The 56547-nt window shown below is 66.5% G+C and carries 53 protein-coding genes, 1 tRNA gene, 1 pseudogene and 1 riboswitch (1 of these 56 only partly in view); of the genes and pseudogenes, 21 read left to right on the plus strand and 34 right to left on the minus strand.

All coding sequences use genetic code 11. From position 1 onward, the window contains the following. Positions 1 to 8: 8 nt before the first annotated feature. On the minus strand, positions 9 to 308 hold the full coding sequence (gene rpsT, locus AC04MI_RS03710) for a 30S ribosomal protein S20 (RefSeq protein ID WP_056066666.1): 300 nt from the start codon (positions 306 to 308) through the stop codon (positions 9 to 11). A gap of 244 nt (positions 309 to 552) precedes the next feature. Between rpsT and murJ the strand changes: the two genes are divergently transcribed. Both murJ and AC04MI_RS03720 read left to right on the plus strand, forming a co-directional pair. Next, entirely contained in the window at positions 553 to 2112 is a 1560-nt protein-coding gene (gene murJ / locus AC04MI_RS03715; RefSeq protein WP_476497111.1) for a murein biosynthesis integral membrane protein MurJ, read from the plus strand. A 91-nt stretch (positions 2113 to 2203) separates the two neighbouring features. Continuing rightward, positions 2204 to 3055, plus strand: coding sequence for a SirB1 family protein (locus tag AC04MI_RS03720; protein WP_056066673.1), 852 nt, complete (start codon positions 2204 to 2206; stop codon positions 3053 to 3055). Positions 3056 to 3082: 27 nt separating this feature from the next. On the opposite strand, the gene AC04MI_RS03725 is transcribed toward AC04MI_RS03720, so the two are convergent. Next, a complete protein-coding gene (locus AC04MI_RS03725) occupies positions 3083 to 3928 on the minus strand; it encodes a ParB N-terminal domain-containing protein (RefSeq protein ID WP_056067077.1) in 846 nt (281 codons plus the stop codon). Positions 3929 to 4024: 96 nt separating this feature from the next. Beyond that, positions 4025 to 5065: a transporter gene (locus AC04MI_RS03730; protein WP_476497113.1), complete on the minus strand. Its 1041-nt coding sequence runs from the start codon at positions 5063 to 5065 to the stop codon at positions 4025 to 4027. A gap of 149 nt (positions 5066 to 5214) precedes the next feature. Between AC04MI_RS03730 and ppk2 the strand changes: the two genes are divergently transcribed. Beyond that, complete coding sequence (ppk2, locus tag AC04MI_RS03735) at positions 5215 to 6129, plus strand: polyphosphate kinase 2 (RefSeq protein ID WP_476497114.1); 915 nt, start codon at positions 5215 to 5217, stop codon at positions 6127 to 6129. Here the strand turns inward: ppk2 and AC04MI_RS03740 are convergent. The 5 genes from AC04MI_RS03740 to AC04MI_RS03760 form a co-directional block, all read right to left on the minus strand. Next, positions 6126 to 6554 (minus strand): DNA-binding transcriptional response regulator, encoded by a 429-nt coding sequence (locus AC04MI_RS03740; RefSeq protein WP_436077768.1) that lies wholly within the window; start codon positions 6552 to 6554, stop codon positions 6126 to 6128. The genes ppk2 and AC04MI_RS03740 overlap by 4 nt on opposite strands. Continuing rightward, complete coding sequence (locus AC04MI_RS03745) at positions 6551 to 7057, minus strand: GAF domain-containing protein (RefSeq protein WP_476497115.1); 507 nt, start codon at positions 7055 to 7057, stop codon at positions 6551 to 6553. The genes AC04MI_RS03740 and AC04MI_RS03745 overlap by 4 nt, the downstream gene beginning before the upstream one ends. A 92-nt stretch (positions 7058 to 7149) precedes the next feature. Further along, the gene (locus AC04MI_RS03750; protein WP_056748306.1) at positions 7150 to 8145 is read right to left on the minus strand and encodes a GlxA family transcriptional regulator; all 996 of its coding nucleotides are present in this window, start codon (positions 8143 to 8145) and stop codon (positions 7150 to 7152) included. A gap of 29 nt (positions 8146 to 8174) precedes the next feature. Next, positions 8175 to 8792 carry a DJ-1/PfpI family protein gene (locus tag AC04MI_RS03755; RefSeq protein WP_436077769.1) on the minus strand — a complete coding sequence of 206 codons (618 nt, stop codon included), beginning with the start codon at positions 8790 to 8792 and terminating at the stop codon, positions 8175 to 8177. Beyond that, positions 8789 to 9349, minus strand: coding sequence for a cysteine hydrolase family protein (locus AC04MI_RS03760; protein WP_476497116.1), 561 nt, complete (start codon positions 9347 to 9349; stop codon positions 8789 to 8791). The genes AC04MI_RS03755 and AC04MI_RS03760 overlap by 4 nt, the downstream gene beginning before the upstream one ends. 325 nt (positions 9350 to 9674) lie before the next feature. Here AC04MI_RS03760 and AC04MI_RS03765 point away from each other — a divergent pair, with 325 nt between their 5' ends. Further along, entirely contained in the window at positions 9675 to 10796 is a 1122-nt protein-coding gene (locus AC04MI_RS03765; RefSeq protein WP_436077771.1) for an extracellular catalytic domain type 1 short-chain-length polyhydroxyalkanoate depolymerase, read from the plus strand. Positions 10797 to 10904: 108 nt separating this feature from the next. On the opposite strand, the gene AC04MI_RS03770 is transcribed toward AC04MI_RS03765, so the two are convergent. From AC04MI_RS03770 to AC04MI_RS03780, 3 genes are all read right to left on the minus strand, one after another. Then, on the minus strand, positions 10905 to 12005 hold the full coding sequence (locus tag AC04MI_RS03770; RefSeq protein WP_476497118.1) for an AI-2E family transporter: 1101 nt from the start codon (positions 12003 to 12005) through the stop codon (positions 10905 to 10907). A gap of 33 nt (positions 12006 to 12038) precedes the next feature. Continuing rightward, a complete protein-coding gene (gene purM, locus AC04MI_RS03775; protein ID WP_476497120.1) occupies positions 12039 to 13088 on the minus strand; it encodes a phosphoribosylformylglycinamidine cyclo-ligase in 1050 nt (349 codons plus the stop codon). Between the two features lie 77 nt (positions 13089 to 13165). After that, positions 13166 to 14383: an MFS transporter gene (locus AC04MI_RS03780; protein ID WP_476497121.1), complete on the minus strand. Its 1218-nt coding sequence runs from the start codon at positions 14381 to 14383 to the stop codon at positions 13166 to 13168. A 268-nt stretch (positions 14384 to 14651) separates the two neighbouring features. Between AC04MI_RS03780 and hda the strand changes: the two genes are divergently transcribed. The 4 genes from hda (at position 14652) to folK (ending at position 18385) form a co-directional block, all read left to right on the plus strand. Next, on the plus strand, positions 14652 to 15350 hold the full coding sequence (gene hda / locus AC04MI_RS03785) for a DnaA regulatory inactivator Hda (protein ID WP_056748298.1): 699 nt from the start codon (positions 14652 to 14654) through the stop codon (positions 15348 to 15350). 179 nt (positions 15351 to 15529) lie between these two features. Next, positions 15530 to 16234 (plus strand): histidinol-phosphatase, encoded by a 705-nt coding sequence (locus AC04MI_RS03790; RefSeq protein WP_436077774.1) that lies wholly within the window; start codon positions 15530 to 15532, stop codon positions 16232 to 16234. Between the two features lie 37 nt (positions 16235 to 16271). Beyond that, positions 16272 to 17861: a polynucleotide adenylyltransferase PcnB gene (gene pcnB / locus AC04MI_RS03795; RefSeq protein ID WP_476497123.1), complete on the plus strand. Its 1590-nt coding sequence runs from the start codon at positions 16272 to 16274 to the stop codon at positions 17859 to 17861. Further along, a complete protein-coding gene (gene folK / locus AC04MI_RS03800; protein ID WP_288853346.1) occupies positions 17858 to 18385 on the plus strand; it encodes a 2-amino-4-hydroxy-6-hydroxymethyldihydropteridine diphosphokinase in 528 nt (175 codons plus the stop codon). Before pcnB ends, folK begins: the two co-directional genes overlap by 4 nt. Before the next feature lie 278 nt (positions 18386 to 18663). On the opposite strand, the gene AC04MI_RS03805 is transcribed toward folK, so the two are convergent. The 4 genes from AC04MI_RS03805 to AC04MI_RS03820 form a co-directional block, all read right to left on the minus strand. Next, entirely contained in the window at positions 18664 to 19647 is a 984-nt protein-coding gene (locus AC04MI_RS03805) for a Bug family tripartite tricarboxylate transporter substrate binding protein (RefSeq protein WP_476497124.1), read from the minus strand. Positions 19648 to 19719: 72 nt separating this feature from the next. Beyond that, positions 19720 to 20406, minus strand: a complete 687-nt coding sequence (locus AC04MI_RS03810) for a response regulator transcription factor (RefSeq protein WP_395453266.1) — start codon at positions 20404 to 20406, stop codon at positions 19720 to 19722. Beyond that, entirely contained in the window at positions 20403 to 22607 is a 2205-nt protein-coding gene (locus tag AC04MI_RS03815; RefSeq protein ID WP_395453268.1) for an ATP-binding protein, read from the minus strand. Before AC04MI_RS03815 ends, AC04MI_RS03810 begins: the two co-directional genes overlap by 4 nt. Before the next feature lie 42 nt (positions 22608 to 22649). Next, complete coding sequence (locus tag AC04MI_RS03820) at positions 22650 to 23714, minus strand: CDP-6-deoxy-delta-3,4-glucoseen reductase (RefSeq protein ID WP_476497126.1); 1065 nt, start codon at positions 23712 to 23714, stop codon at positions 22650 to 22652. A 48-nt stretch (positions 23715 to 23762) separates the two neighbouring features. Here AC04MI_RS03820 and AC04MI_RS03825 point away from each other — a divergent pair, with 48 nt between their 5' ends. After that, the gene (locus AC04MI_RS03825) at positions 23763 to 24707 is read left to right on the plus strand and encodes an NAD-dependent epimerase/dehydratase family protein (RefSeq protein WP_288852416.1); all 945 of its coding nucleotides are present in this window, start codon (positions 23763 to 23765) and stop codon (positions 24705 to 24707) included. A 50-nt stretch (positions 24708 to 24757) separates the two neighbouring features. Here AC04MI_RS03825 and AC04MI_RS03830 read toward each other — a convergent pair whose 3' ends face one another. The 7 genes from AC04MI_RS03830 to AC04MI_RS03860 all read right to left on the minus strand — a co-directional run bounded on the left by AC04MI_RS03830 (position 24758) and on the right by AC04MI_RS03860 (position 30264). After that, positions 24758 to 25417: a DUF4124 domain-containing protein gene (locus tag AC04MI_RS03830; protein WP_436077776.1), complete on the minus strand. Its 660-nt coding sequence runs from the start codon at positions 25415 to 25417 to the stop codon at positions 24758 to 24760. A gap of 44 nt (positions 25418 to 25461) precedes the next feature. Continuing rightward, complete coding sequence (locus AC04MI_RS03835) at positions 25462 to 26013, minus strand: hypothetical protein (protein WP_056066726.1); 552 nt, start codon at positions 26011 to 26013, stop codon at positions 25462 to 25464. 339 nt (positions 26014 to 26352) lie between these two features. Next, the gene (locus AC04MI_RS03840; RefSeq protein ID WP_015015359.1) at positions 26353 to 27312 is read right to left on the minus strand and encodes a chemotaxis protein; all 960 of its coding nucleotides are present in this window, start codon (positions 27310 to 27312) and stop codon (positions 26353 to 26355) included. Between the two features lie 139 nt (positions 27313 to 27451). Beyond that, the gene (locus tag AC04MI_RS03845; RefSeq protein WP_099730949.1) at positions 27452 to 27754 is read right to left on the minus strand and encodes an antibiotic biosynthesis monooxygenase family protein; all 303 of its coding nucleotides are present in this window, start codon (positions 27752 to 27754) and stop codon (positions 27452 to 27454) included. 33 nt (positions 27755 to 27787) lie between these two features. Beyond that, positions 27788 to 28666: a LysR family transcriptional regulator gene (locus AC04MI_RS03850; RefSeq protein WP_436077777.1), complete on the minus strand. Its 879-nt coding sequence runs from the start codon at positions 28664 to 28666 to the stop codon at positions 27788 to 27790. A 29-nt stretch (positions 28667 to 28695) separates the two neighbouring features. Then, on the minus strand, positions 28696 to 29100 hold the full coding sequence (locus tag AC04MI_RS03855) for a hypothetical protein (RefSeq protein ID WP_436074684.1): 405 nt from the start codon (positions 29098 to 29100) through the stop codon (positions 28696 to 28698). A 261-nt stretch (positions 29101 to 29361) separates the two neighbouring features. Continuing rightward, positions 29362 to 30264: a LysR family transcriptional regulator gene (locus tag AC04MI_RS03860; RefSeq protein WP_121942246.1), complete on the minus strand. Its 903-nt coding sequence runs from the start codon at positions 30262 to 30264 to the stop codon at positions 29362 to 29364. A gap of 113 nt (positions 30265 to 30377) precedes the next feature. Here AC04MI_RS03860 and AC04MI_RS03865 point away from each other — a divergent pair, with 113 nt between their 5' ends. Beyond that, complete coding sequence (locus AC04MI_RS03865; protein ID WP_108499080.1) at positions 30378 to 31019, plus strand: NAD(P)-dependent oxidoreductase; 642 nt, start codon at positions 30378 to 30380, stop codon at positions 31017 to 31019. A 92-nt stretch (positions 31020 to 31111) separates the two neighbouring features. Here the strand turns inward: AC04MI_RS03865 and AC04MI_RS03870 are convergent, their stop codons facing one another. From AC04MI_RS03870 to AC04MI_RS03890, 5 genes are all read right to left on the minus strand, one after another. Further along, positions 31112 to 32392: a TRAP transporter large permease subunit gene (locus AC04MI_RS03870; RefSeq protein ID WP_476497128.1), complete on the minus strand. Its 1281-nt coding sequence runs from the start codon at positions 32390 to 32392 to the stop codon at positions 31112 to 31114. Between the two features lie 33 nt (positions 32393 to 32425). Next, entirely contained in the window at positions 32426 to 32995 is a 570-nt protein-coding gene (locus AC04MI_RS03875; protein ID WP_436074687.1) for a TRAP transporter small permease, read from the minus strand. Positions 32996 to 33021: 26 nt separating this feature from the next. Further along, entirely contained in the window at positions 33022 to 34251 is a 1230-nt protein-coding gene (locus AC04MI_RS03880) for a fumarylacetoacetate hydrolase family protein (protein ID WP_436074688.1), read from the minus strand. A 52-nt stretch (positions 34252 to 34303) separates the two neighbouring features. Continuing rightward, positions 34304 to 36085: an IlvD/Edd family dehydratase gene (locus tag AC04MI_RS03885; protein WP_121942250.1), complete on the minus strand. Its 1782-nt coding sequence runs from the start codon at positions 36083 to 36085 to the stop codon at positions 34304 to 34306. A gap of 72 nt (positions 36086 to 36157) precedes the next feature. Beyond that, a complete protein-coding gene (locus tag AC04MI_RS03890; RefSeq protein ID WP_436077779.1) occupies positions 36158 to 37177 on the minus strand; it encodes a TRAP transporter substrate-binding protein in 1020 nt (339 codons plus the stop codon). Between the two features lie 154 nt (positions 37178 to 37331). Here AC04MI_RS03890 and AC04MI_RS03895 point away from each other — a divergent pair, with 154 nt between their 5' ends. From AC04MI_RS03895 to AC04MI_RS03905, 3 genes and pseudogenes are all read left to right on the plus strand, one after another. Further along, positions 37332 to 38306 (plus strand): LysR family transcriptional regulator, encoded by a 975-nt coding sequence (locus AC04MI_RS03895; protein ID WP_116747726.1) that lies wholly within the window; start codon positions 37332 to 37334, stop codon positions 38304 to 38306. A 115-nt stretch (positions 38307 to 38421) separates the two neighbouring features. Beyond that, a pseudogene (locus tag AC04MI_RS03900) lies at positions 38422 to 38904 on the plus strand (hypothetical protein); the annotation flags it as partial. 140 nt (positions 38905 to 39044) lie between these two features. Then, positions 39045 to 39214, plus strand: a riboswitch (FMN riboswitch). A 150-nt stretch (positions 39215 to 39364) separates the two neighbouring features. Continuing rightward, entirely contained in the window at positions 39365 to 39913 is a 549-nt protein-coding gene (locus tag AC04MI_RS03905) for a 6,7-dimethyl-8-ribityllumazine synthase (RefSeq protein WP_476497129.1), read from the plus strand. A gap of 89 nt (positions 39914 to 40002) precedes the next feature. Here AC04MI_RS03905 and AC04MI_RS03910 read toward each other — a convergent pair whose 3' ends face one another. From AC04MI_RS03910 to AC04MI_RS03920, 3 genes are all read right to left on the minus strand, one after another. Continuing rightward, a complete protein-coding gene (locus AC04MI_RS03910) occupies positions 40003 to 41604 on the minus strand; it encodes a methyl-accepting chemotaxis protein (RefSeq protein ID WP_436077780.1) in 1602 nt (533 codons plus the stop codon). Positions 41605 to 41967: 363 nt separating this feature from the next. Next, complete coding sequence (locus AC04MI_RS03915; protein ID WP_436077781.1) at positions 41968 to 43242, minus strand: CaiB/BaiF CoA transferase family protein; 1275 nt, start codon at positions 43240 to 43242, stop codon at positions 41968 to 41970. Positions 43243 to 43351: 109 nt separating this feature from the next. Next, positions 43352 to 44548 carry an acyl-CoA dehydrogenase gene (locus tag AC04MI_RS03920; RefSeq protein WP_476497131.1) on the minus strand — a complete coding sequence of 399 codons (1197 nt, stop codon included), beginning with the start codon at positions 44546 to 44548 and terminating at the stop codon, positions 43352 to 43354. A gap of 180 nt (positions 44549 to 44728) precedes the next feature. Between AC04MI_RS03920 and AC04MI_RS03925 the strand changes: the two genes are divergently transcribed. The 3 genes from AC04MI_RS03925 to AC04MI_RS03935 all read left to right on the plus strand — a co-directional run bounded on the left by AC04MI_RS03925 (position 44729) and on the right by AC04MI_RS03935 (position 47031). Then, complete coding sequence (locus AC04MI_RS03925) at positions 44729 to 45673, plus strand: LysR family transcriptional regulator (protein ID WP_436077783.1); 945 nt, start codon at positions 44729 to 44731, stop codon at positions 45671 to 45673. An 87-nt stretch (positions 45674 to 45760) separates the two neighbouring features. Then, positions 45761 to 45976, plus strand: a complete 216-nt coding sequence (locus AC04MI_RS03930) for a hypothetical protein (protein WP_015015343.1) — start codon at positions 45761 to 45763, stop codon at positions 45974 to 45976. Between the two features lie 176 nt (positions 45977 to 46152). Beyond that, the gene (locus AC04MI_RS03935) at positions 46153 to 47031 is read left to right on the plus strand and encodes a DUF6279 family lipoprotein (RefSeq protein WP_260668213.1); all 879 of its coding nucleotides are present in this window, start codon (positions 46153 to 46155) and stop codon (positions 47029 to 47031) included. A 279-nt stretch (positions 47032 to 47310) separates the two neighbouring features. Here AC04MI_RS03935 and AC04MI_RS03940 read toward each other — a convergent pair. After that, positions 47311 to 47395, minus strand: a tRNA-Leu gene (locus tag AC04MI_RS03940). A 39-nt stretch (positions 47396 to 47434) separates the two neighbouring features. Between AC04MI_RS03940 and cysM the strand changes: the two genes are divergently transcribed. The 4 genes from cysM to AC04MI_RS03960 all read left to right on the plus strand — a co-directional run bounded on the left by cysM (position 47435) and on the right by AC04MI_RS03960 (position 49633). After that, positions 47435 to 48337 (plus strand): cysteine synthase CysM, encoded by a 903-nt coding sequence (cysM, locus tag AC04MI_RS03945; RefSeq protein ID WP_015015341.1) that lies wholly within the window; start codon positions 47435 to 47437, stop codon positions 48335 to 48337. Positions 48338 to 48461: 124 nt separating this feature from the next. Next, a complete protein-coding gene (locus tag AC04MI_RS03950) occupies positions 48462 to 49046 on the plus strand; it encodes an NUDIX domain-containing protein (protein WP_476497132.1) in 585 nt (194 codons plus the stop codon). Positions 49047 to 49051: 5 nt separating this feature from the next. Next, a complete protein-coding gene (locus AC04MI_RS03955; RefSeq protein WP_056067086.1) occupies positions 49052 to 49279 on the plus strand; it encodes a sulfurtransferase TusA family protein in 228 nt (75 codons plus the stop codon). A 30-nt stretch (positions 49280 to 49309) separates the two neighbouring features. Further along, positions 49310 to 49633 (plus strand): hypothetical protein, encoded by a 324-nt coding sequence (locus AC04MI_RS03960; protein ID WP_436077784.1) that lies wholly within the window; start codon positions 49310 to 49312, stop codon positions 49631 to 49633. A 65-nt stretch (positions 49634 to 49698) separates the two neighbouring features. Here the strand turns inward: AC04MI_RS03960 and galU are convergent, their stop codons facing one another. Together galU and AC04MI_RS03970 are read right to left on the minus strand one after the other, a co-directional pair. Then, complete coding sequence (gene galU / locus AC04MI_RS03965; protein WP_436077785.1) at positions 49699 to 50586, minus strand: UTP--glucose-1-phosphate uridylyltransferase GalU; 888 nt, start codon at positions 50584 to 50586, stop codon at positions 49699 to 49701. 133 nt (positions 50587 to 50719) lie between these two features. Further along, positions 50720 to 53617, minus strand: coding sequence for a valine--tRNA ligase (locus AC04MI_RS03970; RefSeq protein WP_476497134.1), 2898 nt, complete (start codon positions 53615 to 53617; stop codon positions 50720 to 50722). A 636-nt stretch (positions 53618 to 54253) separates the two neighbouring features. On the opposite strand from AC04MI_RS03970, the gene AC04MI_RS03975 reads away from it, so the two are divergent. Continuing rightward, positions 54254 to 56113: a M48 family metallopeptidase gene (locus AC04MI_RS03975; RefSeq protein ID WP_476497136.1), complete on the plus strand. Its 1860-nt coding sequence runs from the start codon at positions 54254 to 54256 to the stop codon at positions 56111 to 56113. A gap of 244 nt (positions 56114 to 56357) precedes the next feature. Here the strand turns inward: AC04MI_RS03975 and AC04MI_RS03980 are convergent, their stop codons facing one another. Continuing rightward, positions 56358 to 56547, minus strand: partial view of a VOC family protein gene (locus AC04MI_RS03980; protein WP_260668203.1) — the final stretch only. It continues 434 nt past the right edge of the window; 190 of the gene's 624 nt are visible here — the last part of the coding sequence; its start codon lies beyond the right edge, outside the window; it ends in the stop codon at positions 56358 to 56360.

Consider the following 56547-nt stretch of genomic DNA (forward strand, 5'->3'; position numbering starts at 1 on the left):
GAAGTGGGTCAGGCGGCCGTTGCCAGGGCTTTCACCTTGGCAGACAGACGGCTCTTGTCGCGAGCAGCCTTGTTCTTGTGGAAGATGCCCTTGTCAGCCACGGTGTCCACCACGGCTTGCATCTTGGCGAACAGTTCGGTCGCCTTGGTCTTGTCGCCAGCCAGAACAGCCTTTTCGACGTTCTTGACAGCGGTACGGTATTTGGAACGCAGCGAGGTGTTAGCAGCGTTGATCTTGACGTCCTGACGGACGCGCTTGCGGCCCGACGCCAGGCGCGGGTTCTTCTTCTTGGGTTTTGCGGATGCCATTGTTTAGTTCCTTGGGTCTGTGGATGATGCCAGCAAAGCCCGCGATTATAGCCCAGAGCCTTTCGTTGCGCCACTGCGACAACGCTTCACGCTCACCCCACCCACTTCCTGTTCGCCTCACACGCACCGTTCACAGTGGGTGATCCACTCCCTCAGGAAGGATCGTCCCTTGAAGCTTCTGCCGCCTCCTGGGGCCGCCCGGCCTGCTGCCAGTGCGCGCCTGCAAGCGCATACACTCCCGCCGGTGTCACTGTTCAAAGCCGCCTCCACCGTCTCCCTCTTGACCCTCGTCTCCCGCATCACCGGGCTGGTGCGCGAGTTGCTCATGGCCTCCGTGTTCGGGGTCAGTGCCATGACGGACGCCTTCAATGTGGCGTTCCGCATTCCCAACCTGTTCCGCCGGGTGCTGGGCGAGGGCGCTTTCAGCCAGGCTTTTGTGCCGGTGCTGGCTGCCACCCGGGCCGAGGACGGCGACGAGGGCGCCCGGGCGCTGATCGACCACGTGGGCACCTTGCTGGCCTGGACGCTGGTGCTGCTGTGCATCGCGGGCGTGCTGGGTGCGCCCTGGATGGTGTGGGCCATGGCCAGTGGGCTCCAGCCCCAGGGGTTTGACGCCGCAGTCACGATGACCCGCTGGATGTTCCCCTACATCGGCTTCATGTCGCTGGTGGCGCTGGCGGGSGGCATTCTCAACACGTGGAAGAAGTTTGCGGTGCCTGCAGCCTCGCCGGTGTTGCTCAACATTGCGCTCATCCTGTCCATCACGCTGGGCGCGCCCTTGTTTGCGCGCTATGGCATCGAGCCTATCTATGCGCAGGCRGCGGGCGTGATGCTGGGTGGCCTGCTGCAACTGGGCATCCAGGTGCCTGCGCTGCTGCGCCTGGGGCTGCTGCCCCGCATTGGCGTGCGCTGGTCCGCCATCCGCGCTGCGTGGGCGGACCCGACCACCCGCAAGGTGGCGCGCCTGATGCTGCCCGCCTTGCTGGGGGTGAGCGTGGCGCAGGTTTCGCTGCTCATCAATACGCAGATTGCCTCGCACCTGGCCACTGGCAGCGTGAGCTGGATCACCTATGCCGACCGCCTGATGGARCTSCCSACCGCSWTGCTGGGCGTGGCGCTGGGCGTGGTGCTGATGCCGCAGCTGGCCRGYGCCCGCGCCAAGCAGGACGACGAACGCTATTCGGCCATGCTCGACTGGGGGCTGCGGCTGGTGGTGGTGCTGTCGGTGCCCTGCATGGTGGCGCTGCTGGTGTTTGCCAAGCCCCTGGTGGCCGTGCTCTACCACTACGGCGCCTTTGCCGACCGGGACGTGCAGCAGACCACGCTGGCCCTGGCGGGCTACGGGGTTGGCATCGTGGGCATCGTGGCCATCAAGGTGCTGGCGCCGGGCTACTTTGCCARGCACGACATGCGCACGCCCATGCTGATTGCCGTGGCGGTGCTAGTGCTCACGCAGATGATGAACTTTGTGCTGGTGCCCTATTTGCAGCATGCGGCGCTGACGCTGTCGATTGGCGTGGGGGCGGTCATCAACGCTACCTGGCTGCTGGTGGGGCTGCTGCGGCGCGGTAGCTACCGGCCCTTGCCCGGCTGGGGGCGGTTTGCCTTGCAGGTGGTGGCGGCCAGCGCCTTGCTGGCAGTGCTGCTGGCGTGGGGTGCCCAGCATTTCGACTGGGTGGAAATGAAGGCGCAGCGCCTTCAGCGCATCGGCCTGCTGGCCGCGATGATGGCTGCAGCCGCAGTGCTGTACTTCGGCGCCCTGTGGGCGGCCGGCCTGAAGCTGCGCCAGCTGCTGCGCCGCTGAATATCTGCGGCAGGCCTGGACCCCGAAATACCCCGCAAAGCCCGCTCTTCTGTGGCTTGACGCCATGGCGACGGCCCCGTACAAAGCTGCCATGTCCTTGAGCCTTTCCGTGCCCACCTCGCTGGAGTACTTTGCATCTCTGGTGCAGAGCGACGACCACTTTCCGCTGCTCGAAGCCGCCGCCAGCCTCGCGCAGGATGAATACCCCGAGTTCGACGTGCAGCAACTGCTGGGCGATGTGGACCAGCTGCAGGCCCGCATCAAGCGCCGCCTGCCCGCCGATGCGCCGGCGCTGCAGCGGCTGCGCACGCTCAACCAGTTCTTTTTTGCCGACCTGGGTTTTGGCGGCAACATCAACAACTACTACGACCCAGAGAACAGCTACCTCAACGCCGTGCTGCGCACGCGCAGGGGCATTCCCATCAGCCTAGCTGTGCTGTGGATGGAGCTGGCGCAGGGGCTGGGCTTACATGCGCGGGGCATTGCGTTCCCGGGGCACTTCATGGTCAAGGTGCTGCTGCCCAAGGGCCAGGTGGTGCTGGACCCGATCTCGGGCCAGTCGCTCAGCCGCGAGGAGCTGGCCGAGCGGCTGGAGCCCTACAAGCGCCGCAATGGTCTGGTGGACGATTACGACGTACCGCTCGGCCTGTATCTGCAGGCCGCCACACCGCGCGACATCATTGCGCGCATGCTGCGCAACCTCAAGGAGGTGCACCGCACCCAGCAGGACTGGCAACGGCTGGTCGCCGTGCTGGACCGGTTGATCGTGTTGTTGCCCGAGGCCTGGGGCGAGCGCCGCGACCGGGGGCTGGCGCACGCCGAGCGTGGCAACACAGCCGAGGCGGTGGCCGACCTGGAGGCCTATCTGGCCCACAGCGAAGACGGGCTGGATCTCGACCTCATCGCCGACCGGCTGAGCGCGCTGCGCAACGCCAACGGCTGATGTCCGGTGCCTGACTCAAAAATAGGTTTAGAACGGCGTGCTGTCTGCAGGTAGCGCTGCCTGCAATTGCGCTACTTGACGGCGCAGCTCGGTGTTCTCCGCCGTCAGTTCCGCCACACGGATGCGCAGTGTGTGCAACTCGTCGCTGGCTGGAACGGAGTCCGTGGGGGTGTCTGCCGGGCTACCTTCTGCCGGAGCCTCCTCGCGCGGCTTGCGCTTGTTGAGTTCGCGCACGCGTTTGGCCGCCTGCTTGAGTTCGTCCTTGCCGGCCACGGCCGCTGCCACCTGTTCCTCGGCGGGCAGGGTGGCCACAGCGGCTGCGGCGTTGATGGAGATGGTGCCGGACTTCACAGCGGCCACCAGCTCGGGGGCCGCCTGTTTCTGGATCTTTTCGATCATCACCACCTGGCTGCTGCTCAGCCGCGCAGCCTTGGCAATGGCCTCGCGGCTGCTCAAAGGGTCGGGGGCGGGCAGGGCGGCTGCTGCCTCGGGCACGTCAGCCGTGGGGGTGGCTTCGGCGGTCTCTGTGGAGGTGGCTGCGCGGGCCTTGCGCTCGGCCATGATCTCGCGCTTGCGCAGGGCGAGCACGCCGCGCTGGAAATCCGACACGCTGCGGCGGCCCAGGTGCTGGTCGATCATCCACAGGTGCACGTCTTCCATCGTCTGAAAGCGCGGGTTCTGCACGGTCTGGAACGGCAGGCCATGTTTTTGGCAGATGCCGTAGCGGTTGTGCCCGTCCACCAGCACATCGCCCCACAGCACCAGTGCGTCGCGGCAGCCTTCGGTGAGGATGCTGCGTTCCAGTGCGTCGTGTTCGTCGGGGGTCAGGGGTTCGATGTAGGCTTTGAGTTCTTCGTTGACGACGATGTTCATGGTGGCAGGGGGTCCGGGGAGCTGGGCAAGGGGCGGCATTGTAGTGGGGCTTGCCACCGGGCCTGTCGGGCGATCGAACCTGCCGCACGGTCCCACCTACTGATCGCGCGTGCCTCGCAGGGCCAGCCAGCCCGCAACCGCCGTGAAAGCCGCCACCACGGCCACGATGATCCAGAAGCCGTGGCCGTTGTCGGCCAGCGGCACCCCGCCCACGTTCATCCCAAACAGGCCGGCCAGAATGTTGATGGGCAAGGCCAGCACGGTCACCACCGTCAGCACAAACAGGCTGCGGCTGTTGGCCTCCTGCACGCTGGCGGCGATTTCTTCCTGCAGCAGCTTGATGCGCTCCTGCAGGCCCTGCATGTCGCGCAGCACCACCGAAAACTCCTCGGTCGAATCGCGCAGCTCCTGTGCATCGTCGGCGCCCATCCACGCGGGCGGGTGCTGCAGCAGGCGAAACAGCGCTGCCGGCTCGGGCGCCAGCAGSCGCTGCAGYCGCACCAGCARGCGTCGCAGCACACCCAGCCGCGCGCGCTTGTGGTCCAGGCGCCCGGCCAGCAGTGCGTCTTCTACATCGTCGATGCGTTGTGTCACGCCCCGCACGATGTCCACCAGGCCCGAGGCCTGGGTGCGCATCAGCTCGGCCAGCAGCGCCACGCTGGAGCAGGGGGCATTGCCGGTGCGCACGGCAGTGCGCAGCACGTCCACCGACCGCAGCGGGCGCGTGCGGCCGGTCACCATCAGGTGCGGCGCCACGCTGGTCCACAGGGTCGCAATGTCCGAAGGCTCGAACGCAAAATCAAAGTGTGCGTCGTTGAGCACGGCAATCAGCGTGTCGTCGTCGCGCTCGATGCGGGTCGATACCGAGCGGTCCTTCAGCGCATCAAAAAAGGCTTCCGGCAGATGGGCGTGCCGCTCCATCCAGCGCACCGCCTGCGCGTGGCTCAGGTTGAAGTGAAGCCACAGAAACTGCCCTGACGGCGCGGCGCCTGCCTGCAGGCCGGCCAGCCATTGCGCGGCCTGGGCCGAATCCACCTCCTGCGGCGGGGTGTYGGTACCCAGCAGGTAGCCGCAGATCAGCCCGGCGGCATCTCCGCCGTAGTTCAGGCTGGCGTTGGGGGCGAGGGGATTTGACAAAGCGGCGGGGTGGTCTGCGGGCGGCACGGCCTCGCATGCTGGCCTCTGGGCATGACAGCGTTGTGACAGATCACACCAGTGTCATGGCGCTGTCACTGCAGCGGTCCACCATCGCGCATCTGATTTGCACTACCGCCGGATGCTTGCCCATGTTCTACAACAACGCCCTTGACACGCAGGAGCTGATGCAACGCATCGCCMRCGACYTSATCGACAGCTACGACGAAGAGCTSGAACTGGAGATCGARGACCGCGAGGTCGATGACATCGGCGCCCCCAGCCCTGGCGACAAGCTGGCGCGCCAGCAGTACTTCAAGGACCTGTTCCGCCTGCAGGGCGARYTSGTSAAGCTGCAGGACTGGGTGCAGCACAGYMGSCAGAAGGTGGTSATYCTKTTCGAGGGSCGCGAYGCGGCGGGCAAGGGSGGCGTCATCAAGCGCATCACGCAGCGCCTGAACCCSCGYGTGGCCCGSGTGGCSGCRCTGCCYGCRCCCAACGACCGMGAGCGCACGCAGTGGTACTTYCAGCGCTAYGYMGCGCACCTGCCKGCKGCSGGCGAGATGGTGCTGTTYGACCGCAGYTGGTACAACCGCGCGGGCGTTGAGCGGGTGATGGGCTTTTGCTCCGACGACGAATACGAAGAGTTCTTCCGCACCGTGCCCGAGTTTGAAAAGATGCTGGTGCGTTCGGGTATCACGCTGGTCAAATACTGGTTCTCCATCACCGATGAAGAGCAGCACCTGCGCTTTCTGGGCCGCATTCACGACCCGCTCAAGCAATGGAAGCTCAGCCCCATGGACCTGGAAAGCCGCSKSCGCTGGGAGGMCTACACCAAGGCCAAGGAAACGATGCTGGAGCGCACCCACATCACCGAAGCACCCTGGTGGGTGGTGCAGGCGGTRGACAAGAARAAGGCGCGSCTGAACTGCATTGCGCACCTGCTGTCTCAGCTGCCCTACCAGGAGGTGCCACACCCGCCCGTGGTGCTGCCCGACCGCGTGCGCAACCCCGAGTATTTGCGCCAGCCCGTGCCTGCCAGCATGTACGTGCCGGAGATCTACTAAGACACCTGGCGCGCGCCCTGCGGGGCCGAGGGAGGCTGAGTGTCCTTCAGCAGTGCAATGGTGGCGATCACATCCCGCACCTTGAAGGGCTTGATCAGCACCCGCCGCACCTGCAGGGCCTTCATCTTCACGGCGGTGGAGGCATCGACCTGCGTGGTCGTCACCGCCACCGGCACATTGGCATTGACGGCCAGCGTGTCGTTGCGGACCTGCTCCAGCAGCGCGATAGCCTCTTGTTCTTGCTCGTCAATTGAGACGATCACACCCGCAAAGTCCTGGTGTGTCAACCGCTGATGGGCCATGCGCACGCTGTTCACCTGCCGCACGGCGGGCAGGTTCAGTTGACGCGCCGTGGCCACAATGATGCTGCCGGTCAGCGAGCTGGGTTCGATCAGCAGGATGTCCTGGGGGCTGTGGTCACTCATGGGGCCGAGGCTCCCTGCTGGCGCCGGRCCAGCTCTTCCACTGCCAGGTCGCGCAGCGAGCCCAGGATGGCCAGATCGATGTCGTCCAGGGTGCGCGGTTTGTTATCGATCAGGCACAGCGTGCCTACGTTCTGCCCGCCCGGCAGCTTGAGCGGGGCGCCGGCATAGAACTGGATGTGGGGCTCGCCGGTGACCAGCGGGTTGCCGATGAAGCGCTCGTCCTGGTTCACATCGGGCACGACCATGATGTCGTCTTGCAGGATGGCGTGGCCGCAGAACGAGATGCCCCGCGAGGTCTCGCACTGGTTCATGCCCAACCGTGACTTGAACCACTGGCGGCCGTCGTCGATGAGTGACAGCAAAACCGTGGGCACATCGAACTCCTGCGCGGCAAAGGCCGTCAGGCGGTCAAACCGCTCCTCGGGGGGCGTATCCAGAATCAGCAGCTGGCGCAGGGCCTGCAGGCGGTCAGGCTCGTTGGCGGGGCGGGGTGGTTCTTGCATGGTGGCGACCCGGCGGGTGGTGCGGCAAAGGGCTTGATTATGGGCGGGTGCCGTGTCGCGTGCATCGCGCGGCATAACACCGGACTGGTCCCTCAGTGGCTGCGCGCACTGCCCTGTGATGGCGTGCCGCCGCGCCCGAACTGGTGCCAGGCCCGGCGCAGCTGCGTGTCGGAGCTGAACCCCGCCATCAGCGCTGCCTGCGTCACGTTCTGTCCGGACCGCAGCGCGGCCTCGGCCGTGGCCAGGCGGATGCGGCGCAGGTATTGCAGCGGGGCGATGCCCGCATGTTCCAGAAACAGCCGCGTCAGATGCCGGGGTGAGGTGTGGGCCACCTCGGCCATCTGCGGCACGCTCCAGTCGGCCTGGGGCTGTTGGCCCACGGCGTCCTGCACGCGGTGCAGGGCCGGATGCAGGTGGTTGCGGTGGTGCAGAAAGGGTGAGAACTCCGGGTCGTTGGGCCCCCGGCGCAGGGCCACCACCATGGCCTGTGCCACCTGCGCGGCCAGCGCGGGGCCGCAGGTGTCCGAGATGCGGTGCAGCAACAGGTCGATGCCTGTGGTCACGCCCGCGCTGCTGTACACGGCGCCGTCGGCCACAAACACGCGGTTGGCCACCACGTCGCAGCGCGGGTCCACGGCGGCCAACTCGTCCAGATGCTGGTGGTGGGTGGTGGCGCGGCGCCCCGTCAGCAGGCCGGCATGGGCGGCCAGCACCGAGCCCGCGCACACGGTGATCAGCTCCAGCTGCCCCGCCACGGGCCGCAGCCCGCGCAGCCAGTGCAGCAGCGCGCGGGCCTCGTCGCCGTCCACCGCGATGTGTTGCCCGGCCAGGCCCACCAGCACCACCCAGGCGGGGCTGGGCAGGGTGGCAGGCAGCGGCTCCAGCTGGGTCAGCACGGCACCTACCGACGAGACAGACTCGGGCGTGGGGCTCACAAAGTGCTGCACAAACCGCTCGGGCTGGCCTTGCTTGGCCAGGGTCTGATTGGCGATGCGCAGCGCTTCGGCCGGGCCCGCCCAGTCCAGCACCAGGCTGCCCGGCAGCAGGGCGAAATAGACGTGGATGGGGGACGAGGCCGGGTTCTGCATCGATGGTTTTGGGTCAGGCTAAAAGCGTGTCAGGGCTGGGGGTTCCAGGGCGTGTCCATCTGGCGGGCCGTGCGCTCGGACAGCGCCGCGCCCAGCAGCCGGGTGACCAGGTGCAGGCTCATGTCGATGCCAGCGCTGATGCCAGCGGATGTGACCAGCGCGCCCCGGTCCACCCAGCGCACATTCTCCTGCACGTCGAGCGTGGGGTACTGCGTGCGCAGGTCGGCGGTGTCCTCCCAGTGGGTGGTTGCCGGGCCTTCGGTCAGCACACTGGCTGCGGCCAGGATGAAGGCCCCTGTGCACACCGAGGCCGTGATCTGCGCACGGCCTGCCGCCTGGGCGACCCAGGCGCGGGTGGCAGGGCAGGCCGCAGCGGCATCGACCACGCCGCCGGGCACGATCAGCACATCGGGCGCGGTGGCGCTGGCAAAGTCCGCATCGGGCAACACGCGCAAACCCGCCCGGGCGCGCACCGGGTCCAGGCTGCGGGCCACGCACTGCACCACAAACGGTGCAGGCGCGCCGGGATGTTGCCGCTGGTGCATGCGGCTGGCAGTGGTGAAGACCTCATAGGGCCCGCCCAGGTCCAGGGCCTCCACGTCGTCGAACACCAGGATGGCGACCTGCAATGGCTGGGCGCTGCTCATGCGGCCGCCCGGTCCAGCGCCTGTTGCACGGTGCACAGGGTCGCAAAGCGGCCTTGCAGCACGGTGGCGGTGCGGGTCTTGATGTCGGCCGCCGCCAGCACCTGGCCGTCGGGCTGCACCATGTCCCAGGTCAGCGTGGCATCGGTCACGTAGTCCACGTCCCAGCCCAGGTCSGASGCGTGGCGSGYGGTGGTTTCGCAGCATTGYTCGGTSCGGATGCCGCTCACGATCAGGCGCCGGATGCCATGGCGTGTCAGCCACACATCGAGGCCCGTGCCCACCAACGCGCTGTGGCGCGACTTGGTGAAGGTGGCTGCTGCGTCGAAGGTGGCCAAGCCTTTCAGCGGCCTCACCTGGCCCGAGGCCTGCGAAAACGGGTTCTCGGCGACTTCGGGGCCGTCGCTGTGGAACACACGCAGCACCGGGATACTCTGGGCGACACACCCGTCGATCAGCGCGTTCTGCGCTTGCAGGTAGGCAGGCAGGTCGTGTTCGGTGAAAAAGGGACGGTGGCGGAACGATTCCTGGACATCAATCACTATCAGACAGGTTTTCATGGTGTGCTCACAGAGGCAGTGGTTTGGATGTGCTTATGTTCGCTGCAAAGCGGCCGACGGTCCGAACTGACGGAGACAGGATTCGATCAATTTCAGCCATCATTCTGTGGCGAATGACGGGCCTGGCTGGCGCCCCCAGCCCATTTCAGGTGCCGCGCTGACCCTGTGAAGCGGGTTTTGGAGTCATATCAGCGTTATGCGACGGTACATATTGCCTTTCAAGCTATCAAAGACATAGCGCTATCCGAGCTATGCGGGAAGCTGTTAAGGTGACTAGGGTTTTCCCTTGTCTTTGAACATCGACCGCCAGACCACCTGCCCGCCTATGCCCCGCCGCTCCCGCCTGTTCTCGCTGTCGTCCCTGACGCGGGCCTACCAGCGCAATCTCAAGGCCTTCGCGCGGGCTGCGCGGGCCAGCACCCGGCCGGTGCGGGCCAAGGCAGCGTCCAAACTGCGGACAGCGCCGCGCAAGGCGGCGGTTGCCAAGATGCCCTCCACGGCCCGCACACCGCGCCCCGCAGGCAAGCCGGTGCCGTCACGGGGCGAGTGGATGTCTGGCGTGGCCCCCGGCCCGGCGGGGGCGCGGCGGTTTCATGCCTATGTGCCTGCCGGGCTGGCCCTGCGCCCGGGCGAAAAGCTGCCGCTGCTGGTCATGCTGCACGGCTGCGGCCAGACGGGGCGGGACATTGCCGCCGTGTCGCGCATGAACCGGCTGGCGGCGCGCCATCGGTTTGTGGTGCTGTACCCCGAGCAGGAGCGCATGGCCAACGCCCACGGCTGCTGGAACTGGTTTGAACGCCGCAATGGCCGGGCCGAGGCCGAAGCCGCCACGCTGCTGGCCGCCGTGGACAAGGTGGCGCGCCGCCTGCCGGTGGACCTGGCGCGGGTGGCGGTGGCCGGGTTGTCGGCAGGCGCCAGCATGGCGGTGCTGATGGCGGCGCTTTACCCCCACCGGTTCTGCGCGGTGGCCATGCATTCCGGTGTGGCGCCCGGCACGGCCGAATCCGCCGCTACGGCCCTGGCGGCCATGCATGGCCGCCGCGAGGCCCATCTGCCGGACCCTCCTGCGGTTGCCGCTGCGGTCGCACCGACGGACGCTACCGTACTGCCCGTCAGCGCCCCTGCGGCCTTACCACCGCTGTTGATCGTGCATGGCGATGCCGATGGTGTGGTGTCGGTGCGCAACGCGGCGGCGACCGCCTTGTTGTGGGCCGGTGCGTTGGGGGCGCGGGCGGGTGCCATCCGCACCTTGCAGAGGGGCCAGCGATACCCCATGCGGGTGACCGAATTCAAGGCCCGGGGCCGTACCGTGGTGGCGCTGCGTGAGGTGGTCGGGCTGGCCCATGCCTGGAGCGGCGGCGCCGCGCAGTTGCCCTACAGCGACCCGGCCGGGCCCGATGCGTCGGCGCTCATCTGGGCCTTTGCGGCCCGTCAATTCGCAAAATAGTCAAAAAAATGGCCGCAAGCGCTAGTGCTGATTGTGCTTGCTGCTATCAAAAAGTGACTATCCGTGCGGGTGGCTCCGGGGGGGYCGCAGGCCACTGCCCGGCTGCGGTCACACCAGCCGAGCGGCCACCAGTTCCTTCTTGAGGTACGCATAGAAMAGCGGCGCCGCCACCAGCCCSGMMGGGCCRAACACSGCCTCGGCCACGAACATCACSSTCAGMAGCTCCCACACSCSCATCTGSGTGCGGCKGCCSACCACCTTGGCGTTGATCACRTATTCGGCCTTGTGGATCAGGATCAAAAACCCCAGGCAGGCGGCGGCCGCCAGCGGCGACACCGAAAGCCCCACGATGGTGATCACCACGTTGCACACCAGGTTRCCCACGATGGGCACAAGSCCSGCCACGAAGGTSARSGTGAYCAGSRCCGGCGTGTAAGGCAGCTGCAGCCCCCACACCGGCAGCACGAACAGCAGGAASAGGGCGGTSAGCAGSGTGTTGAASGCCGCGATCCAGAACTGCGCCGCCACGATCTGGCGGAACGCCTCGCCAAACAGCGTGATGCGCAGCTTGAGCTGCTGGGCCAGCGGGCCGCGCGCCAGCACCGGCGGGCGCACGGCGGCAAGCGCGCCGATGAGCAGGCCCACATAGGCAAACAGCACACCGGCTAGCCAGGCCCGCCCCGCCATGGCCAGCGCACCGGCCTTGGCGCCCAGATAGCTGGCAATGATGCGCTGGATGTCGGCCACGCCCTCGGGCAGGTGGGAGGCCATGTCGGCGGGCAGCTTCAGGCGCAGCTCCAGCACCGTGCGGGCCATGTAGGTGAGCAGTTCCTGGTACTGCTGCGGTGCGCTGACCAGGTAGCCACGCGAATGGGTCAGGCCCAGCGCCAGCAGCGCCAGGGGCAGCAGCATCACCAGACCAGCGGCCGTGACCTGGGCCACGCGCAGGCTGGTGGGGGATGGGGCGGCTTGGCGCTGGATCCGGCCCAGCCCCGCTGCAAACCAGCCCGTGAGCGCCCGGGTGAGCAAAAAGCCCAGGCACACACACAGCAGGCCGGGCAGCAGGCCACGCCACATCACCAGCAGCAGCGCAGCGGCCACCAGCAGATAGCTGGCCACCACGATGCCCTGGTTCAGGGCGCGCGGGGGCAGGGTGGTGGGCGTGGGCTCAGGTTGCGCTGAGGGGGGTGGAGCGGGGCGCTGCGCCATGCGCGGTGAGGGGGCGGTGTTGCTGGCCGGGTATCAAGCCACCACCACGGCGGCGCCTTCGCCACGCGCTGCGATCGTGCCAATCGCGTAGACCTGTTCACCGGCAGCTCGCAGCGTGGCGGCCGTGGCTTCGGCGTTGGCCGCATCCACCACCACCACCATGCCGATGCCGTTGTTGAAGGTGCGGTTCATCTCGATGTCGTCGATGCCCGCCGTCTTCTGCAGCCAGGCGAACAGCTCGGTCTGGGGCCAGCTGCCCTTCTTCAGGTGCGCGGCGGTGCCGTCGGGCAGCACGCGGGGGATGTTCTCSAGCARRCCRCCGCCCGTGATGTGGGCCAGKGCCTTGATSGGGTGAGCGGCCAGCGCGGCCAGCACGTTCTTCACGTACAGGCGGGTGGGCTCCATGATGGCTTGCTTGAAGGGCTTGCCGTCCAGCGTGGCGGGCACGGTGCCCTGGCTTTCAGCGCGGTCAATGCACTTGCGCACCAGCGAGAAGCCATTGGAGTGCACGCCGTGGCTGGCCAGGCCCAGCACCACGTCGCCAGGGGCCACGTCCTTGCCGGTCAGGATCTTGGACTTTTCGACTGCGCCCACGGCAAAGCCGGCCAGGTCGTATTCGCCCGCCGGGTACATACCGGGCATTTCGGCCGTTTCGCCGCCGATCAGCGCACAACCGGAGAGTTCGCAGCCCTTGGCGATGCCGCCGACCACGGCCGCAGCTGTGTCCACGTCGAGCTTGCCGCAGGCAAAGTAGTCCAGGAAGAACAGGGGCTCGGCGCCCTGCACCAGCACGTCGTTCACGCTCATGGCCACCAGGTCGATGCCSACSGTGTCGTGCATGTTCCATTCRAASGCCAGCTTGAGCTTGGTGCCCACGCCRTCGGTGCCRSWSACCAGCACSGGCTCCTTGTAGCGCTTGGGCACYTCRAACAGCGCGCCAAAGCCGCCGATGCCSGCCAGCACGCCTTCGCGCAKGGTCTTCTTGGCSAGCGGCTTGATGCGSTCGACCAGKGCGTCGCCCGCGTCGATGTCAACGCCGGCGTCTTTGTAGGAGATGGGGGTGGAGGGGGCAGAAGAGCTCATGGGTGGTGTGGTGCTGGTAGGCCCGCCGGGCGGGCTGGAATCCGGGGATTTTAAGGGGCACGCTCAGGCCCACCACCTCAGCCCTGCGGTACTGGGGGCTTTGGTGTGCGGCCGTGCCGGGCAGATTGCACCAACACACCCGCCAGCGCCAGCGTGGCAAACAGGATTCCGGCACCAAACGTGGCACTGGCGCCCAGCCGGTCCCACAGCAGGCCTRCCAGGCCGCTGGCCACCAGCAGCGCCACGCCGCTGACCAGGTTGAACATGCCAAACGCCGTGCCCCGCAGGTCGGCCGGTGCGGTGTCGGCCACCATGGTGGCCAGCAGCCCCTGCGTCATGGCCATGTGCAGGCCCCATAGCGCAATCCCCAGCCAGGCGGCGGCGCCCCGGTCGCTGAAGGCCAGCAGCGCATCGGCAGCGATCAGCGCTACCAGCCCCCAGGCCAGCAGCGTGGTGTGGCGGGTGCTGTCTGCCAGTTTGCCCAGCGGGTAGGCGCCCAGTGCAAACACCACGTTCATCAGCACCAGCACCAGGGGCGTCCAGGCCAGCGGCAGGCCACCCTGTTGCACGCGCAGCACCAAAAATGCCTCGCTGAAGCGTGCCAGCGTGAACACGGCGCCCAGCGCCACCACCCACCAGTAGGCGCCACCCAGGCGGCGCAGGTTCTCGCGACGGATGGGGTTGGTGCGCACGGCGCTGGCGGCGCGCTCGGGCTCGCGCACGCCCACCAGGAGCAGTGCCACGCACAGGGCGGCCGGAATCACGGCCACCCAGAACACGGCGCGGAAGTCATTGGCCCACAGCAGCATCAGCCCCATGGCCAGCAGTGGGCCCAAAAAGGCGCCCACGGTGTCCAGGGACTGCCGCAGCCCGAATGCTGCGCCCCGCATGCCGGGCGGCGCAAGGTCGGCCACCAGCGCGTCGCGCGGCGCGCCGCGTATGCCCTTGCCCACCCGGTCGAGCAGGCGCGCCATGACCACCAGGCCCACGGTGGGCGCGATGGCAAACAGGGGTTTGGACAGTGCCCCGAGCCCGTAGCCGAGCACCGCCAGCGGCTTGCGCCGCCCCCACCAGTCGCTCAACACCCCCGAAAACACCTTGAGTACCAGCGCTGTGGCCTCGGCCGCGCCCTCGATCAGGCCCACCGCGAGCATGCTCACGCCCAGCGTGGTGACCAGGAACACCGGCAGCAGGCTGTGGATCATCTCGGACGACACGTCCATCAACAGGCTGACGAAGCCCAGCGCCCAGATGCTGGCGGGCAGGCGCTTGGCGGGGGCGGCGGGAGGTGTCATGGTGCAAGGCAGGGGACGGTGGTGCCGGGCGGCGGCCCAGGGGGCTGGCAGCAGACTAAAATCGCGGCCATTGTCGCCCAGCCCCTGCGAGGGAGCCGGTCGGTGACCACGCGCCGTATGCCACTTTGTCGCCGCGCCTGGCCGCAGTCATCGACGGCCCGGTGCCTTCCCACCCACTTGTGATGCCGCTGCTGACCCTCTTCCTGACCGCCGCTTCCGCACCTTCCGCCACGGTTCAGCCTGTACTGTGCGGGCGCCGCGCATGACGATGAAGCAACTGGCGCTGGACATCGGCCTGGCCACCGGGCCCACCCTGGACCGTTTTTTTGCCGGGCCCAACGAGGCCGCGCTGCAGCACCTGCGCCTGGCCGCCGGGGCGGGCAGCAGTGAAGCCACCCGCTCCCCGGTGCCCACCTACCTCTGGGGCGAGCCGGGCAGCGGCAAGACCCATTTGCTCCAGGCCGTGCGCCAGGCCCTGCGCGAGCAGGGCTCCAGCGTGGGCTGGCTCGACCCCTCGGTGGGTGAGCCGCCAGACTTTGACGAGCGCTGGGCCGCCGTGGTCATGGACGACGTGCACCTGTACAGCACCGCCCAGCAGGCCACGGCCTTCAACTGGTTCGTCAATGCCATCAGCCCCGCCAGCGGTAGCCAGCGCTGGGTGCTGGCGGCTGGCGATCTGCCCCCCGCCGACTTGCCGCTGCGCGACGACCTGCGCAGCCGTCTGGGCTGGGGCCATGTGTTCCAGCTGCAACTGCTGGGCGAGGCCGAGCGCCGCGCCGTGCTGCGCCAGGAGGCCGATGCGCGCGGCGTGTTCCTGGGCGACGAAGTCATGGACTACATGCTCAACCGCTTTTCGCGCGACCTGGGCAGCCTGATGCAGCTGCTGGACCAGCTCGACGCCTTTGCCCTGCGCACCCAGCGTGCCATCACGATTCCGCTGCTCAAGACAATGCTCGAGTCGGAATAAAAAATGAGGGACAACCCCCTGAGCGGCTGCGCCGCTTCCCCCTTCTCTCGCTGTGCTGAGCACCGCGGGAAGGAGGACGCCGCCAGCGCGGCGGGGCGGCCCTTGCGCGGCGGCCGCTGGGTTTGGGCAGCGACAGTTTTTGCAACCGCTCGCGCAGCGTAACTTATTGAATGATTGAAATGCAAAGAAGCCGCCTTCGCTTGGCGCTGTTTGACCTGGACCACACGCTGCTGCCGCTCGACTCTGACTACGAGTGGGGCGAGTTCACCATCCGCATCGGCTGGAACGACCCGGTGGAGTTCGCGCGCCGCAACGACGAGTTCTATGCCCACTACCAGGCGGGAACGCTCGATGTACACGACTACGTGCGTTTTGCGACCGAGGCCGTGCGCCTGCGCGGGCCCGAGGCCGCAGCGGCGGCGCACCAGCAGTTCATGCGCGAGGTCATCACCCCCGCCATCCAGCCCCAGGCGCTCGACCTGATCCGCCAGCACCAGGCGGCGGGCGACGAGGTGGTGATCGTCACTGCCACCAACGAGTTCGTGACCACCCCCATCGCCCAGGCGCTGGGGGTGCCGCAACTGCTGGCCGTGCAGCTGGTGCGCGACGCCAGCGGCTGGTACACCGGCGAGATTGACGGTATCCCGACCATGCGCGAAGGCAAGGTGCGCCGCATGGAACAATGGCTGGCCGAGCGGCAGCTCAGCTGGGCCGACGTGGAGAGCACCTTCTACAGCGACTCCATGAACGACGTGCCCCTGCTGGATAAGGTGAACCACCCGGTCGCCACCAACCCCGACCCGCGCCTGCGCGCCCTGGCCCAGGAGCGCGGCTGGCGCATACTGGACCTGTTTGCCGAGCCTGCCAGCCAGACGGCCTCCTGACCCCCTGCGCTCGCAGTCCCCTGATATCTCCCTACCCATGATCAAGAAGTTCATCGACAAACTGCTGGGCAAATCGACGCCCGGGACCTCCGGCGGCAAGCCCCATTTCGGCAAGCGCGAAGAGGTGCCCGCCAGCGTGCACGGCATCAACCCCGAGCTGGTGGACCGCCGCGCCGCCGAGGTGGTGCAGACGCTCAAAGACGCCGGCTTCGAGGCCTACATCGTGGGTGGCGCTGTGCGCGACCTGCTGCTGGGCCTGCGCCCCAAGGACTTCGACGTGGCCACCAACGCCACGCCTGAACAGGTCAAGGGCCTGTTTCGCCGCGCCTTCATCATCGGCAAGCGCTTTCGCATCGTGCATGTGGTGCACGGCCGGGGCCGCGAGCACGAGGTGATCGAGGTCTCCACCTTCCGGGCCTACCTCGACAATGCCGCAGCGGGTCAGGTGGCTGGCAACGAAAAGACCAGCAAGGCGCAGCTGTCGGGCATGCAGCATGCCGTGGACGCCAGCGGCCGCGTGCTGCGCGACAACGTCTGGGGCCCACAGGACGAAGACGCGACGCGCCGCGATTTCACCGTGAACGCCATGTACTACGACCCGGTCAGCCAGATCGTGGTGGACTACCACAAGGGTTTGCAGGACGCGAAGAAGAAGACGCTGCGCATGATYGGCGAYCCSGCCACGCGCTACCGCGAAGACCCGGTGCGCATCATCCGCGCCRTSCGYTTYKCGGCCAAGCTCRSSSCGCTGGGCTTCARSATSGAWGCCAAGWCGGCCGCGCCGCTGGTSSAGTCGCAGGCCCTGCTGGCCGASGTSCCSCAAAGCCGCMTGTTYGACGAAATGCTCAAGCTGCTGCAGACYGGSCACGCCATYGCCACCRTCGAGCAGCTGCGCAAGCTGGGCMTSKCCAAGGGCATCTAYCCGCTGCTSGACGTGGYSGTGGAGCGSGCCGACMMRCCSTTYGTSAARGCGGCSCTGSWGGACACCGACCGCCGCGTSRRCGAAGGCAAGCCCGTGGCSCCSAGCTTCYTKCTGGCCTGCGTGCTGTGGGMMGACGTGCGCAATGGCTGGCAGGAGCGCCTGAACCAGCGCAAACACCCGCTGCCCGCGCTGCAAGAGGCCATCGACGAGGTGTTCGACAAACGCATTGGCGACGTGTCGGGCCGCGGCAAGCTGGCCGCCGACATGCGTGAGATCTGGGTGATGCAGCCGCGGTTTGAAAAGCGCGTGGGCAACACGCCGTTCGGCATGGTCATGCAGCCGCGCTTTCGCGCCGGGTTCGACTTCATGCGCCTGCGCGCCGATGTGGGCGAAGTCGAGGAAGCCCTGGCCGAGTGGTGGCAAGACTTCCAGGCGGCGGACGATGAGCGCCGCGACGACCTGATGGACCAGGCCAAGGAAGAGCAGAAGGCCCGCCAGAAAGCGCAGCCTGTGGTCAAGCGTGTGCCTCGCAGTGCACCTGCTGCAGCACCTCGTGCCCCTGGCACCGTCCAAGACACTGACCATGCGGGCGGCGAGACCGAATGGGCTGCCGAAAGTGGCGCGCCCAAGAAGCGCCGCCGTCGTCGCCGCAAGCCCGGTGGTGGTGGCGGCGAAGGTGCAGCACCTGCTGCGGCTGGCGAGTGAGTTTGCTGGACGTGGGGGAGCAGGCTGAGCGGCCCTCTCGGGTCTATGTGGGCCTGGGGGCCAATCTGGGAGAGCGGCAAGCCGCCTTGCGCAAGGCTTTGGCGGCCATGGGTCAATTGCCCGGCACGCGGGTCCTGCGCGTGTCGCCGCTCTATGGCAGCGCACCGGTCGATGCCGGTGGCCCGGACTACCTCAATGCCGTGGCCGAGCTGACAACGACCCTGGCACCTGAGGCCCTGCTGGGTGCCCTGCAAGCCATCGAGCTATCTGCCGGCCGCGAGCGCCCCTACCGCAACGCGCCGCGCACGCTGGACCTCGACATTCTGTGGTTTGGCGACCAAGTGATCGACACCCCCACCCTCACCGTGCCCCACCCCCGCATGGCGGAGCGCGCGTTCGTGCTGCGCCCCCTGGCCGATCTGGTGCCTGGGCGGGTGGATGCGTCGGTGTTGCAGGCCGTAGCGTCTCAGGACATCCACCAGCTGGAAGGCCCGGCTTGGGTGGGCGCTTTGGTAGGTGAATAATTTGCTCCTAAATTGGGAGCTTTTTGCGCTTTGTAGATAAGCGCCAGGGCCTGAAAAGGCTTAAAAATATTCCCCTCTGCATTGGCTTTGTGTGCGACAGATGAAACTGACGCGGTCCAATGCCAGTGCCACCGTGGAACCGGCTCCGCCGGGCTTCGGGTGGCGTCTCTCTCGGGGGGCTGGGAGGCCGCAGCCGCAAGCCCGCCCGCGCAGGCGTGGACGGCATCGAAGAGGTGCCGCCTCAGGCGGCAGCACCGAGCGGATTGCGTCTCAGAGAGTCAATCGACTTTTGCCCCGGACGCCTTCACCACTTGCTGGTACTTGGCACGCTCGCTGGCCATGAAGCTGTCGAACTGCTGCGGCGTGGTGGCCACGGGCTCCGCCAGCAATGCGGCAAAGCGGGTCTTCGTTTCGGGCGCGTTCAGTGCCGCCACAAAAGCCTTGTTCAGCTTGTCGATGATGGGCTTGGGCGTGSCGGCCGGYGCCACCAGGCCCCACCAGGTGTCGATGGAAAAACCCTTGAAAGTCGCGGACAGCGGTGGCACGCCGGGCAGCGAGGCCGAGGCGTCGAGCGAGGTCACGGCCAGCGCCTTGAGCTTGCCCGCGCGGATGTTGGGCGCTGCGGCGGCCAGATTGTCGATGTTGAAGTCCACCTCGCCCGCCAGCAGTGCCAGCTGGGCCGGGTTGGCGCCCCGGTAGGGGATGTGCAGCGCGTAGATGCCGGCGCGCTGCTTGAACATCTCGCCCGCCAGGTGGCCCGCGCTGCCGTTGCCGCCACTGCCGTAGTTGAGCTTGGCGGGGTTGGCCTTGGCGTAGGCGATGAGGTCGGTCACGGTGTGGATCTTGAGCTGCTCGGCCTTGGCGGCGTTCATGACCAGCACATTGGGCACGCGCACCATCTGCGTGATGCCGGCAAAGTCCTTGCCTGCGTCATAGGGCATGCGGGCATACAGCCAGGGGTTGACTGCGTGGGTGGCGGTGGCCGCGATGCCGATGGTCAGGCCATCGGGTGCAGCCTTGGCAATCGCGTCGGCGCCGATGTTGCCGCCCGCGCCGCCCTTGTTGTCGATGATGACCGTGCCCAGCGATTCGCGCACGCGCTCGGCCAGTGCGCGGGCCGTGACGTCGATGGGGCCGCCCGGGGCATACGGCACGATCAGGCGGATGGGCTGGCCGGCATCCTGAGCCCAGACGGCGGGGGACGAAAAAGCCGTTGCAGTGGCAGCGGCGGTGGCGAGGAGGATGAGGTTTCTGCGGTTCATGGGCGCCATTGTGCAAAAAAATCGTAAGAAAGCTTATGAAGCCCTGAGGGGGTGATGGTCAGGCGGGGACGTTCATGCCTTGCGAGGCGCGCTGAGCGCCACGCCCAGGTCTTCCACCAGCATGCCCAGTTCGTGCGACGAGCGGATGTCCAGCTTCAGGAAGATGGCGGACCGGTGTGTGTCCACGGTGCGCGGGTCGATGGGGCGCTCCGGGTCACGCTGCGCCAGTGCACGGGCCACTTCCTTGCTGCTGAGGCCCGTGCCCAGCAGCTGGGCCACCTCTTGCTGGCGTGGGCTCAGGGCGTTCCAGCGCTCGCGCAGCTGGTGCTGCCGTTGTGTCTGCCGTGCTTGCGTTTGCGACAGCGTGGAGGCCTTTTCGACAGCGGCCAGCAAAGTGGCTTCGTTGCACGGTTTTTCGAGCCAGTCCACCGCCCCTTGTTTGACGGCTGCCACGGCGGAGGACAGCTCACCGTGGGCCGATAGGAACACGGTCTTGAGCGCGCTGTGGCGCTGGCCGAGTTCGTGGAACACCTGCAGCCCGCTCAAGCCTTCCATGCGCAGGTCCAGCAGCACGCAGCCGGGGTGGTCCAGTGCAGCCTGCGCCAGAAAGGCCTCGCCGCCGTCAAATGCTCGCACCGTGTACCCGCGTGCCAGCAGCAGTGCGGCCAGCGATTGGCGCACGCCTTCGTCGTCGTCCACGATGTAGACCGCAGTGGGGTCCAGCGAGTCAGCGGCGATGGGGGCAGTGTCGTAGGTCATGGCGCGGTGGCATTCTCGTTGGCGGGGGGGCATGGCAGGCGGATCTCGAAGACCGCGCCGCCGCCTTCGCGATTGCGGGCCTGTAATTGGCCCCCCATGCTTTCAATGATGGAGCGGCAGATGTTGAGACCCAGGCCGAGACCGTCGGAACGTGTGGTGAAGAAAGGCTCGAACAGGCGCTCGGCGATGCCGGGCGGCAGGCCTGGGCCCCGGTCCAGCACTTGCACCAGCGCTTGGCCATCGTCTGCGGCCATGCGCAGCCGCAATTCGTGCCCGCCGGGCGGGGGCTGGTGGGTCTGCATGGCCTGCAGGGCGTTCAGGCCCAGGTTGATCACCACCTGCTCCAGCAGCACACGGTCTGCGTTCACCGGCAAAGGGGCGCCGGCCTGTTCCACACGCACAGGGATCCCCTGGCGGCGAGCCTCGGCGCGCAAGAGCAGCTCCAGCGACTGCTCCACGATGGCAGACAGATCGCAAGGCTCGCGGCTTTCAGGGTGCTGGCGCACCCAGCGGCGGATACGACCCACGATGTCGGCGGCCCGCAGCGCCTGGGCCGACAGGGCCTCCAGGCTGTCGTGGAGGGGGCCGGTCTTGCCCTGGGCGGCCAGCGCCCGTGCGGCAGCCGCATAGTTGACCAGGGCGGCCAGCGGCTGGTTCAGCTCGTGGGCCAGGGTGGATGCCATCTCGCCGACGGTGATCACGCGCTGCACCCGCTGCAGCTGGGTCTCGCGCTGCTGCTGCTGCTCTTCGGCCCGCTTCTGCGCGGTGATGTTGACCACCGAGCTCATCCAGCCGATGTGCTGGCCGCTGCCGTCGATCAGGCGTGTGGTGTAGAACATCGTGTACACGTCCGACCCGTCACGGTGCCTCAGCCGGTTCTCCCGCCCCTGCGGAAACGCGTTGCCGGCCAGCACCGTGTCGCTGTCGTTCCAGTGGCGGTCCAGCTCGTCAGGGTGCCAGTACGGGTAGGGCGGCAGCTGGCCGATGAGTTCGTCGGCCCGGTAGCCCACCATATCGCACATGGCCGCGTTGACATAGACGATGCGCCCTTCGAGGTCGCGGGCGCGCATGCCCACCAGCAGCGAGTCCTCCATGGACTGGCGGAACGCCTGTGCCTGCTGCAGCGCGTGGGTACGCTCTTGTACGCGCTGCTCCAGTTCGATGCGGGCCAGCCGGTTTTCGGCGAGGCGCCGCTCGCGCAATTGCCAGTACAGCGCACCCAGCACCAGCAGGCCCGACGCCAGCGTGGCCAGCGCCCAGGCCTGTTGCCGCGCCAGGGCCACCACGCGGCTGTCGGCAGTGACGGTGAGGGTCCAGCCCAGGTCGGGCAGCTTCTCTTCGAACGCCAGGTAGCTTTTGCCGCCAGCGCCGTCAAGGCGCAGTTCAGTACCGGGCGGGTCGTTTTGGGGGTGCAGGGTCCAGGGCACGGCGCGCGGGGTCCATCCTGTGCCGTACTGTTCGTTGTGCTGCAGCTGCTGCACGAGTGGGGTGGGCAAGGGCTGGCTGGTGCGGTAGAGCCAGCCGGGCACGGAGCCGAGAAAGACGATGCCCCGCTCGTCCGTCACGAACACTGGATCGCGCAGCTGGGCCCATGGGTCCGAGATGGGTTCCATGCGTACCTTGACCGCCACCACGCCGATCACGCGGCCCGCATCGACCACGGGGGCCGAGACAAACAGGCCGGGTTCGCCCGTGGTCTTACCCACGCCATAAAAGCGGCCCGTCTGGCCCGCCAGGGCATCGCGAAAGTACGGCCTGTTGCCGTAGTTCTGGTGCACAAAGCTGTTGGGGGTGTCCCAGTTGCTGGACGCGAGGGTGAGGCCCTGCGGGTCCATCACGTACAGCATGTCGGAGCCCGCGTGCTGGTTCACCGCCTGCAGGTAGGCGTTGGCGGCGTCCCGCACGGCCTGTGATGCGGGCCGCTGCAGTAGCTGCCGCACCAGCGGGTGCTGCGCGGCCGTGAAGGGCAGGTAGTTGTAGCGCGTGGCCACGCCACGCAGCGCCAGGGCTTGCACCTCGCCCAGGCGGCGCAGGTTGTCCCACTGGGCGTCGCGTTCGCTTTGCTCGGCCCATTCGCCAGCGCCCCACACCAGCAGGGCCGCCAGGCACAGCAGCGTGGCAATGAAGCCTCCGCGCCGGACTTGATGCCAGCGGCGGGGCGCGCCCTGCGGGGCTGGCGGGGCGGGCGCTGCACGCACCATGGGTCGTGGTCCAGGTGTCTTTATCGGCCTTGCGGGGGCGTGTCAGCCGCCGTGTTTGTCGGCTTCCGACGTGAATGCGTCGGCAAAAAACTCTTCCGGCGGCAGGCCGCGCTGGGCGCTGTAGGCGTCACGGGCGGACTCGACCACGATGGGCGCGCCGCAGGCATAGACCTGGTGACCTGAGAGATCCGCAAAGTCGTCCAGCACCGCCTGGTGCACAAAGCCTGTGCGGCCGGTCCAGCCGTCCTCGGGCAGCGCGTTGGAAATGACCGGAACGTAGCGCAACCACGGCAATTCGGCCACGCGGGCCTGCACCCAGTCGGCCAGGTACAGATCGCCAGGGCGACGGCCGCCCCAGTACAACACGGTGGGGCGGCTGATGCCCTTGAACTGCAGGTGCTCGATCAGCGCCTTGATGGGGGCAAAGCCGGTGCCGGATGCCAGCAGCACGATGGGCTTGTCGGAGTCTTCGCGCAGGAAAAAACTGCCAAACGGACCTTCGACACGCAGGATTTCCTTCTCTTTCATCRCCCCAAACACATGGTCGGTGAACTTGCCGCCGGCCATGTGTCGAATGTGCAGCTCCACACCCGGTGCCTCTGCCTGGGTGTGCGGCGCGTTGGCCATCGAGTAAGCGCGTCGGGCGCCGTCGCGCAGGATGAACTCAATGTACTGGCCCGCGTGGTATCGGAAGGTGTCTGCGGCAGGCAGCTGCAGGCGCACCTGCATCACATCGTCTGATTTCTTTTCGAGCGAGGCCACGCGCACTGGCATCTTCTTGACGGGGTAGGCGCTTTCGTCGGTGACCTGGCGCGATTCGAGCACCACGTCGGACAGTGGCTGTGCGCAGCAGGTCAGCACCAGGCCTGCGGCCTCTTCATCGGCCGTGAGGGCCTTGGATTGGTGGGCGCCGTGCTGCACGGTGCCGCTGAGTTTTTTGCACTTGCACGAGCCACAGGCGCCGTCCTTGCAGCCGTAGGGCAGGCCCACGCCACTGCGGATGGCGGCGGCCAGGATGRCTTCGCCCGCATTGGCACTGAAAGCGCGGCCACTGGGCTGCACGGTGATCTGAAACGCTGCGGTGGTGGCAGCCTCGGCGCTGGTCATGTGTGGGTATCCTTGGAGTCGTCTCTAGCTAAGCAAACGGACCCGATTTTGCCCTCAAACCAGAACCCCCTCGGCGCGCTGCCAGCGCGCTTTCGTCGCGAACGCCTGCTCATCGTGGGCTGTGGTGATGTAGGTCAACGGGTGCTGCGCCATCTGCAGACGGGCCCCGGGGCCGGGCGCATGCAGGTGCTGGCACTGACCTCCAGCGCTGGGCGGGTGGCGGAGCTGCGGGCACAAGGGGCCCGGCCTCTGGTGGGCAATCTGGACGATGCGGGCACCTTGCGCAGGCTGTCTGGCCTGGCGACGCGGGTGCTGCATCTGGCGCCCCCGCCGGGGGAGGGCGCAGGGGGCGATGCCTGGTGGCGCGACCCCCGTACCGTGGCGCTGACTCGCGCGCTGCGGCTGCGCAGCTTGCCAATGTCGTTGGCCTACGCGTCCACCAGCGGTGTGTATGGCGACTGCCAGGGGGCCCTGGTGCCAGAGACTCGGGCCGTGGCCCCCGGCACACCTCGCGCCCAGCGCCGTGTGAATGCCGAGCGCGCCGTGCGCCACTTGGGCCGTGCCGGCGTGCGGGCCACCGTGTTGCGCATTCCCGGCATCTACGCGCCTGACCGAGAGGGTGGCACCCCGGAGGCGCGCTTGCGCCGGGGCACGCCTGTGCTGGTGGCCGAGGACGATGTGTTCACCAACCACATCCATGCCGAAGACCTGGCGCGCGCCTGCATGGCGGCTGTGTGGAAGGGGCGCCCGCAGCGCGCCTACAACGTGAGCGACTCCACCCACATGAAGATGGGCGACTACTTTGATCTGGCGGCTGATCTGTATGACCTGCCTCGCCCGCCGCGCGTGCCTCGCAGCACGGCGCAAGAGCAGCTGTCGCTGATGCTGCTGAGTTTCATGAGCGAATCGCGCCGGCTGGACAACCAGCGCATGCTGCGCGAGCTGGGTCTGCGGTTGCGCTACCCCAGTGTGGCCGAGGGGTTGCGAGCCTGAGAGGCTGGAGAAATCCGCGCTCTCCTCACCTTGCCCACATGGGCGCCAGATCAGCGGGGGTAGCTATTGCCCTGGGCGTCGTAGCAGCGGAACACGTTGCACTGCGTGAATTTTTTGGGGGTGGGCGCCGGCGGTTGCACCGGCGTAGGCCGCACCGGGTAATGCGGTGGGGGCACGACGACTACCGGCGTCGTAGTGCTAGTTGACCGGGGGCGGGACTTCTCCACCTCCGCATAGCCCTGAGGGCCCAGGCAGTCCAGGTCGACCTGCCGCTGCGCCGCCTCCACCCGCAGGTTTTGTTCGTAGCCGCCGCCGGTGACGCTGCTCAACACCACATCCAGGTTGCGCCGTGAACGGGCGCACTCCGGGGAGCGTGCGTAGTCTGTGGTTTTGGCAGGAGCGGTCTGGTCGCGTTGTGTATTGCGCCGTGATTCGGTCTCGGCGGCGGTCGCCTCGGCCTGCAAGCGCTGCTGTTTGCGCGCCAGCGCCTCGGCGGCTTCTTCGCGCTCCTGCTGGATCTCCTGCGGAGTTTTGCGGGCCTCCACCTCACGCACGGTGGTGCCGCTGGCGCATTTGCCGTCGGTGTAGGTGACCTTGCCCGTGGCAGCGTCAGTGCAGCGCACCACCTGCGCCTGGGCACCCAATGGAGGTAGTGCGCCCAGAAAGACCACGCACAGGCCGGCTATGAGGGAGTGGGTACGTGGCTTCATGGTGGCTGGAGAGTTGTGGGGGTAGCGGGGTCAGCGCCAGGCCATCACGGCTTGTCCGGGCTGTTGGACTGCTGGCGCGAGCGCCAGTCGTACGGACTCGGGGTGTAGCTGTCGGGTGCCAGGCGGCCGGGGCGGTTTTCGCGGTTGCGGCGGTCTTCGGCAGCGCGGCGATCCCGTTCGGCCTGCTCCCGGCGGGCCTGGTCCTGTTCTCGGGCTCGGCGATCCAGTTCACGGGCCTGCTGGTCGCGGCGTTCGCGTTCGCGTGCTGCCCGGTCGCGCTCAGCGCGGTCACGGTCACGCTCTCTTTCGCGCCAGTCATTGCGGTTGCGGTCGTTGTCCCACCGGTTGTCGTCGCGGTCACGTCCGCCGTAGTAGATGGCGGGCGGTGGCGGCGGGGCCGAATAGATCACGCCAGGTGCACGGTACACAGGCGGCGCCTGGTACACCGGCGGCGGGGCACTGTAGATGTAGCCTGGCTGTTCGTACACCGGGTAGCGCGGAGAGTCGTAATAAGGGTCGCCCGGCACGGTGGCACACCCCGTCACCAGGGCCCCCAGGACCGTGGCGGAAAGAATGCGGGTGATGGTGTAGGTCATGGTGATCAGACTCCGGCCGGGTGGGCGCGTTCCGCCTTGTCCGTAAAGCCCATGAAAAGCGCTCCGGTGGAGCGTTACAAATTTCAGGGATCTGGCACAGGGGGCCAATCACTTTAGCGCGCGGGGACGGCTTTTGGTTGACTCGGCGCATGCACAGGTGCCGATGGAGGCTGTAACAACCCGTGAATATGGGGCACGCCCGCTGTTTGATATTGTCAAAAATGATAGCTATCAGAGTACGTTTTACGGACGCAATCAACTGATTCAATCAAAAAGTCGGACCTGCAAAAAACAAACGGCCCCGAAAGGCCGTTGTGTTCCAGCGGATAGGGCGCCGGTTTACTTGGGCAGTACGCGGCGGATGGTCTCCGCCAGGTCTTCCGCCACAAACTTGGCCACATAGCCATCGGCCCCGACGCTGCGCACATGGTCTTCGTTGGCCGAGCCCGACAGCGAGGAATGGATGACCACCGGCAGCCCATGAAAGCGGGCGTCCTGCTTGATGTTGCGCGTCAGCGTGAAGCCGTCCATCTCCGGCATTTCCAGGTCGGTCAGCACCATGGCCACGCGGTCAAGCACCGTCTTGCCCTCGGCCTCGGCACTTTTGGCGATGGCATTGAGCCGGTCCCAGGCCTCCTTGCCGGATTTCACCATTTCATACGGCGCGTTGAGCACCTTGAGCTCTTGCTCGATGAGAGAGCGGGCCACGAACGAGTCGTCCGCCGCCAGGATGATGCAACCAGGCTTGAGCTTGAGCTTGGCGCCCACCTTTTCCTCTGTGACCTCGTGACCGTCAGAGGGCGAGATCATCTGCAGGATGGCTTCCACGTCCAGCACCTGCGCGAGGCGGGACTCGTCGGTGTTGCCGTCCAGACGGGCAATGCTGGTCACCAGCTTGCCAGCAGCGCCGCTGGTTTCCGCCGACAGCACCTGTTTCCAGTCCAGGCGCACGATGTCTTCCACCGACTCGACCGCAAACGCCTGGGTGGTGCGTGCGTACTCTGTCACCAGCATGATGTTCAGGCCCGTCTGTGGCTTGCAACCCACGATGGAGGGCAGGTCCAGCACCGGAATCACCTGTCCGCGCAGGTTCACCACCCCGAGCGAATGGGCCGTGGTGCCCGCAATCGGCGTGATGCTGGGCATGGCCACGATCTCGCGGATCTTGAAGACATTGATGCCGAACAGCTCGGACTTGCCCAAGGCGCTGTCGATGCCCAGGCGAAACAGCAGCAGCTCGAACTTGTTGGTGCTGGTGAGGTTGGTCCGCTCGTCGATGTCCTGCTGGATGGCTTTCATGTTGGATCCTTCGCGCGGTAATGAAGATACGAAGATACGCGCTTTTACAAATTCTAGGACCCAAACGGCACGCGCAGTGCGCTAAATCTTCAGGCAATACCCGAATAGTGCGCTGCAGCATCCGTGCGTGGCGGCGCCGTCACACCCTGTCCGGCGTGACYGGCTCAAAGTGCACAACGGTGGGGAACGGATCGTAAAAATGGTGCAGCAGCCCTTTCCACTCCTGGTACTGGGTGGACTGGCGGAAACCCACCTCGTGGTCGGCCAGGGTGGCCCAGCGCACCAGCAGCACATAGTCCTGTGGCCGCTCCATGCAATGCCCCAGCTCATGGGACAGGTAGCCGGGCATGGAGGCAATGATGCGCTGCGCCTGGGCAAACGCCTGTTCAAACGCGCTGTTCTGGCCGGGGCGGATGGTGAGGTGGGCAATTTCCAGAATCATGGGGGTGGCCTGAGGGGTGGATGGGGCAGGGGATCAGACCACATTGCTGCGCTGCGTGGGCTCGGGCTGGGCTGCGGTGGCCTTCATGCCGTCCGCCAGGCGGTGCAGCAGACCGAGCAGGGGCGCGTCCGACGCGTCGCAGGCCAGGCCGATGTGGCGCGAGAAGGCCAGGGGCCCGTCCAGCGGGCGGGTGAGCGCGCGGCGCGCCTGGGCTGCATGCGACTGCGGCACCACGGCCAAGCCCATGCCCGCGTCCACCATGTGCAGCAGCAGCTCCTCGCGCGCAGCACTGGCCTGCACCTGCAGCGCAATCCCCCGCTCGGCCAGCAGACGGATGAAGGACTGGTGCAGCAGGCAATAGGGCCACTCGATGAGGGGCAGGTTTTCAATGTCTGCCAGGCCAAAGCGCTTCTTGAAGCGCAGCGGGTGCTGCTCGGGCACCAGCATCACATAGGGCTCGTGCCACAGCGGCACAAAGGTGTCGCCCGGCGGCTTGCAGTGCTCGGCCACCATGCGCAGCCGCGCCTCTTGCGCGCTGGCGGTGAGCCGCACCATGGTGTGGGGCAGCTCCTGCGCGATGTGTGCGAACAGGGGCGTGGCCTGCTGCACCATCAGGTCGTCCTGCAGGAAGATGCCCAGCGTTTCACGTGGTGCATCGCGAAAGTCGCGCACCATGGCGCTGGACTGGGCCAGCAGGCTGCAGGCGCGGGGGTACAGCCGATGCGCGGCGGGCGTAGGCGCCAGTCCCTGGCGGCTGCGCTCGAAAAGGGTGGTTTCGAGCGCATCCTCCAGCCCCTTGATGGCCATGCTGATGGACGGCTGCGCCACAAAGCAGCGGCGCGAGGCGGCCGTGACCGAGCGCTCTTCATAGGCCGCTACAAAGTAGCCCAGGGCGCGCAGGTCAAACAGCATGGTGGCAGGGCCTTTCTTGGATCGGGTTGTCAGACCGGGGTGATGGTGGTGACGGTCTCGCGGAAATAGTCCACCTGGCCGTTCTGCGAATGGCTGGTGATCCAGGTCACGGATTCCACCTCGCGCTGTTGTACCGCATAAAAGAAGCGCTGGTGAAAGTGTGTGAGCACCCAGTCATTGCCCAGCGGCTGGCTGTGGGTGTGCAGGATCTCCGTGCCGCGCGGGAACACCTCCACCCCCAGGCGCTGCACCACGGCCATCGCCTCGGCCTTGTTGCGGGCGATTTGCCAACGGGTATCGGCGTCATCGCGGTAGTGGTCGATGCGGAAGTCCACATCGTCGGCAATGGTGGCCAGCAGTGTGGGCACGTCCTGCTGCTCGAAGGCGGTCAGCACGCGGTCGATGGGGAAGATCAGTGACGGGTTGGTCGTCATGTCGGGTCTCCGGTGGGTGGTGGGGTCAATCCATCAAACAAACCCTGGCCAGGGAGCCGCAACTGTAGGCAGAGCACGGCGCCCACACAACGATGGAATTTGTGGGTCCGTGCGATAAAAAATCGATGGGTGCCGACGAGCAAGGCTCGGAGCGGCTCACAAAACCCAGCGTAGCGGTTCTGGCCAGGCGCTGCGTCGCAGGCAGTGCGAGCAGTACGACAAGACGCGGCAACGACGCCAGAAGCGTTTTGTTGGCCGCTCTCAGTCCGAAATCCCGGGCACCTGCCGCAGGTAGGCATGCAGTGCCGCAATCGACTGGCGCACCTTGGCGGGCTGGGCATCGCGTTGGGGCGTGACGGCCCAGATGTCCAGCGTGCCAAACGACCAGTCGGGCAGCAGGCGCACCAGCCGCCCGGCCTGCAGTGCTTCGTGCGAATCCATGCTGCCCACCAACGCCAGGCCCAGCCCGGCCTCGCACATCTGCTGGATCGAGAGCTGGTTGTTGCTGGCAATGCGCGGCTCCACCCGCAGTGCGCGCGGCTCGCCGCTGGGACTGCGCAGGTCGACGAGCAACCCACCCCCCTCCCGCGCAAAGCCCAGCCAGCTATGAGACAGCAGCGCATCCGGGTGCTGGGGCACGCCGTGTGCGGCCACCCATTCGGGTGATGCGCACAGGTACCAACTCATGCCCCCCAGGCGCCGGGCCGCCCAGGTCGAATCCGCCAGGCGCCCGTAGCGCACGGCCAGGTCGATGCGGGCGTTGATGAGGTCGATGGTGGAGTCGTCCACCAGCAGCCGCAGGCGCAGCGCCGGGTGCGCGGCCAGCAGTTCACCCAGGGCGGGTGCGATGTGCCGCGCAAAACCCACGGTGGCCGACATCCGCAATTCGCCACTGGGCGCATCGCGGGAGGCGGCCAGCTCGGCGCGCGCTTGCTCCGCCGCCGCCCACATGGCAGCGCAGCGCGCGTGGTAACGCTGGCCCGCCTCGGTGAGCGCTAACTTGCGCGTGGAGCGGTGCAGCAGCGTCACGCCGCCGTCGCTTTCGAGCTTGCGCACCTGCTGGCTCACCGCCGAAGTGCTCATGCCCAGGGCGCGCGCGGCGCCGCTCATCGAGCCGTGCTGCACCACGGCGGCGAAAACAGCCATGCGTTTGAGGTCTTCCATGTGTTCGATTGTGAAGTACAGCTTCAAAGATAAGGCGGTTTTAGCCATCTACCGCCTGTTTTGACAAGCTCCTATTCTCACTACATCACAACTTTGACCCCAAGGACATCGATATGAACATCGCCCTGATTGGTGCCACCGGCTTTGTCGGCTCGGCCGTGCTGAACGAACTGCTGCAACGCGGCCACCGCGTGACCGTGCTGGCCCGCAATCCCGCAAAGCTCACGGCCCGCGAAGGTCTGACCGTGGTCGCCGCAGACGCGCAGGACGCCACCCAGGTGGCCAAGGCCGTTGCAGGCCACGACGCGGTGGTGAGCGCCTACAACCCCGGCTGGACGGTGCCAGACATCCACGACCAGTTCCTCAAAGGCACGCGCGCCATCATCGACGGCACCAAGGCGGCCGGTGTGCGCCGGCTGCTGGTGGTGGGCGGCGCGGGCAGCCTGTTTGTGGCGCCCGGTGTGCAACTGGTGGACACGCCCCAGTTTCCCGCCGAATGGAAGCAGGGCGCCCTGGCCGCGCGCGAGGCGCTGAACTGGATCCGCACCGAAAACACGCTGGACTGGACCTTCCTCTCGCCCCCCATCCTGCTGCAGCCCGGCGAGCGCACTGGCCAATACCGCCTGGGCGACGAGGCCCCGCTGATGAACGGCGACCAGCCTGGCAGCATCAGCGTGGCCGACCTGGCGGTGGCGATGGCCGACGAACTGGAGACGCCACGCCATGTGCAAAAGCGGTTCACGGTGGCGAACTGAACAGTGCTCGGGAGTGAATGACTCCTGATTTGATAGCTGCCAGCGCAATATCCACTAGCGCTTGCAGCATCTTTTGCTTCAAATCCTCAGATTCACCCCGCAAACCACCGCATCGGCACCAGCACGAGGGACGGGAACAGCACCATCAGGAACATCACCGCGAACTGGGCCACCATGAACGGAATGACGCCCCGCGTCACGTCATCCATGCGCATCTTGCCCACGCCCGCCACCACATTCAGCACGGTACCGACTGGCGGGGTSATGAGCCCGATGGCGTTGTTGATGATGAACAGCACGCCGAAGTAGACCGGGTCGATGCCTGCCGCCTTCACCACCGGCATCAGCACGGGCGTGAGGATGAGGATGGTGGGCGTCATGTCCATGGCGGTGCCCACGGCCATCACCAGCACCATGATGGCGATGAGCAGCAGCGTGGGGTGTTCCATCAAGGGCTTGAGCAGGCTCACCAGCTGACGCGGGATATCCGCCACGGTGATGAGCCAGGCGCTGACCATGGCGGCCGCCACCAGGAACATGATCACGGCGGTGGTCTTGGCGGCACTGATGAACACATCGGCCAGCTGGCGCCAGTGCAGCTCGCGGTAGACCAGCGTGGCCACCAGCAGGGCGTACACGGCAGCAACGGCCGCCGCCTCGGTGGGGGTGAACACGCCCATCTTCAAGCCCACGATCACGATCACCGGCAGGAACAGTGCCCAGGTCGATTCCCTGAGCGCCTGCAGCTTTTCGGCGGTGGATGCCTTGGGCGGTGGCGTGACGTTTTCGCGCTGGGAGACCCAGTACCAGGTGATGGCAATCGCCACTCCCATCAGCAGYCCCGGCACGATGCCGGCCAGGAACAGCTTGCTGATCGACACGTTGGCCGCCACGCCAAACACCACGAAGCCGATGGAGGGCGGAATGACCGGCGCGATGATGCCCGCTGAAGCGATGAGCCCGCCCGCTCGTGCCTTGTCGTGCCCGGCCTTCACCATCATGGGCAGCAGCAGGGCCGCCAGTGCCGCCGTGTCGGCCACGGCCGAGCCCGACAGCGCCGCCAGCATGCAGGCCGCCAGGATGGCAACGAACCCCAGCCCGCCCCGCTTGTGCCCCACCAGCGTGAGCGCGAGCTTGACGATGCGCTGCGACAGCCCACCCACGTTCATGATCTCGCCCGCCAGCATAAAAAAGGGCACGGCCAGCAGCGGAAAGCTGTCGGCCCCGTTGATCACGTTCTGCGCCAGGATCTGCGCGTCGAACAGGTCCAGGTGCCACATCAGGGCCGCGCCGGACACGAGCAACGCGTACGCAATCGGCACGCCGATGGCCATGGCGGCCAGCAGGGAGCCGAGGAAGATAAAAACGGTCATGAAAGAGCGCTCCAGGTCATTGCGGTGTGGGGCTCACTGGCGTGAGGCCGTGGGCGCGGGGGCTGTGTGCGGCAACTGGCTGCCCACGGCGGCCAGTTCTTCGGATTCGGCGATGTGCAGCAGCTCGTTGTCGGGCATCTGCCCCGACACGATGCGCCACAGGTCCAGCGCCAGCAGCAGGCCCGCCGCCACGGCAAACACCACACCCGACGCATAGAAGATGGCCATGGATGCGCCGGTGACCGGCGCATCCACATCCCAGTTGATGCGCGCCTGCGCCAGCGCGCCGCTGAAGAGCAGCCAGGTGCACCAGATCATCAGCGCGTAGCTGATGGCGAGGCAGATGCGCTGGCCCAGCGGCGGCAGGCGCGCCAGCAGAAAGTCCGTGCCCAGGTGGCCCCGCTCTCGCACCGCCACGATGGCGCCCAGGAAGGTGATCCACACAAACAGCCAGCGCGACACCTCCTCGCTGATGGCGATGCCGGAGTTGAACGCGTAGCGCAGCACCACGTTGCCAAACACCATCACCACCATCGCGGCCAGCGCCAGGGCAATGAGCAGGTTGATCCAGCGGCAGCAGCGGTCGATGAAGGCATTGAGCATGGGGTTGTCTCCTGTTTTCTTTTGACTCAGAGCGCTGTGCCCTGCAGCAGCCCGCGCTGCGCCAGGTTGGCCATGAAGGCGCGCAGGCCAAAGCGCCAGGGCGGCGCGGCCTCGCTGTGCGCCACGCGGTTGTGCAGCCCACCCAGCCAGGCGCTCTGGATGGACACCAGGTCGCCCAGGTGGTGGGTGAAGCCGCCGCCCGGCTGGTCGCGGTCTTCGATGGGGGCGAACAGCGTGCCCATGAACAGCACGAACCCGTCCGGGTACTGGTGCGCGGCCAGGGTCTGTGCCACCAAGTCGGTGGGGTCGCGGCTGATGCTGGCCATGGTGTTGATGCCGCGCAGCTCAAAGCCGTCCGCGCCAGCTACACGCAGGTGCACGGTTTCATTGCGCACCTGCTCCAGCCCGAAGCTGCCGTCAAACAGGCGGATGAATGGGCCCAGGGCGCACGACGCGTTGTTGTCCTTGGCCTTGCCCAGCAGCAGGGCGCTGCGGCCCTCGATGTCGCGCAGGTTCACGTCGTTGCCCAGCGTGGCGCCCACGATCTGGCCCCGGCTGTTCACCGCCAGCACCACCTCGGGCTCGGGGTTGTTCCAGGCCGAGTCGGAGCGGATGCCGATGTCGTCGCCGCAGCCCACCGAGGCCAGCACCGGCGCCTTGGTGAACACCTCGGCATCGGGGCCAATGCCCACCTCCAGGTATTGCGACCACAGGCCTTTGTCTTGCAACAGCGCTTTCAGGCGCATGGCCTCGGGCGAGCCCGGGCGGATGTCCGCCAGGTTCTGGCCGATCAGGCCGATGACCTGGGTGCGCAGGCCCTGCGCGCGGGTGGCGTCGCCGCGCGCCTGCTCTTCGATCACGCGCTCGATGAGGCTGGCCGCAAATGTCACGCCTGCGGCCTTCACCACCTGCAGGTCGCAAGGGGCTAGCAGCCAGGGGCGCGTGGTGTCGCGTGTGCCGGGCAGGCTGTTGGCCAGCAGGTCGTCCACGCTGCACAGGTATTGGCCGCTGGCTGCACGCACTGCCTCGGCGGGCGCCAGTGTGTCGAGCAGCGTGCTCATGGTGGGGTAGTGCGCGCTGAGGTCRAACACACCTTCGGGCCGCAGTGCCACCACCGCCGGGCCGGGCACAGCACCTTGGGGGGCCCACACACGGCCCACCAGCGTGCCCTGCACGCCATCGTCGGGAAGCACTTGCAATGCGGCCTGGGGCGCACGGGCCCGTTCGGCAACTGCCGCTGCCGTCATGTTGTTCATGGAGAGTCCTTCGAAAAGTCCGGGAAGGCGCCAGTGGCCTACCCGCTCGTTGTCAGTGGTTGTGGCGTGGCGTCTTTTCGGAGATGCGCTGAAATTCCAGCGCAAAGTCCAGCGTGGCGCCATCGGCCAATTGCCCTGTTTTCTCGCGGTACAGCGCCTCCCAGGGCGACTGGCTCGCGGGCACGGGTGGGGCGGGCAGGTCGCGTTGTCGGCGCGCGATTTCCTCGGGGGCGACCAGCGCCTCGCAGCGACCGGTGTTCAGGTCGATGCGGATGGTGTCGCCGCTTTGCAGCCAGGACAGGCCCCCGCCCACGGCGCTCTCGGGCGATGCGTTGAGGATGGAAGGGCTGTCTGCCGTGCCCGACTGGCGTCCGTCGCCCAGCGTGGGCAGGGTGTTGATGCCACGCCGGATCAGCGCATCGGGCGGCTGCATGTTCACCACTTCGGCCGAGCCCGGCCAGCCGATGGGGCCCGCGCCGCGCATCACCAGGATGCAGCCTTCGTCGATGTTCAGTGCCGGGTCGTTGATGCGGGCGTGGTAGTCGTCCGCACCTTCAAACACCACAGCACGGGCTTCAAAGATGCCTTCCGCGCCCGGCTGGCTGAGGTAGCGCTGGCGAAAGGCTTCGGAGATCACCGAGGTTTTCATGATCCCGAAGTCGAACAGGTTGCCGCTGAGCACCATGAACCCCGCCTTGTGCATGAGCGGGTTGCTGAAGGGGCGGATCACATCACGGTCGTGGGTCTCGCGGCCTTGCAGGTTCTCGCCCACCGTCTTGCCGGTCACGCTGGCGCAGTCGGCATGTAGCTTGCCCGCCTGCTGCAGCTCCCACATCAGCGCGGGCACACCGCCTGCGCGGAAGAAGCGCTCGCCCAGAAACTGGCCCGCAGGCTGCATGTTCAGCAGCAGGGGCAGGTCGTAGGCGTGGTTGGTCCAGTCTTGCGCGTCCAGCTGCACGCCCGCGTGGCGCGCCATGGCCATGATGTGCACCTGCGCGTTGCTACTGCCGCCGGCCACGCTGACCACCGAGAGCGCGTTCAGAAAGCTCTCGCGCGTCAGGATGCGCGAGGGGCGGAGGTCTTCATACGCCATTTCCACGATGCGACGCCCGGTCTCGTAGGCCATCTGGCCGCGCTCGCGGTAGGGCGCTGGAATGGCCGAGCAGCCCGGCAGCGACAGGCCCAGCGCCTCGGCCACGGCGTTCATGGTCGATGCCGTGCCCATGGTGTTGCAGTGCCCGGCCGAGGGCGCGCTGTTGCAGGCGCGCTGCAAGAATTCTTCCTCATCAATCTCGCCCGCCGCGAGCTGGCGGCGGCTGCGCCAGATCACGGTGCCCGAGCCCACCAGCTGCCCTTCGTGCCAGCCGTCCAGCATCGGCCCGCCCGAGAGCACGATGGCCGGGATGTCCACGGTGGACGCGGCCATGATGCCTGCAGGCGTGGTTTTGTCGCAGCCCGTGGTCAGCACCACGGCATCGATGGGGTAGCCGTACAGGATCTCCACCAGCCCCAGATAGGCCAGGTTGCGGTCCAGCGCGGCCGTGGGGCGGCGGCAGTTTTCAAAGATGGGGTGGACGGGGAACTCCATCGGAATCCCGCCCGCATCGCGGATGCCGTCGCGCACGCGGCGCGCCAGGTCCAGGTGGATGCGGTTGCAGGGCGACAGGTCGCTGCCCGTCTGCGCAATGCCGATGATGGGCCGGCCCGAGCGCAGCTCTTCGGGCGTGAGCCCGTAGTTCATGAACCGCTCCAGATACAGCGCGGTCATGTCCGAGCGCTCGGGCGCGGCAAACCATTCGCGGGAGCGGAAGGGGCGGCGGGGTGTTTGGGTCATGGGGTCGGGGCGTCACAAAAGGGGGGGGCTGGGCGTAGCCAGAAGCTGCGCCCTGTGGAACGAACCAAGCGCTTACTTGCTGCCCCGCGCCTTGGCCAGCTCGCCCATCATTTCGCTGGTGGTTTCTTCACCAAACTCCTTGCCGTACTTGGCCAGCACGGGCTGCAGCTTGGTGCGCAGCTTGGCCTGCTCGGCGGCGGGCAGCTCGGTGATCTGCATGCCGGCTTTCTTCAGCTCGCCCAGGGCGGTTTCGCTGAAGGCGCGGATGGTCTTGCGCTCGAACACCGTGGCCTCGCGGGCAGCCTCCTGCACGATCTTGCGTTCGTCGGCCGAGAGGCCGTCCCACGTCTTCTTGGAAATGAGCAGCACCCAGGCGCTGTACATGTGGCGCGACAGCACCAGGTGCTTTTGCACTTCATAGAACTTGCTGGCCAGGATGGTGGCGGGCGGGTTCTCCTGGCCGTCGACGGCCTTTTGTTCCATGGCGGTGTACAGCTCGGTGAACGGCATGGGCGTGGCGTTGGTGCCCAGCGCGTTGAAGGTGTCCAGGAACAGGGGGCTCTGGATCACGCGCAGCTTCAGGCCCGCCAGATCGTCGGCCGTGTTGATGGGTCGGCGCGAGTTGGTCACATGGCGGAAGCCGTTTTCCCAGAAGCCCAGGCCGATCAGGCCTTTGTCGGGCAGCATGGCCAGCAGCTTCTGGCCGAAGGGGCCGTCGAGCAAGGCGTCGGCTTCTGCCTCTGTGTTGAAGGTGAGCGGCAGGTTCAGCACGCCAAAGGGCTTGATCAGCGACATCAGCGTGGACGAATCGGGAATCGTCATCTCTAGCGTGCCGCCGCGCAGGGCCGAGGTCATGCTCACGTCGTTGCCCAGGGCGCCGCTGGCGAACAGCTTGGCGTTCATCTTGCCGCCGCTCTTGGCCTGCAGGCGCTCGGCAAAGTGGCGCACGGCCTGGGCCTGCGGGTGGTCGTCGCTCAGGCCAATGCCGACCTTGAAGGTGTGTTCCTTGACTTGGGCCGAGACGGGGGCGGCGAGGGCGGCCAGCAGCGCGGCGGCAAGCGCCAAGGATTTAGCGAGGGAATGGAATTGCATGGTGTCTTGTCTCCGTTGGAATGGCGGGACCCCGCTGGCGAGGCCGTCGGCGTATGCAGCTTTTTGGCAAGCCGTCATGAACGCAAGGCGAAGGGTAGGTTTCGCGCCCCTGCGGGTCCACTGAATGTTTTGCGACAATCCATTCCAAACGCTTATGAGTCCAGACGAATTTCCGGGTAAACCCTTGTCTTTGGCGCAGGCCTGCGCGCGGCTGCGCTTTCGGCATTTGCAGTTTCTGGACATCCTGGGCCGTACGCGCAACCTGCGGCTGACGGCCGAGCAGATGCATGTCACGCAGCCTGCGGCGACCAAGATCCTCATGGACATCGAGGAGATCCTGGAGGCGCGCTTGTTCGACCGCCTTTCGCGCGGCATGCGGCCCAACGAGCTGGGGCTTTTTACGCTGCGCTACGCCAGCGCGGCGCTCGATGGGCAGCGCAAGTTTGTCGACGAGTTCAACGCCCTCAAGCAGGGCGGCCACGGCCATGTGACGGTGGGCGCCATCACCGGCTCGGCCGCGCATGTGCTGGTGGCCTCGGTGGTGGAGATCCAGCGCCTGCGGCCCCTCTTGGTCATCAAGATCCTGGAGCAGAGCAGCGACCAGCTCATTGCCTGGCTGGCCGAGCGCAAGATCGATCTGATGATCGGCCGTTTCACCACCGAGGACCAGCGCAGCCAATTCCACTACGAGCACCTGTCGGCCGAGCCGCTGCATGTGGTGGGCGGACAGCACCACCCGCTGCGCGGCGCCACCGACCTGTCGCTGACCGAGCTGGCGCACTGGCCGTGGATTCTGTACCCCGCCTCCACGGCGGTACGCAAGGTGTCGGACGACTTGTTCGGTGGCGCGGGCCTGGCGCTCACGGCGGGGGTGGTGGAGACGCCTTCCTTTTTGTTTGCGCTGGAGCTGATGAACACCACCCACATGATGTCGCTGCAGCCCGCCGCGCTGATCCAGAAATATGTGGACCGGGGGCTGCTCTCGCGCATCCCCGTCGAGCTGCCCAACCGCATGCCCAGCTATGGCCTCATCACCCGCCTGGGCGAGCCGCCCACACCCTCGGCACAGGCCTTTATCGACGTGCTGCGCGACACGGCGGGTGTGGCGCCGGACGTTGTGGGGGAGTGACCAGGCCCGCGCTATGCCTGGCCTCTTTCGATAACCAATGGTTATTGGAAATTGGGGCGGCCAGGCCCTGCCGTTATGCTCTGCGCCCTTTCCCGCAACCCAGGCCTTTTTCTCCATGACCGACGCACCCGACACGCCCGACACCATCCAGGAACCCCGCTGCTGGAGCGATGGGCGCTGGACGGCGCAGGTCATCAAGAACGAAGACGACGATGGCTGGGCCGTGTCCATGACACTGAAGGGCGAGGCCGAACCCGCGCTGGTGGGCCCCTGGACCATGGGCCGCGACAAGAAGAACCCCAAGCCGCTCGATGTGTCGGCCTTCCACACCCTGGTCAAGACCGCGAGCGAAGTGGTGCGCCGCCATGAGCAGCAGTTGCATGCGCAGCTGAACAAGAGCGTGCACATCACCACCGCAGACGGCCAGCGCCTGCGCGTGGCGCTGGCCATCGTGCCCGATGAGGAAGGCGCCACGGCCACGCTGAGCGCGCAGGACGAGCTGGGTGAAGAGGTTGCCCGTGCGTCCGCGCCRCCCACCTTCAAGCTCACGCCCGCCAGCGCAGCGGCCTGGGCCGAAGGCGGGTTTCAGCGCGTGCGCKGAGCAGACTTCGGCATTCAATACAGCCCACAGCCGCAGAAACCGGCACTGCCAGTGCAGGCAATCGCCTGCGCGACGGCGTACTGCGTGCCCGCCGCCTAAAATCCCACCCGTCGGCCCCGGATGACCTTCGGGGCCGACAGCGTTCTCAGGGCGGGGCGGAATTCCCCACCGGCGGTATTTGTTGGCTGAAAAGCCCGCAAGAGCCCGCGAGCGCCTGCGGTGCCGTTCTTCGGATCGGCCTGCAGGGTCAGCAGATCTGGTGCGAAACCAGAGCCGACGGTCACAGTCCGGATGAAAGAGATCGCGAAACCCACAGCTCCCGCCATGGGTGGCTGGGCCCTCGGCGTTTGCCTGCGTGCTTTGTTGCGCGCTGGCATGGCGCAGGGCCTGCGCCGCCCTGTGCAGGCGCCGTGTTCGCGCGCGCCCTGATTCTGGCCAACCCTGTTCTGAGGAACCCATGAATCAGTCTTCTTCACCTTCCGTTTCCCCCCTGGCCCCCGTCGCCGCCCACCGTGGCGCCCGCGTGGCCATCATCAGTGCCAGCTGGCACCAGGACATCGTGCACCAGGCCCGCGACGCGGCCCTGGCCGAGTTTGACCGCCACGGCCTGCCCCCCGCGCAGGTGGCGCTGTTCGATGTGCCCGGCGCGTTCGAGATTCCGCTGCTGGCACGCAAGCTCGCACGCAGCGGGCGCTACGACGCCATCGTGGSCTGYGCGCTGGTGGTCRAYGGSGGCATCTACCGCCACGAGTTCGTCACCACCGCCGTCATCGACGGCCTGATGCGCGTGCAGCTCGACACCGAGGTGCCCGTGATGTCGGCCGTGCTCACGCCGCGCGACTTCCACGACCACGAGGACCATGTGCGCTTCTTCCGCGAGCATTTCGTGAAGAAGGGTACCGAGGTGGCCCAGGCCTGCCTGCAGACCATGGCCTACCTGCGCAAGCTGGCCTCGCCCACGCTGGCCACCGTGCAGCAGGCAACCCCTGCGCTGGCTGAAGCCTGAGAAGGCGCCATTTGCTACTATTTATGTAGCTGTTGGCGCATGATGCACTAGCGCTTCAAGCCGATTAGGCTTGAAATGGCTGCTCCGCTTCAGCCTGCGGCCAACCGGGGCTGGTGGTGGCCCGGTGCGGGCATGCTGGCCTGCCTGGGGGTGTTGGCGTCGGTGTCTGCCAGCCGGAACACCGCCACTGCCTGCACCAGCTGCTGCGCCTGCACCTTGAGGCTGTCGGCGGCGGCGGCGCTCTGTTCGACCAGCGCGGCGTTCTGCTGCGTGGCCTGGTCCATTTCGGTGATGGCGTCCCCTACCTGGGCGACACCTGCGCTTTGCTCGCTGCTCGCGGCGCTGATCTCGCCCACGATGTCGGTCACGCGGCGGATGGCGCTCACCACCTGGTTCATCGTGGCGCCTGCCTTGTCCACCAGCGTGGTGCCCAGTTCCACGCGCTCCACGCTGGCGTGGATCAGGGTCTTGATCTCCTTGGCGGCCTCGGCACTGCGCTGCGCGAGGCTACGCACCTCGCCCGCCACCACGGCAAAGCCCCGGCCTTGTTCGCCGGCGCGGGCGGCTTCCACAGCCGCGTTCAGCGCCAGGATGTTGGTCTGGAAGGCGATTCCATCGATTACGCTGATGATGTCGGCGATCTTGCGGCTGCTGTCGTTGATGCCCTTCATGGTCGTCACCACCTCGGCCACCACATCACCGCCCTGCACGGCCACGGTGCTGGCGCTCACAGCCAACTGGTTGGCGGTGCGCGCGTTCTCGGCGTTGGCCTGCACGGTGGAGCTGAGTTCTTCCATCGATGCCGATGTTTGCTCCAGCGCGCTGGCCTGCTGTTCGGTGCGGGCGCTCAGGTCGTTGTTGCCCTGTGCGATTTCGGTGCTGGCGGCGGCCACGCTGTCGGCGTTGTTGCGCACATTGCTTACCACCTGCGACAGGCTGATCTGCATGTCGTGCAAGGCATTGAGCAGCAGTGCGATCTCGTCCTTGCCCTGCACGTGCCGCGCCACCGTCAGGTCGCCGCTGGCCACGGCCTGCGACACGCGCACCGCGTTGTCCAGCGGGTTCACCACGGTGCGGCTGAAGGCAATGGCGCCTGCTATGCCCAGCGCGCACACCGCCAGCATCACCACCAGGCTGATGGTGGTGGCCCGCTGCGCAGTGGCGGCGGCACGTTCGGCCACGGCGCTGCTGGCCTTGGCGATCAGGTCGCCCGCCTGGTCCAGCAGCTGCGAGGGCTCGCGGTCCATGCCCGCCACGGCCTTGTCGCCCGCTTGCGGGTCGTGGTCGGCCGCCTTGAAGGCTTCAAACCCCTTGCGGTAGGCGGTGCCCATGCGTTCGTGGGCCTGAGCAAACTGCAACACGCGTTCGCGACCCTCCCCCGGGGGCAGTGCGGCTACGAGCTTTTGCGCCTCCTCCTTGATGGCCTGTTCCTGCTTTTCAAACGCGGCCCAGTAGCGCGTGAGCTGGGCCGGGTCCTTGCCGCGCAGCAGCACGTTTTTCCACTCCTGCACCTGCACCTTGAAGTTGTTGAGCATGCCCGCCGCCATGCGCTCGTGCTCGAAGCTTTGGGCCACGGTGGTCTGGTAGGTGTCGAGCGCCTGGTTCAGGCGGCTGATGCCAAACAGGGCCGCTGCAAACAGCAATAGCAGCGACACGGTGAATGCCAGGGGGAGCTTGAGGCTGAGCTTCATGAGGAACTCCTTGAGGGTCCAGAAACGCCGCAGTGCTGGGCCATGGGCCCAGCACCCTGGTCCAGCGGCGCGCCGTGCGCGGGGCCGCAGACAGGGTGTCTTTGGGATTATGGAGACGGATGTAATTTTTTGTACATGTCTTTTTTGCCGTGGGCCGAGGCAAGCGGGCTCCGTCAGTCGCACGCTTTGTCATCCGATGGATAGCGAATAGCGAATAGCGAATAGCGAATAGCGCATAGCGCGAGCCAGATAAGCGCCAGGGGCCGATGCAATGCAGACAGCACAAACAAAACGGCCTCGCCGGTGAGGGCAAGGCCGTGCAGTGGTCAGGGCATGGCGCAGGCCGATGCCGCGAGGGTCTGGCTACAAAACCCCGCTGGCCCGCAGTGCCGCGATGCGCGCTGGGTCCAGCCCCATCTCGCGCAACACCTCGTCGGTGTGCTGGCCCAGTGCCGGCGGCCCATTGCGCAGCACGGGTGGGGTGGCCGACAGGCGCAGCGGGCTGGCCACGCCGGTGATCTGCAACACGTTGTCGGTGGCGGCCTCGCCGTCCTTCCAGCGCGGCAGCGTCACGGCCAGGCCACGGGCCTGCACCTGTGCGTCGTCAAAGGCCTGGGCAATGGTGTTGATGGGGCCGCAAGGCACGGCTTTGTCTTCCAGCAGCGTGATCCAGTCGGCCGTGGTGCGCGTGCGGGTCACGGCCTCCATGGCGGGGATCAGCGCGGTGCGGTTTTGCACGCGCAGGGTGTTGGTCGCAAAGCGCGGGTCGCTGGCCCACTGGGGCTGCTCGGCGGCGGCGCAAAAGCGCTGGAACTGGCCGTCGTTGCCAATGGCCAGCAGCATGTTGCCGTCCTGGGTGGGGAAGTCCTGGTAGGGCGCGAGGCTGGGGTGGCTGTTGCCCATGCGGCCAGGCGCCTTGCCGGTAGCGAGGAACCCCGAGGCCTGGTTGGCCAGCACCGCCATGCCCACGTCCAGCAGCGCCATGTCGATGTGCTGGCCCTGGCCGGTGCCATTGGTGGCGTTGTCGCGCACGTGCAGCGCGGCCAGGATGGCGTTGCTGGCATACAGGCCGGTGAACAGGTCGATCACGGCCACGCCCACGCGCATGGGGCCGCCGCCGGGTTGGCTGTCGGCCTGGCCGGTGATGCTCATCAGGCCCGTCATGGCCTGCACCATCAGGTCGTAGCCTGCGCGCTCGGCATACGGGCCGTCTTGCCCAAAGCCGGTGACGGAGCAGTAGATGAGGCGCGGGTTGAGCGCGCGCAGGCTCTCGTGGTCCAGACCGTATTGCTTGAGGCCGCCGACCTTGAAGTTCTCCACCACGATGTCCGCCTCTTGCGCCATCTGCTTGATGAGCGCTTGCCCCTCGGGCGAGGCCATGTCGATGGTGACCGAGCGCTTGTTGCGGTTGCAGGCGGTGTAGTAGCTGGCCTGGTTGGTGTCGTTGCCCTCGGCGTCTTTCAAGAAGGGCGGGCCCCACTGGCGCGTGTCGTCGCCCACGCCGGGGCGCTCCACCTTGACCACGTCCGCGCCCAGGTCGGCCAGGATCTGCGTGCACCATGGCCCGGCCAGCACGCGGGAGAGGTCGAGCACCTTGATGCCTGCGAGGGCGCCGGGGGAGGTAGAGGGGGTGGTCATGGTGTGGTGTACTATGAAATTGATAGCTGTCAGCGCATGATTGACTAGCGCTATAAGGCAAAAACACCGCAAAGGCGGTGTTTTTGCCGGTTTTCGGGGCGCAGGCCGATCAGTTGGCGAACGCGGCGATGCCCGTCTGGGCGCGGCCCAGGATSAGCGCGTGSAYRTCGTGCGTRCCTTCGTAGGTGTTSACCACTTCCAGGTTCACCAGGTGGCGSGCCACGCCRAACTCRTCGCTGATGCCGTTGCCGCCCATCATGTCGCGCGCCAGGCGGGCAATGTCCAGCGCCTTGCCGCAGCTGTTGCGCTTGATGATGGAGGTGCCTTCCACGCTGGCCGTGCCCGCGTCCTTCATGCGGCCGAACTGCAGGCAACCCTGCAGGCCGATGGCGATTTCGGTCTGCATGTCGGCCAGCTTCTTCTGGATGAGCTGGTTGGCGGCCAGGGGGCGGCCAAACTGCTTGCGGTCCAGCGTGTACTGGCGGGCCGTGTGCCAGCAGAACTCGGCCGCACCCAGGGCGCCCCAGGCGATGCCGTAGCGCGCGCTGTTCAGGCAGGTGAAGGGGCCCTTGAGGCCTTGTACTTCAGGGAAGGCGTTTTCTTCGGGCACGAACACGYCGTCCATCACGATCTCGCCGGTGATGGAGGCGCGCAGGCCCACCTTGCCGTGGATSGCGGGGGCTGWSAGGCCCTTCATGCCCTTTTCCAGCACAAAGCCGCGGATGGGACCCACGGYGCCGCCTTCGGACACTTCCTTGGCCCAGACCACGAACACGTCGGCCACGGGGCTGTTGGTGATCCACATCTTGCTGCCCTTGAGCTTGTAGCCGCCGCCGACCTTGTAGGCGCGCGTGGCCATGCTGCCGGGATCGGAGCCGTGGTCGGGCTCGGTCAGGCCAAAGCAGCCGATCCAYTCGCCGSTGGCGAGCTTGGGCAGGWACTTCTGGCGCTGGGCTTCGCTGCCGAATTCATAAATGGGCACCATCACCAGCGACGACTGCACGCTGGCCATCGAGCGGTAGCCCGAGTCCACACGCTCCACTTCGCGGGCGATCAGGCCGTAGGCCACATAGCTTAGGCCGGGGCCACCGTATTGCTCGGGGATGGTGGGGCCCAAGAGGCCCACTTCGCCCATCTCGCGGAAGATGCTCACGTCCATCTTTTCGTGGCGGAAGGCGTCCAGCACGCGGGGTGCCAGCTTGTCCTGGCAATACGCTGCAGCGGCGTCGCGGATGGCACGCTCGTCGTCGGTCAGTTGCTGGCTCAGGAGGAAAGGGTCATCCCATTGAAAAGCGGCGTGGGCCATGTGTGTCTCCAGGTCGGAAAGTGGGGGAAGAAAAAAACGAATATGGGACGCATCGTAGGCCTTGGGGTGGTGGCCCGCAAGCGAGTTCTTTTCATCCAGACATGCGTTTATGGAATGTATGGAATACTGGCAGCTAGATAAGCCAAGGCGTGGCTGGTCACTTAAAAATTCCTCTTCATCATGCGCCGCAACATTCCATCGACCCAGGCCCTGGCCTGCTTTGAAGTGGCCGCCCGCCACGAGAGCTACACCCGCGCCGCRCAGGAGTTGTCGCTCACCCAAAGCGCCGTCTCGCGCCAGATCCAGGCGCTGGAAGATTTTTTGGGCGTGGCACTGTTTCGCCGCACGCGCCACGGCGTGGTGCTTACGCCTGCAGGCGCGCACTATGGCCGCCAGGTGGCGCGCTGGCTGCAGGGGCTGGAGCGCGATACGCTGGACGTGATGGCCCACCAGGGCGAGGGCGGCACCCTTACGCTGGCCGCGGTGCCCACCTTTGCCACGCGGTGGCTCATCCCCCGCCTGCCGCACCTGGCGCAAGCGCATCCCGATATCGTGGTGCACATCGACACGCAGACGCGGCCCTTCTTGTTTGCCGACACCACCTTCGATGCCGCCTTGTATGCCGGCACGCCCGAGCAGGTGGCCAACTGGCCCGGCGTACAGGCGCAACTGCTGATGCACGAAGACGTGGTGCCCGTATGCAGCCCGCGCCTGCTCGAATCCGCCGCACCCCGGGGCCGGGGCCGCGCGCACCAGCCCGTGGCCGCCGAGGCGCTGGCCGAGCTGCCGCTGCTGCAGCAAAGCACACGCCCCTACGGCTGGCGCCAGTGGTTCGATGCGATGGGGGTGGAGGCACCGCACGCGCTGGATGGCCCGCGCTACGAGCTGTTCTCCATGCTGGCCGTGGCCGCCACGCATGGCATGGGCGTGGCGCTGATCCCGCCGCTGCTCATCGAGGCCGAACTCGCCAGCGGCGAGCTGGTGGTGGCCTGCAACCGTCCGCTGCGCGGCGAGCGRGCGTACTACCTCATCAGCCCCGCACAGGCCCAGCCCCCGGTGCTGGCCACGTTTGCGCGCTGGCTCCAGCACATGGCCGAGGTGGGTAGCCCGCCGGTTGCGGGATGACGCGCTTGCGCCCACGGGGGCTGTGAACTAATCTGGCCGCGCGGAAGTCTGTCTTTCATTCAGCAACCTTGTTGGAGAGCGACCACCATGACCACTTACCACGCTCCGCATTTCGACCCCACCGTGGACGAGATCGAGACCCTCAAGCAACTGGAGATGGGCGAAGTCATCACGCTGCCCCACGCGCTCAAGGACCATGTGTCGGGGCGACTGCTCGAATGGGGCTTCATCACCAAGGGGACGGGGGGTGAGCTGGCCATCACTGCCAGTGGCCGCCAGTTGATCCGGCGACAGGACAACTGAGCCCGCGCGTCAGCCGGCCCCTTGTGCGCATCCGTCGCGCGGTGTGGCGTGGGACCTCCGTGCGGGTTGGGAGCCTTTGGCTAAATCCTGGTGCGCGGGCTGGGGTATCTGGGCCCTGTGCCTGCCGTGTGCAGCGTTGGGCCTATCCTGTGCAATTCCCTTTGTCTGGAGCCGCTGTGCCCGCTTTGTCCCGTCTGCGCACCACCCTGTGCATTGCCGCCCTGGCCCTGGCCGGTGCGTTGCTGGCGGGCTGCAGCACGGTGCGGCTGGCGTACAACCAGGTGCCCCACCTGGCGTACTGGCAACTGAACCGTTACCTTGACCTGTCGGACGCGCAGACGGAGCGCGTGCGGGGCGACCTGGGCGACCTGCACCGCTGGCACCGCGACACCATGCTGCCCCAGCATGCCGAGCTGTTGCAAAAGGTGCAGCAGCAGTTGCCCGCGACCATCACCCCCGAGCAGGCCTGCCGCATCTATGACGAGGCACGTACACAGCTGGACAAGGTGCTAGCCCAGGCCGAGCCCAAGGTGGTGTGGCTCGCATCGCAGCTGACCGAGGCGCAGATCCGCAATCTAGAGCGCAGGCAGGCCGACAGCAACGCTGACTGGAAATCCGAATGGCTGGACCCATCGCTCGACAAGATGCGCGAGCGCCGCTTCAAGGACCTCTCGTCGCGGCTCGAAACCTTTTATGGCGCGCTGGACGAACCCCAGAAGGCCGTGCTGCGCGCCTTTATCGCCCAGTCGGCCTTCGACCCGCAGCGGACCTATGCCGAGCGCGTACGCAGGCAAAAAGACCTGGTGCAGGTGCTGCGCAGCATCCAGGCCGACCGTGGCAACACCGCCCAGGCCCGCACGCTGATGCTCGGCTTTCTGGACCGCGTGGTGACGTCACCGGATGGCGCCTACCAGCGCTACGCACAAGCGCTGGTGGCCGAGGGCTGCGAGGGGTTTGCGCGCCTGCACAACGCCATGACACCTGCGCACCGGCTGCGTGCGGCGCAATCCCTCAAGGGTTATGAGCAGGACTTCCTGTTGCTGGCTGCGCGCTGATGTGCAGCGCGAGGGTGGGGCGAAGCGCAAAGGCTGCTGCCGCGACGCGAAGGTCAGCAGAACATCATCGCCAGCAGGGCCGCATCCTCGGCCATGTTCTGCAGGGCATAACCCGCCAGCCGGTAGGCCAGCACGGTGGCGTGCGCGATCAGGTCTTGGGCGGTCATGGAGGGTGGTGCGGTACGGCGCAGGGGTGTGCAGGCCCCCAGTGCAGGTGTCAGATCGTCCAGCCCAGCAAAAAGGCCGATAGCTCGTGGAAGCTACCGGCCTTGTTTACTGTGGTGCCCGGGGCCGGAATCGAACCGGCACGCCTTGCGGCGGGGGATTTTGAGTCCCCTGCGTCTACCAATTTCACCACCCGGGCGGAATATGTGAAGCCCTGAATTATGGCACAGTAGGGCGTATGAAATATCCGACGATTGAAGACGCGGTAGGCAACACGCCGCTGGTGGCGCTGCAGCGCATTGGGGCCCAGGACAACGCGGCGCGGGGCAATGTGGTGCTCGGCAAGCTGGAAGGCAACAACCCGGCGGGGTCCGTCAAGGACCGGCCTGCACTGTCGATGATCCGCCGCGCCGAAGAGCGTGGCGATATCCGCCCTGGCGACACGCTGATCGAGGCCACGTCGGGCAATACCGGCATCGCTTTGGCGATGGCCGCGGCCATCAAGGGCTACCGCATGGTGCTGGTGATGCCCGAGGATTTGTCCATCGAGCGTGCGCAGACCATGAAGGCCTTTGGTGCCGAGCTGGTGCTCACACCCAAGAGCGGCGGCATGGAGCACGCCCGTGACCTGGCCGAGGCCATGCAAAAGCGTGGTGAGGGCAAGGTGCTGGACCAGTTTGGCAACCCCGACAACCCCCGCATTCACTACGAAACCACGGGCCCCGAGATCTGGGAGCAGACCGGCGGGCGCATCACCCACTTTGTGAGCGCGATGGGCACCACGGGCACCATCACGGGCGTGTCGCGGTTCCTCAAGGAGAAGAACCCTGCCATCCAGATCATCGGTGCACAGCCCGAAGAAGGCTCGCGCATCCCGGGCATCCGCAAGTGGCCGCAGGAGTATCTGCCCAAGATTTATGACGCCAGCACGGTCGATGAGCTGGTGTATGTGAGCCAGGACAGCGCCGAAGACATGTGCCGCCGCCTCGCGCGCGAAGAGGGCATTTTTGCCGGCATCTCGGCTGCAGGCGCGTGCTGGGTGGCGCAGCAGATCGCAGCGCGCGACAGCAATGCCACCATCGTCTTCATCGTGTGCGATCGGGGCGACCGGTATTTGTCTACCGGGGTGTTTCCTGCGTGACCTGTGAAACGGCCTGCGCAGTGGGCTCCAGGGGCATTGCCGGGTGCCTCTTCGCAGGTTTTTGAATCAGAATGGCTGCTTGTGCTAGTTGAACATGCCTCAGCAGCTACATAAAAGATAGCATATGCCCTACGAAGTCCGTTTTTGCCCCCACTGTGCCACCGAGTTGCAGCCCATCACGCTGGCCGAAGACGGCGGCGACAAGGAGCGGCTGCGCTGCCCCKCCTGCGGCYRSACGCACTGGAACAACCCCACGCCCGTGCTSGCKGCCATYGTSGAGWTCSRCGGCAAGGTGCTGCTGGCGCGMAAYGCSGCMTGGCCGGKSAAGATGTTTGCGCTGATCACYGGCTTCATGGAGGCSGGCGARWCGCCCSAGGAGGGCATTGCGCGCGAGGTCAAGGAGGAGACCAACCTCGATGTGCAGTCCACCACCCTGGTGGGTGCCTACGAGTTTTTGCGCATGAACCAGGTCATCATTGCCTACCACGTGGTGGCCACCGGGCAGGTGCAACTGTCGCCGGAGCTGGTGGACTACCGGTTGTACGATCTGCCAGACCTCAAATGCTGGCCTGCGGGCACGGGCTACGCGCTGGCCGACTGGCTGCGCACACGGGGCCACGAGCCCGTGTTTTTCACGGCCGAAGAAAATGCAGAACGCCGCCGTGGGCTGGACGAACAAGCCCCGGCCGCGACGCCGCCAAAGGATTGATGACCATGGACATTCACAAAGAAATCGACACCCGGGGCCTGAACTGCCCCTTGCCCATCCTCAAGGCCAAGAAGGCGCTGTCTGACATGGCCAGCGGCCAGCTGCTCAAGGTGGTGGCGACAGACAACGGATCGCTGCGCGACTTTCAGGCGTTTGCCAAGCAGACCGGCAACGAGCTGGTGGAGCAACAGACCGTGGGCGAGGAGTTCATCCACATCCTGCGTCGGCGCTGACGGCAGCGCGCCGGTATCAGGGCCTTCGGGATGTCAAAGTCTTTCGACAAGCTCTTTTGGCATGACGGCAACCTGACGGATGTTTCGTTCTCCGTCGATGCCAAAGGCAAATCTATAGTTCAACTGCAGGCGCTGTTCTACAAGGACGAGCAGGCGCCGCAGAGGCAACCGCATCAAATCAGGTGCGAAGCAGTGTCCCGCTTTCAATGCACGCTGGACAGTGACGAACTCAAGCGAAACATGTTCGCGGGCAATATCTCAAACGGTTATCTGAAGGGCAATACCCTCTGGATCTACTTCACGGACGGCCTGCTGGAAGTGCGAGCACTGCGCTTTCGCCTGATGAAGTCTTGAGGCCATGCCGTGACAGCGCCTGGCGCTGACAGCCGAGGCAGACCTTCTGTCTCGGCTGCCTTGGGTCAGAGCGCCAGGGCCTTCAGATATTCCCGGAAGTGCACCCCCACCTGCGGGTGCTGCAGGGCCAGTTCCACTGTCGCTTCCAGAAACCCTTCCTTGCTGCCGCAGTCGTAGCGTTTGCCTTCGTACTGGAAGGCGTAGACGGCTTCATTGTTCATCAGGCGCGCAATGCCGTCGGTGAGCTGGATCTCGCCGCCCACGCCGCGCGGCTGGTTGCGGATCTCGTCAAACACGCCGGGCGTGAGGATGTAGCGGCCCGCCACGCCCATGCGCGAGGGGGCATCGGCTGCCTTGGGCTTTTCGACAATGCGCTGGATGCGGATCAACGGGCCACCGGCAGGCTCGCCCGCCACAATGCCGTACTTGTGCACCTGGTCCTCGGGCACCTCTTGCACGGCGATCACCGATCGGCCTTGCTGGCGGAACGCGGTCGCCATCTGCGCCAGCACGGGCTGACCGCCCTGGGGGCCCACCATCAAATCGTCAGCCAGCAGCACGGCAAAGGGCTCCTTGCCCACCAGGGGCTCCGCGCACAACACTGCGTGGCCCAGCCCTAACGAGCGCGGCTGGCGCACAAAGGCGCAGTCCATGTCGCTGGGCTGGATGGAGCGCACCAGCTCCAGCAGTTCCTTCTTGCCGGCTGCCTCCAGCTCGGCCTCCAGCTCGTAGGCGGTGTCGAAGTGGTCTTCAATGGCGCGCTTGCTGCGGCCGGTCACAAAAATCATGTGGCGGATGCCGGCGGCGTATGCCTCTTCCACTGCGTACTGGATCAGCGGCTTGTCCACMACGGGCAGCATYTCCTTGGGGCTGGCCTTGGTGGCGGGCAGAAAACGCGTGCCCAGTCCGGCAACGGGGAAAACGGCTTTGCGAACGGTCGTGGCAACAGTCATGGGGCTCCTCTGGACGGATGGGTGACGGTGTGCCCGGGCTGCACTGCAGCCCGCAACCCACACCGGCAAAACATGAAAACGGGGCGGGCAGCCCCTACGGGACGGGCTGCCATGGCGCAGTATGGCCCGGGTTTTAGCCCAGCCTTGTCAGCTGATCGCGCAATCTGCCCAGCGTGGCGCCGAAGTCGGCAATGCGCTTTTTCTCCTGCTCGATCACCGCCGCAGGGGCCTTGGCCACAAAGGCTTCGTTGGACAGCTTGTTGTTCGCCTTGGTGATCTCGCCGTCGATGCGGGCGATTTCCTTGGACAGGCGCGCCTTCTCAGCCGCCACGTCGATCTCCATGTACAGGCACATGCGGGYGTCACCCACCACGGCCACGGGCGCGGCCTGTGCGGCGGCGGCCCAGGCGGACTCGTCGTCAAACACCTTCACCTCGCTGAGCTTGGCCAGCGCCTGCAGCACCGGGCCCACGCCACGCATGAACTCGGTGTCGCCCACCACGTACAGGGGCAGGCGGGTGGAGGGAGACACGTTCATCTCGCCCCGCAGCGCGCGGCATGCGTCCACGAGGCCCTTCACGCGGCCCATGTGGGCAATCGCGGCCTCGTCGATCTTCTCGGGCTGGGCCTGGGGGTAGCGCGCAATGCTGACCGATTCGCCCGGGATGCCGGCCACAGGTGCCACCACCTGCCACAGGGCCTCGGTGATGAATGGGATGATGGGGTGGGCCAGGCGCAGGATGGCTTCCAGCGTGCGGATCAGCGTGCGGCGCGTGGCGCGTTGCTGCGCTTCGGTGCCGTTCTGGATCTGCACCTTGGCGATCTCCAGGTACCAGTCGCAGWACTCGTTCCACACRAAGTSGTAGATSGYGTTGGCCACGTTGTCSAGSCGGTATTCCTCRAAGCCCTTGGCGACTTCGGCCTCGGTCTTTTGCAGCAGCGAGCTGATCCAGCGGTCGGCCTGGCTGAACTGCATGTAGCCGTGGGCCGCGCCGCCGGGCTGGCACTCTTCCTTGGTGTGCTCTTTCAGGCCACAGTCCTGGCCTTCGCAGTTCATCAGCACRAAGCGSSTGGCGTTCCAGAGCTTGTTGCAGAAGTTGCGRTAGCCCTCGCAGCGCTTGCTGTCGAAGTTGATGCTGCGGCCCAGCGATGCCAGTGCGGCAAACGTGAAGCGCAGCGCATCGGCGCCRWAGGCCGGAATGCCMTCGGGRAATTCCTTTTGCGTGTTCTTGCGCACGGTGGGCGCGGTCTCTGGCTTGCGCAGGCCGGTAGTGCGCTTGTCGAGCAGGGGCTCCAGCGCAATGCCGTCGATCAGGTCCACCGGGTCGAGCACGTTGCCYTCGGACTTGSWCATCTTCYKGCCCTGCGCRTCGCGCACCAMGCCGTGGATGTASACGTSCTTGAACGGCACSYKGCCSGTGAAGTGCKTGGTCATCATGATCATCCGGGCGACCCAGAAGAAGATGATGTCGTAGCCCGTGACCAGCACGGTGCTGGGCAGGTACAGGTTGAAGTCGTCGGTGGCGCTGTCGCCCTGGTTGGGCCAGCCCATGGTGCTGAAGGGCACGAGAGCGGACGAGTACCAGGTGTCGAGCACGTCCTCGTCGCGGCGMAGCKTYTTGCCYGGSGCCTTGGCCTGSGCCTCGGCTTCGGTGCGAGCCACGWWCACSTTGCCGTCTTCGTCGTACCAGGCCGGGATCTGGTGGCCCCACCACAGCTGGCGGCTGATGCACCAGTCCTGGATGTTGTTCATCCACTGGTTGTAGGTGTTCACCCAGTTCTCGGGCACGAACTTCACATCACCGCTGGCCACGGCGTCGATGGCCTTTTGCGCAATGCTCTTGCCGGTGGGGTCCTGGTCAGACACCTTGCTCATGGCCACGAACCACTGGTCGGTCAGCATGGGCTCGATCACCTGGCCGGTGCGGGTGCAGATGGGCACCATGAGCTTGTGCTTCTTCACCTCGACCAGAGCGCCGATGGCTTCGAGGTCGGCCACCACGGCCTTGCGGGCCACGAAGCGGTCCATGCCCTGGTACTTGGCGGGCGCGTTCTCGTTGATGGTGGCCTGCAGCGTCAGCACCACGATCATGGGCAGCTTGTGGCGCTGGCCCACGGCGTAGTCGTTCTGGTCGTGCGCGGGGGTGACCTTGACCACGCCCGTGCCGAATTCCTTGTCCACGTACTCGTCGGCGATCACCGGGATCTGGCGGTCGCACAGCGGCAGGTTGACCATCTTGCCGATGAGGTGGGTGTAGCGGGCATCCTCGGGGTGCACCATCAGCGCCACGTCGCCCAGCATGGTTTCGGGGCGGGTGGTAGCCACCGTCAGGCTGCCCGATCCATCGGCCAGGGGGTAGGCGATGTGCCACAACGAGCCGTCTTTTTCTTCGCTTTCGACTTCCAGGTCGGACACGGCGGACTGCAGCTTGGGGTCCCAGTTCACCAGGCGCTTGCCACGGTAGATCAGGCCCTGCTCGTACAGCTTGACGAACGTGTCGGTTACCACGGCGCTGAGCTTGTCGTCCATGGTGAAGTATTCGCGGCTCCAGTCCACGCTGTCGCCCATGCGGCGCATCTGCGTGGTGATGGTGTTGCCGGACTTTTCCTTCCACTCCCACACCTTGCTCACAAAGTTCTTGCGCGCCTCGGGTGGGGTGGGGCCCATGTCGTAGCGGCTGATGCCTTGCTCTTGCAACTGGCGCTCCACCACGATCTGCGTSGCGATGCCCGCRTGGTCGGTRCCSGGYACCCACACSGTGTTGWMGCCSYKCATGCGGTGGTAGCGCGTGARGCTGTCCATGATSGTSTGGTTGAACGCATGGCCCATGTGCAGCGTGCCCGTCACGTTGGGCGGSGGCAGCTGGATGGAGAAGGCGGGCTCGCCCGCCTGGGCCTGGCCCGTGCCACGGTGGCCTGCGGTGCCATACCCGCGCTTTTCCCATTCGGGGCCCCAGTGGGCTTCCAGTGCAGCAGGTTCAAACGACTTGGACAGGCTTTCAAGGCCGGGTTGTGGTTGGGGCGTGCTCATGGGTCTGGCAGTGGGGTGTGGCAGTGGGGGCAGTGGGGCGGAGCGGCCGCAGGGAGCGCTCCGACGAACAAGAGGGTGAACCGTACATTTTAAGGGACCGCCACCCCGGCGCTGGCCCCGCAGGGCCTTCGCCCGTTCGGGGGCGGCGCGCCGTCTGTCGGCCGATTCYTTCCAATGGTTACCTTGTGCCTGGGTGCGCGGGTGAATGCGTCCTGATAATCCCGGCCGATAGAGCGAGGAGGGAGCGGCAACGCGGACCAGGCTCTAAGAACCTGCTCAAGGTCTTTTCGGGGATCGCATTGGAGTGCAATCGGGATGAGTGGATGCTTCGGATGCGCCGCATGGGCTCATGCCCATGCAAGCAGCCGGGGCGTCCAATCGCCCGATTTCACTCCAACCCTTCGGGCAAGTGCCTTGCCGGGCGGTCTGCGGCGTTGCGGCGCTTGCCAATAGCACGGGCTATTGGTTGCGCACCGCGCCTTGCATCCCATCCCGGCAAGGTACTTGTGCGACCCCGAAACGACCTTGAGCAGGTTCTACGGATCACGATCTACAACAAGGACTGGTGCAGTGGCTTGCGGGGGGCGTTCAGCCCTCCGACGCCATCGAGCCGGGCCGTCACAACCATCCGAACCTATGACGTTTCAATCTGCCTGGCGCCTGGGCCTGGTCAAGGTCTTTGCCTATGCGCTGCTGGCGCTGTTTCTGGTGCCTGCGGTGACCTATGTGTTCACCCGCCATGTCCAGACCGACCAGGACACCCGTTTTGTCGCCGGCATCAGCCAGCGCATCGATGCCGAAAAGGGCCTGCCCGCCGACGAGAAACAAGCGCGCAAGGACTACTACCGCAGCAACCCGCCGTCCACCATCTGCAGCAATGCAGACCCCGAGGCCCGCGAATACCGCGAGGCGCTGTGCGACACCTTCTCCGATGTCTGGCAGTTCCACATGGCGCGCAAGCTGTCGCTGTGGACGCTGGTGGCCAGTGCGGCGCTGCTGCTGGCGGTGCTGGGGCTGGGGGCGCTGGCGTTTGCCGACCGCACGCTGCAGTACGCGAGCTTTGTGGCGGGCTGGCGCCTGACCTCTTGGGCCAGCGCCACGGCGCTGGTRGTGCAAGGGGCAATGGCAGTGTGGCTGTCGTTCTGGGTGACGGCGTTTTTCTTCCACAAGTACTCGCCCAAGCTGGTGCTGTTTGTGGGGTTTGCCGTAGCGGCGGGGGTGCTGGTGGCGGTGGCGGGCATCTTCAAGCGGGTGCAGTCCAGCAACCAGGTGGTGGGCGAGCTGGTGGCCGAGGCCGATGCGCCGCKSCTGTGGSAGCGCATCCGCCACCTGGCACAGCGCCTGAAGACAGAGCCGCCCCGGCACATCGTGGCTGGCATTGATGCCAACTTCTTCGTGACCGAGGCCCCGATCACCGTGGGCCAACAGACCCTCACGGGCCGCACGCTGTTTGTGAGCCTGCCGCTGCTGCGCATCCTGGACCAGACCGAGGCCGACGCCGTGCTGGGCCATGAACTGGCCCACCTGCGCGGGGGCGACACGCGGCGCAGCGCACAGCTGGGGCCCAAGCTGGTGCAGTTTGACCACTACCGCCACGCCATCCGCACGGGCGGGCTGTCGGCCATGGCGTCGCCGCTGCTGGACCTGTACCGCACCATCTTCGAAATCGCCTTGGCCAGCGACAGCCGCGAGCGTGAGTTCAAGGCCGACCGCCTGGCGGCCAAGCTGGTGAGTCCGGCGGCGATTGCACAGTCGCTGGTCAAGATTGCCGCCTATGCCCAGTACCGTTACCGTATCGAGGACGAACTGTTTGGCCGCAACGAGCGGCACGACAACAGCACGCTGGGCATTGCCAGTTTTGTGGCCCAGGGGCTGGCGCCCTACGCGGCATCGCCCGACTTTGTGGATGCGATGAAGACGGCCAATGTGCCGCACCCGTTCGACTCGCACCCTGCCATGCCCGAGCGCCTGCGCAACGTGGGCATGGCCCTGAAAGAGCGCGACTACGGCGCCATCGCCGTGCGCGTGCCCGCCACCACCTGGGTGCAGGAGATCCTGACCGCCGACGCCATCGAGCAGCGGCTGTGGAGCGCCTACGAGCAGCAGTTTGCGCAAGACCACGAGCGCAGCCTGGCCTACCGCTACGAGCCCGCGAACGACGAGGAGCGGGCCCTGGTGCTGCAGTACTTCCCGCCCGTGTTGTTTGCCCTCAAGGGCGACGCGACAGTGGAGGTGAGCATTGACGGTATCCGCACCTCGGCCGATGAGACCACGGTGTTCTGGGATGCCATCAAGGGGCTGGAATTCAAGGAAAGCAGCTTTGGCAACGCGCTGATCGTGACCCACCCCGAAAAGAACGCCCTGGGCCTGGGCGCCAAGACCAGCAAGATCAAGCTGCCCGGTCTCAAGAAGGACAAGGACCAGTTCAACGCCGTGGTCAGCCACTACTGGCAGCGCCACCAGATCATGCGTGCGCAGCAACAGGCAGAGGAATGAATGCTATATTTTATATAGCTACTGAGGTAATAGGATGCAGCGCTTCAGCGCTGTAGGGTCAAAAAAATTCCATGCAAGGCGGTGGCATGGCCGTTTGACGGGGTCGCGCACCCCATCCAAAGCAGCCAGCCCCGTGGACCCTGGGGTGCGGCACCGCCACAGGCTTGGCATGCACCCCAGGCCCGCCCATAGGCCCCCAAGATCCCTGGCCCGTGGGGCGATGCGTGGGGGTGGTCAGGTCGGCTTACTTGCGCACAAACTCCGGCCGGTCGTTTTGCTGGGGCTTGAGCGGCGCGTCCACCTTGCCTTCGGCGCGTTCCTTGCGCCATTGCTCCTTGCGCGCCGTCCACTCGCGCAGGCGGGCGTGGGCCACGGTGCTGTCTTTTTCCATCTGCTCGTCATTGGCCAGCTGGGCCGACAGCTCCAGGCGAATG

This window comes from Acidovorax sp. LjRoot204, from assembly GCF_056175785.1.

Coding starts and splice junctions, on each gene's coding strand:
- rpsT (WP_056066666.1), bottom strand. CDS start 308: ATGGCATCCGCAAAACCCAAGAAGAAGAACCCGCGCCTGGCGTCGGGC.
- AC04MI_RS03720 (WP_056066673.1), top strand. CDS start 2,204: ATGTCCTTGAGCCTTTCCGTGCCCACCTCGCTGGAGTACTTTGCATCT.
- AC04MI_RS03725 (WP_056067077.1), bottom strand. CDS start 3,928: ATGAACATCGTCGTCAACGAAGAACTCAAAGCCTACATCGAACCCCTG.
- AC04MI_RS03740 (WP_436077768.1), bottom strand. CDS start 6,554: ATGAGTGACCACAGCCCCCAGGACATCCTGCTGATCGAACCCAGCTCG.
- AC04MI_RS03750 (WP_056748306.1), bottom strand. CDS start 8,145: ATGCAGAACCCGGCCTCGTCCCCCATCCACGTCTATTTCGCCCTGCTG.
- AC04MI_RS03755 (WP_436077769.1), bottom strand. CDS start 8,792: ATGAGCAGCGCCCAGCCATTGCAGGTCGCCATCCTGGTGTTCGACGAC.
- AC04MI_RS03765 (WP_436077771.1), top strand. CDS start 9,675: ATGCCCCGCCGCTCCCGCCTGTTCTCGCTGTCGTCCCTGACGCGGGCC.
- hda (WP_056748298.1), top strand. CDS start 14,652: ATGAAGCAACTGGCGCTGGACATCGGCCTGGCCACCGGGCCCACCCTG.
- AC04MI_RS03790 (WP_436077774.1), top strand. CDS start 15,530: ATGCAAAGAAGCCGCCTTCGCTTGGCGCTGTTTGACCTGGACCACACG.
- AC04MI_RS03810 (WP_395453266.1), bottom strand. CDS start 20,406: ATGACCTACGACACTGCCCCCATCGCCGCTGACTCGCTGGACCCCACT.
- AC04MI_RS03815 (WP_395453268.1), bottom strand. CDS start 22,607: ATGGTGCGTGCAGCGCCCGCCCCGCCAGCCCCGCAGGGCGCGCCCCGC.
- AC04MI_RS03830 (WP_436077776.1), bottom strand. CDS start 25,417: ATGAAGCCACGTACCCACTCCCTCATAGCCGGCCTGTGCGTGGTCTTT.
- AC04MI_RS03835 (WP_056066726.1), bottom strand. CDS start 26,013: ATGACCTACACCATCACCCGCATTCTTTCCGCCACGGTCCTGGGGGCC.
- AC04MI_RS03840 (WP_015015359.1), bottom strand. CDS start 27,312: ATGAAAGCCATCCAGCAGGACATCGACGAGCGGACCAACCTCACCAGC.
- AC04MI_RS03850 (WP_436077777.1), bottom strand. CDS start 28,666: ATGCTGTTTGACCTGCGCGCCCTGGGCTACTTTGTAGCGGCCTATGAA.
- AC04MI_RS03855 (WP_436074684.1), bottom strand. CDS start 29,100: ATGACGACCAACCCGTCACTGATCTTCCCCATCGACCGCGTGCTGACC.
- AC04MI_RS03860 (WP_121942246.1), bottom strand. CDS start 30,264: ATGGAAGACCTCAAACGCATGGCTGTTTTCGCCGCCGTGGTGCAGCAC.
- AC04MI_RS03865 (WP_108499080.1), top strand. CDS start 30,378: ATGAACATCGCCCTGATTGGTGCCACCGGCTTTGTCGGCTCGGCCGTG.
- AC04MI_RS03875 (WP_436074687.1), bottom strand. CDS start 32,995: ATGCTCAATGCCTTCATCGACCGCTGCTGCCGCTGGATCAACCTGCTC.
- AC04MI_RS03885 (WP_121942250.1), bottom strand. CDS start 36,085: ATGACCCAAACACCCCGCCGCCCCTTCCGCTCCCGCGAATGGTTTGCC.
- AC04MI_RS03890 (WP_436077779.1), bottom strand. CDS start 37,177: ATGCAATTCCATTCCCTCGCTAAATCCTTGGCGCTTGCCGCCGCGCTG.
- AC04MI_RS03895 (WP_116747726.1), top strand. CDS start 37,332: ATGAGTCCAGACGAATTTCCGGGTAAACCCTTGTCTTTGGCGCAGGCC.
- AC04MI_RS03910 (WP_436077780.1), bottom strand. CDS start 41,604: ATGAAGCTCAGCCTCAAGCTCCCCCTGGCATTCACCGTGTCGCTGCTA.
- AC04MI_RS03915 (WP_436077781.1), bottom strand. CDS start 43,242: ATGACCACCCCCTCTACCTCCCCCGGCGCCCTCGCAGGCATCAAGGTG.
- AC04MI_RS03930 (WP_015015343.1), top strand. CDS start 45,761: ATGACCACTTACCACGCTCCGCATTTCGACCCCACCGTGGACGAGATC.
- cysM (WP_015015341.1), top strand. CDS start 47,435: ATGAAATATCCGACGATTGAAGACGCGGTAGGCAACACGCCGCTGGTG.
- AC04MI_RS03955 (WP_056067086.1), top strand. CDS start 49,052: ATGGACATTCACAAAGAAATCGACACCCGGGGCCTGAACTGCCCCTTG.
- AC04MI_RS03960 (WP_436077784.1), top strand. CDS start 49,310: ATGTCAAAGTCTTTCGACAAGCTCTTTTGGCATGACGGCAACCTGACG.